Below are 57,671 nucleotides of genomic sequence, written 5' to 3'. Positions count from 1 at the left end.
AAGCTGCGCCGCTTCCTGCGCCGCACCGGCGTGACGCACACCGAGAAAGCCGAAGTGGTGGGCCAGATCATGACCATGAAGCCGGCCGTGGCCACGCTGGCCACGCCCATCATCGACCTGGTGCCGCTGATGGCGGACGCCGGCTTCCACCATATCCCCGTGGTGGACGAGGAACAGCGCTTTGCCGGCATCGTCACCCAGTCCGACCTGGTGGCGGCCCTGTACGAATCGCGCCTGGCCAACTAGGCGCGGGATTTTCCACCCACCCAAAGGAAACGCCGCATGAACCTCCGCATCAAGCCCGCAGCGCTGGCCACCGCCCTGCTGCTGGCCGGGGCGCCGCTGGCCCACAACGCCGGCGCCGCCACCGCAGCCCCCTCGGCCAGGGCGGCAGCGCCCGCCCCGCAACGCCTGCGGGCCCTGGCCGACGACTACTACGACGCCGTGGCGCGCTTCGATCCCATGGCCGCCACCGCGAACGGCAACAACCGCTACGACGACCAGCTCGGCCTTACCATCTCGCCGCAGCGCCGCGCGCAGCAGTTCGCGCTGTACCGGCAGTACGCGAAACGGCTGCACGCCATCCCGCGCACGCAGCTGGGCCGCGAAGACCGCATCAGCTACGATATCCTGGACTTCGAACTGAAGTCGCTGCTGTCGCTGGCCCCCTTCCCCGACCACCTGCTGCCGCTGGAGCAGATGAGCAGCATGCCGGTGATGCTGGCCAACCTGGCCGGCGGCGAAAGCTCGCAACCCATCAACACCGTGAAGCAGTACGAGGCCTACCTGAGCCGCCTGCAGCAGCTGCCGGGCTGGATAGACCAGGCCATCGTCAACATGCGCGAAGGCATGCGCACGGGCGTGGTGCAGCCGAAGGCGCTGATGGCGTCCCTGCTGCCGCAGCTCAAATCGCTGGCCGCCGCCACCGCCGACACCAGCGCCTACGCCGCGCCAGTGCGCAAGCTGCCGGCCTCCGGCTTTTCCGAGGCCGACCAGCAGCGCCTGGCCGCCGCCTACCGCGACGCCGTGGGCGCCAAAGTGCTGCCGGCACTGGCGCGCCTGGCCGCCTTCATCGAAACCGACTACCTGCCGGCCTGCCGCGACACGGCCGGCTACGGCGCGCTGCCCAACGGCGCGGCCTGGTACCAGGCCTACGTGGCGCTGCAAACCACCACCGCGCTCAAGCCGGACGAGATCCACGCCATCGGCCTGCGGGAAGTGGCGCGCATCCAGCAGCAGATGGCAGCGGTGGGCGCCAAGCTGGGCTACACTGGCCCGGCGGCGGGCCTGCCGCTGTGGGTGTCGAAGCAGCCGCAGTTCTTCCCCTTCAAGACCGACGCCGAAGTGCAGGCCGTGTTCCACAAGCTGAACGCCCTGCTCGACACCAAGCTGCCGGCCATGTTCTCGGTGCTGCCGAAAGCGAAGCTGGACCTGCAGCTGGAGCCCGAACTCACGCGCGCCACGGCCGCCAACCACTACAGCGCGCCGTCGCCCGACGGCACCCGCCCCGGCGTGTTCTGGTCCGTGGTGAACGACCCGGCCAAGTACAACGCCACCGGCATGACCACGCTGTATCTGCACGAAGGCAAGCCGGGCCACCACTTCCACCTGGCGCGCATGCCGGAGCTGGCCATGCCGGACTTCCGCAAATTCGGCGGCAACAACGCCTATACCGAAGGCTGGGCGCTGTACGCCGAATCGCTGGGCAACGAGATGGGCGTGTTCGACGATCCCGCGCAATACTTCGGCCACCTGAACGCCGCGCTGTTCCGCGCCGCGCGCCTGGTGGTGGACACCGGCCTGCACGCCAAGGGCTGGATGCGCGAGCAAGGCATCGCCTACATGCGCGACACGCTGGGCTTCGAAGGCCGCGCCAAGAGCGAAACGGAACGCTACATGGCCTGGCCCGGCCAGGCGCTGGGCTACAAGATCGGCCAGCTACGCATCACCGCGCTGCGCGAGCGCGCCGAGAAGGCGCTCGGCCCGAAATTCAATCTGCCCGCCTTCCACGAAGTGGTGCTGGGCGACGGCACCGTGCCACTCAGTCTGCTGGAAGCCAAGGTCGATCAGTGGATCGCCGAGACCAAATAATCGATATGAACAGGACCAATATGAAACACCGCATCCTCCTGGCCGCCATGGCCGCCACCGTCGCGATGGCATTCGCTCCCGCCCATGCCGCCCGCACCAATGCCTCGGCCGAGCAGGCGCCTGCCGTCAGCGCGCCCGCCGCCAGGCAGCAGTTCAACACCCTGGCGGACGACTACTACACCGCGCTGGCGCGCTACGAGCCGGTGAACGCCACCCAGAACGGCGACAACCGCTTCGACGACCAGCTCGGCATGAGCATCGCCCCCGCCGTGCGCGCCAAACAGTTCGCGCTGTACCACGCCTACCAGAAGCGCCTGAAAGCCATCGCGCGCGCGCAGCTGAGCCGCAGCGACCGCATCAACTACGACGTGCTGGCCTTCGAACTGAAGACCCTGCTGTCGTTCGAGAAGTTCCCCGAACACCTGCTGCCGCTGAACCAGATGGACAGCATACCGGTCACGCTGGCCAACTTCGCCGGCGGCGAAGCGTCGCAGCCCATCGGCACCGTGAAGGAATACGAAGCCTACCTGAGCCGCCTGACGCAGCTGCCGGCATGGATAGACCAGGCCATCGCCAATATGCGCGTCGGCATGGCCAAGCACGTGGTGCTGCCGAAGGCGCTGGTGGAGTCCGCCCTGCCGCAGTTCAAGAAGCTGCCGAGCGCCACGCCGGAAGCGAGCATCTACTACACCGCGATCACCAAGCTGCCGGCCGCGTTCTCCGACGCCGACAAGCAGCGCCTGACCGCCGCCTACCAGGACGCCATCGCCAAGCTCAATCCGGCGCTGGAGCGCCTGGCCACGTTCATGGAAACCGACTACCTGCCCGCGGCGCGCACCAGCTCCGGCTGGAGCGCCCTGCCGCAGGGCAAAGAGTGGTACCAGGCGGCGGTAGCCTCGTCCACCACCACGTCGATGAAGCCGGAAGAGATCCACGCCATCGGCCTGAAGGAAGTAGCGCGCATCCAGCAGCAGTTCGCGGTGCTGGGTCCCAAGCTGGGCTACAACGGCCCGGCGGCCGGCCTGCCTGTGTGGGTATCCGAGCAGCCCAAGTTCTACCCGTTCAAGACCGAGGACGAAGTGCAGGCCGTGTACCGCAAGCTGAACGACCTGCTCGACACCAAGCTGCCCGCCATGTTCACGCTGGTGCCCAAGGCCAAGCTGGACCTGCGCCTCGAGCCTGAGCTGAGCCGCGCCACCGCCGCCGACCACTACACCGCGCCGGCCGGCGACGGCTCGCGTCCGGGCGTGTTCTGGTCCGTGGTGAACGACCCGGCCAAATACGGCAGCACCGGCATGAACACGCTGTTCCTGCACGAAGGCAAACCGGGCCACCACTTCCACATCGCGCTGACGCAGGAACTGGACCAGCCGCTGTTCCGCAAGTACGGCGGCAACAACGCCTTCACCGAAGGCTGGGCGCTGTACGCCGAAACGCTGGGCAAGGAAATGGGCCTGTTCGACGATCCGGCGCAATACTTCGGCCACCTGAACGACGAGCTGCTGCGCGCCACGCGCCTGGTGGTGGACACCGGCCTGCACGCCAAAGGCTGGACCCGCGAGCAGACCATCAAATACATGCGCGACACGCTGGGCTACGACGCCGTGGCCAAGAGCGAGACCGAGCGCTACATGGCGTGGCCGGGGCAGGCGCTGGGCTACAAGATCGGCTCCCTGAAGATCGTCGAACTGCGCCAGCGCGCGCAGCAGGCGCTGGGCGACAAATTCAGCCTGCCGGCCTTCCACGCGGTCGTGCTGGGCGACGGCACCGTGCCCCTGAGCCTGCTCGAAGCCAAAGTCGACCGCTGGATCGCCGAAACCAAGTAGGCCCCCCATACGGGGTCAGATCCGGCATCGCGCCATCCCCACCGCATACGGGGTCAGATCCGGCATCGCGCCATCCCCACCGGGGTCAGATCCGGCATCGCGACACGGCCTCGGCAGTCGCCGCTCCGAAACGGCTGGGCTCGTGGCGCGATGCCGGACCTGACCCCGAGGGGGAGTCGAAACGGCTGGGCTCGTGGCGCGATGCCGGACCTGACCCCGAGGGGAGTCACGATGCCGGACCTGACCCCGAGGGGAGTCAGCCGTCGGACAGGAGGGCGAACAGTTCGCGGTAGCGGAAGGCTTGCGTCATGCGGCGCAGGCGCTGGGCGAGGTCGGGGCGGTCGCGCTCGATCGCGGCGAGCGCGCCGGCCAGGCGCTGCTGGTCCAGCTCCACCGCGCCTTCCTTCAGCGCTCTCCTTACCTCGGCCGGCAATTCCGCCAACTCGTCTTTGCGCACTGGCTCGCAACCGGCCGCGCCCGCACCGTCGCCGGCGCAGGCCGCGCGCAGGAAGCGCACGCCGAGCAGGCGTTCGATGTGCGCGTACAGCTCGGCCGTGTCGAGCGGCTTGCGCAGGAAGGCGTCCGCGCCCGCTTGCAGCGCTACTTCGCACTGCTCGTCGAAGGCGCTGGCGGTGCACATGATGATGCGCACCTCGTCGCAGTCCGGCTGGCTGCGGATGCGCCGTATCGTCGCCAGCCCGTCCAGCTCGGGCATGCGCCAGTCCATCAGCACCAGGTGCGGCGCGAAGCTGGCCATGCGCGCCAGCGCTTCCACGCCGTTGCCCGCGAACGCCACCACGAAACCGAGCGGTTCCAGCAGCTCGCCCAGCAGCAGCTGGGATTCGCGGTCGTCGTCCGCCACCAGCACGCGCTTGCCGCGTTCGTGCAGCGCCAGGCCGAGCACGTCGCCGGTCGCGGCCGGCAAGGCGCGCGGCGCGTCCGCCAGCGGCAGCGTGAGCGCGAAGCGGAACACGGAGCCTTGCCCGACTTCGGACTCCACCTGCAGCACGCCGCCCAGCAGCTCCACGTACTGGCGCGAGATCGCCAGCCCCAGGCCGGTGCCGCTTTCGCTGGCCGGCCCGCTCACCTGCACGAAGGGATCGAAGATGCGCTGCAGGTCGCCCGGCGCCATGCCGATGCCGGTGTCGCTGATGATGAAGCTCACACGCGCCTGGCCCGCGTCCTGCCCTTGCAGCAGCTGTCCGCTGGCCTGCAGCAGCACCCGCCCCTGCAGCGTGAACTTGAGGGCGTTGCCGAGCAGGTTGATCAGCACCTGGCGCAGCTTGACTGCGTCCACCTGCACCGCCGCCGGCAGCGCGTCCATGGCCAGGTCCAGTTCCAGCCCGGCGTTCTGCGCGCGGATGCGCAGCATTTCGCACACTTCCTCCAGCAGGCGCACCAGGTCGGTGTCGGCCGCTTCCAGATGCGTGCCGCCCGCTTCGATCTTGGACAGGGCCAGCACGTCGTTGATCAGCGTGAGCAGGTGCTGGCCGGAGCGGTGGATGATGTCCAGGTTGCGCTGCTGGTCCGGCAGCAAGGTGCCGGAGCGCGACATCAGCTGCGAGAAGCCGATCACCGCATTGAGCGGCGTGCGCAGCTCGTGGCTCATCTTGGCCAAGAATTCGGACTTCACCTGGCTGGCCGTTTCGGCCGCGTTGCGCGCCGCGATCAGGCTGGCCTCGGCCGCCTTCTGCTGCGAGATGTCGCGCAGGATGCCGATCATGCGCGGCCGTCCGCCCACGTCCACTTCGCTGATCGCCACGTGCATGGGGAAGGCGCTGCCGTCGCGCCGCTGGCCTTCCAGGTCCATGCTGCGCGAGATGCCGGCCGTCTCGCCTTCGCGCCGCCCGGCCCTGCCGGCCTGCGGAATCAGCTTGCCCACCGGGCGGCCCAGGATCTCCGCTTCGCTGTAGCCGAACATTTCCTCGGCGGCGCGGTTGAAGCTGAGGATGATGCCCTGCTCGTCGACCGTGATGATGCCGTCGGCCGCGTTGTCGACAATGGCGCGCAGGCTGGCGTTGCGCTCGTCCACCAGTTCCAACAGGTGGTCGCGGTGGCGCCGCATTTCTTCCTCGGCCTGCTTGCGCTCGGTGATGTCGTAATGGATGCCGGTCATGCGCACGGCCTGGCCTTGCGCGTTGCGCAGCACCTGGCCGTCCGACTTCATGTAGCGGATGCTGCCGTCCGGATGGATGACGCGGAACTCGATGTCGCAGGGCTGGTCGCTGCACAGCGCGCGCTGGCGGGCGCGCTCGCACAGCGGGCGGTCCTCCGGATGCGTGGTGGCCAGCCAGGTCTGGTGCGCGTCGCCCAGCTGGCCGGGCGCCACGCCGCACAGGCGGTACATGCGCTCGTCCCACACCAGCTCATTGGTGGCCAGGTTCCAGTCCCAGATGCCGAGCCGCGCGGCGCGCGTGGCCAGCGCCAGCTGGTCCACCAGGCGCGCGCGGTCTTCCTCCACGCGGCGGCGCTGGTCGATGTCTTCGATCAGCACGTCGCACACGGGATTCTCGTCGGTGCCGGCGCGCACAAAGGTGGAACGCACCCAGCGCGGCATGCCGTCGCAGCAGCGGATGCGGTGTTCGTACTGGCTGATGGCGCCGTTCTCCAGCGCCGCAGCGGCGCGCGCCGCCACCACGCCGCGCTCCGGCTCGGGGACGATGGTCAGCCACAGCATGGGGGCGTCCCGGAAGGCCTGCGGCGAATAGCCGGTGACCGCTTCGCAGCCGGAGCCGTGGCCATAGGAGCGCAGCTGCGGGCCGTCGCGGCGCAGCGAGAACAGCTGGTGCGTGACGGCGCCCAGCAGGCGGCGGTAGCGCTCGCGCGAGTCGGACAGCTCGTCGGCGCTGCGGCGCAGCGCCTCGGTGCGCTCGGCCACCAGCGCTTCCAGGTGCGCGCCTTGCTGCTCCAGCGCCAGGCGCTGGCGGTACAGGTCGCAGAACACGCGCACCTTGGACACCAGCACATGCGGCTCCAGCGGCTTGATCAGGTAGTCCACCGCGCCCAGCTCGTAGCCCTTGAACTGCGCCGCGCGGTCCTTCATGCCGGCCGTGACGAAGATGATGGGCATGGTGCTAGTGCGCGGATTGGCGCGCATCAGTTCCGCCGTTTCAAAGCCGTCCATGCCGGGCATCTGCACGTCCAGCAGCACCGCCGCGTAGTCGGCGCGCAGCACCGCGCGCAGCGCTTCCGGGCCGGAGCCGGCGCGCACCAGCTGCACCTTGGCCTGCTCGGCCATGTCCCCCAGCAGGCCTTCCAGCGCCAGCAGGTTGGCCGGCTGGTCGTCCACCAGCAGCAGCCGCAGTTGCTGGCCCTCGGGGCCGGCGCGCCGCGCCGCCGCGACGCTTTCCACCTGGCTGACGTAGCGCTCGAATGCGGCGATGGCCAAGCGCTGGCGATACAGCGTGGCGAACAGGTTCACCTTGGCGTGCAAGGCCGCCGTGTCTATCGGCTTGACCAGGTAGTCCACCGCGCCGCTATGGTAGCCGCGCGAGGCGGCATCGCCGTCGCCCGGCAGCGCGGTGACGAACACGATCGGCACGTGCCGCGTTTTGGGGTTGGCGCGCATCAGCGTGGCCGCCTCGTAGCCGTCCATGCCGGGCATCTGCGCGTCCATCAGCACCAGGCCGAAATCGCGCCGCAGCAGCTGGCGCAGGGCTTCCTCGCCGCTGCCGGCGGCCACCAGTTCCAGCCCTTCCACGCCTTCCAGCAGCGCGGACAAGGCCAGCAGGTTGCCGCCGTTGTCGTCCACCAGCAGCACGGGCACGGTGGCCAGCGGCGCGCCCGCGGGCGCATGCGGGCGGTTCATGCCACCTCCATGACGGCCAGGCGCTGCAGCAGCAGCGGCAGGCGCGCCAGCGTGGCGATGGCGTTCGGCGTGCCGGACGCCTGGCCCGCCAGGCGTGCCAGCGCGGCGCGCGGCATCAAGTCCATCAGCGCGTCGGCCGGGTCCTGCACGATGGTATAGCCGCCCAGTTGCGCGATGCGCGCCAGGCCGTCGGCGCCGTCCGCGCCGGCGCCGGTCAACACCACGCCGGCCAGCGCACTGCCGTAGCAGGCGGCGGCCGATTCGAACAGCACGTCCACCGAGGGCCGCGCGAAACTCACCGGCGCGTCCGCTGACAGCGCGAGCCGGCCGTCGCGCTCCACCAGCAGGTGGTATCCGGCGGGCGCCAGGTAGACGGCGCCGGGCTGCGGCAGCTCGCCCTCGTCTGCCTCCTTCACGCGCAGTGCCGACATGCTGTCGAGCAGGCGCGCCAGGCTGTCGCCGGAGCCGGGCGAAATGTGGATGACCACCAGCAGCGGCAGCGGAAACTCCGCCGGCAAGGCCGGCAGTACGCGCTGCAGCGCCTCCACGCCGCCCATGGACACGCCCAGCACGATGGCGCGGAAGCGCGGCTTGTGCGGCCCGCTCATGCCGGCGCTCCGCTGGCGTACTGCTTGCGGTAGATGCGGGTGGGCGCAGCCACTTCGCGGTAGCGCGGCGCGATGCCCCGCTGGTCCAGCGTCTCCTTGGTGCCCAGGCAGAGGAAGCCGCCCGGCGTGAGGCAACCGTCGAACAGGGACAGCAGGCGCTCCTTGAGCGCAGGCTTGAAGTAGATCATCACGTTACGGCACAGGATCAGTTGCATTTCGCTGAAGTCGGCATCGGTGGCCAGGTTGTGCGCGGCGAACAGCACGTTGCGCAGCAAGCCGGGATCGAACAGCGCGCGGCCGTAGCGCGCCACATAGTAGTCTGAAAAGGCGGCGCTGCCGCCGGCCTGCTGGTAATTCTTCGTGTAGCGCTGCATGTCGCGCAGCTCGAACACGCCCTGGCGCGCGCGCTCGAGCACGGACTCGTTCAGGTCGGTGGCGTAGATGCGGCACTGCTCGCCCATGCCTTCCTCGCGCAGCACGATGGCCAGCGACAGCACTTCCTCGCCGCCGGCGCAGCCGGCCACCCAGATCTTGGCGTGCGGGTAGGTGCGCAGGTGCGGCAGCACTTCCTCGCGCAGGGCCTTGAAAAAGGCCGGGTCGCGGAACATGTCCGACACGTTGACGGTGACGTCCTCCACCAGTGCGCGGCACAGCTGGGCGTCGCGCAGCAGCGCCGAGGTGGCGGCGCCGAAGCTGCCGAAGCCGGACTTAACCAGCCACGCCGTCAGGCGGCGCGTGAGCGAGGCGGTGGCGTAGCCGCCGAAGTCGTAGCCGTGGGCCTGCTTGACGGCGCTCACCAGCAGGCCGATTTCCAGCGCCACGATATCGTGCTCGTTCACGCCACCTCCCCGGCCTGGTACAGCCACACGCGCATCAGCGAGAACAGCTTGTCCAGGTCCACCGGCTTGGCCAGGTAGTCGCTGGCGCCGGCGTCCAGGCATTGCTTCTGGTCGCCCAGCATGGCCTTGGCGGTGAGCGCGATGATGGGCAGGCGCGCCCAGCGCGCTTCGGCGCGGATGCGGCGCATGGCTTCGAAGCCGTCCATTTCCGGCATCATGATATCCATCAGCACGATGTCGATATCGGGGTGCGCCTGCAGCCGCGCCAGCGCTTCGGCGCCGTTGGCCGCCTCCACGATATGCATGCCCTTCTCGGACAGCACCGAGGACAGCGAGAAGATGTTGCGGATATCGTCGTCCACCAGCAGCACCTTGCGCTGCTCGAACATGGCTTCCTTGTCCAGCGCGCGGCGTATCATTTTCTGCTGGTCCTGCGGCAGCGAGCTTTCCACCAGGTGCAGGAACAGGCTCACTTCGCCCACCAGCCGCTCCGGACTCTTGGCGCCCTTGACGATAATGCTGTCGGTGTAGCGGCGCAGGCGCGCTTCGTCCGCCTCGTTCAGCGTGCGGCCCGAGTGCACGATGACCGGCATCTGCGGCGCGCAGGCGCTGTCGCGCAGGCGGTCGAGCAGTTCGAAGCCGGTCATGTCGGCCAGGCCGAGGTCGAGCACCATGCAGTCGTAGCGCTCTTTCGCCAGCAGGGCCAGCGCTTCATTGCCGGAGCGGGCGATGGCGATGCCCAGGCCATCGGTCTGCAGCAACTCGGCCACGCTCAGGGCCTGGAACTCGTCGTCCTCCACCACCAGCAGGCGCTTGTCGGAACGGGCGATGGCGGCGCCGATGGAGCCGAGCACCGCGTCCAGCTGCTCGGCGGTGACGGGCTTGGTGATGAAGCCGATGGCGCCCAGGCCCATGGCTTTCTGGCGGTCTTCCAGGCAGGTGATGAAATGCACCGGGATGTGGCGCGTGGCCGGATTGTCCTTGATGCTGCGCATGACACCCCAGCCGTCGATATGCGGCAGCATGACGTCCAGCAGGATGGCGTTGGGGCGGTAGCGCTCGGCCAGCGCCAGGCCATCCTCGCCGTCGCAGGCGACGATGGCCTGGAAGCCATGGCCGCGCACCGTGTCGCGCAGGATGCGGGCGAAGGCCAGGTCGTCTTCCACGATGAGGATGCAGCGGCACTCGGGCTGCACGGCCTCGCGGTCGTCGTCCATCGCCACGGGGGCCGGCGCGCTGGCCACGCCCGGCTGGTCCGCCCCCGTCATGACGGCGGGGCCGTAGTGCGCCTCCGCGCTGAGCGGCGCGGCGGACAGCGGCAGGAACAGGGTGAAAATGCTGCCCGCGCCGGGGGCGCTGCTGAGCGAAATCTCGCCGCCCATGCAGCGCGCCAGGTGGCGCGAAATCGACAGGCCCAGGCCGGTGCCGCCGAACTTGCGGCTGGTGGAACCGTCCGCCTGCTGGAAGGCGTGGAAGATGCGCTCCTGCTGGCCGGCCCCCACGCCCACGCCGGTGTCGCTGACGGCGAAGGCCAGCGCGTCCCCGCCCAGGCCGTGCTCGCCCCGCGCGGCGAGCCGCACGCTCAGCCCCACCCTGCCCTCGGGCGTAAACTTGACAGCATTGGCCAGCAGGTTGTTCAGCACCTGCTGCAGGCGCTGTCCATCCGTATGCAGCTGCGCCGGCGTACCGGGGCCGATGTCGATGCTGAAGCCCAGCCCCTGGTGCTCGGCCAGCGGCTGGAACAGCGCGCGCATCTGCGCGGCCACGTCGGCCAGCGCCACGTCCTCCAGCTGCAGTTCGACGCGCCCGGCCTCGATCTTGGACAAGTCCAGGATATCGTTGATCAGACTGAGCAAGTCCTTGCCCGCGCTGTGAATGGTGGACGCGTACTCCACCTGCTTGCCGCTGAGCTTGCCTTCCTTGTTCTGCTGCAACAGGCTGGACAGGATCAGCATGCTGTTCAGCGGCGTGCGCAGCTCGTGCGACATATTGGCCAGGAACTCGGACTTGTAGGCGCTGGTGCGCTCCAGCTCGTCCGCCTTGCGGCACAATTCGCGGCTGGCCTGTTCGCTCTCCGCGCTTTTCAGGCGTATCACCTCACGCTGCTGTTCCAGCAGCTGGGCGCGCTCCTCCAGTTCCTCGTTCGACTGCTGCAGCTCCTCCTGCTGCACCAGCAGTTCCTCGGTCTGCACCTGGGTCTGCTCCAGCAATGCTGCCACGCGGCGCCGCGCATGCTCGACGCCGATCGCCACCGCCACCGCCTCGGCCGCCTGGCGCAGCCAGTCCAGCGCCGGCGCCTCGAAGCGGCCGAAGGTGCCGATCTCCACCAGGCCCACCAGCCCGCCGTTGTGCATCAGCGGCACCGCCGCCACGGCGGCCGGGGCGGCCTGGCCCAATGCGGACGCCACATCCAGGTAAGCGGGCGGCACCGGCGCCAGCACGGCGATGCCGCCGCCGCGCGCCGCGTCGCCGGCCCAGCCTTCGCCCAGCGCAAAGCTGCTGCGCGGCGCCGTGCCCGGCGTGTAGGCGTGGCTGGCCGCCAGCTCAAAGCGCCCGCGCTCCGGCTCGTACAGGTACAGCGCGCCCACCGCGCCGCCCACGTGGCGCGTGAGGAAGCTGGCCACGGCTTGCGTCAGCTGCGCCAGGTCGCGCTCGCCGCGCAATTCGATATTCAGGGCGTTGATGCCGGTCTTGGCCCAGTCCTGCACACGCTCCTCGTCGCGGTGCAGGCGCAGCGTGCGCGCCATGCGGGCGAAGCCGCGTCCCAGGCTTTGCTGGGCCGCGCTCATGGCGGCAATGGCCCCGACCAGCGCGCCGATCTCGTCGCGCCGCGCCGTCAGCTGCCCCATGGCCAGCGCCGGCGGCTCCGGCACCTCGCGGCTCAGGTCGCCCGCAGCGATGGCTTCCACCAATTGCGCGCGCTCGGCGCTGTCGTCGCTCAGCGCGCGCAGCGTGTCGAGCACGCTGCGGATCTGCCCGGTGAGCGCCAGATACGTGCCCACGGCCAGGTAGGCGAACAAGGCGCAGGCCAGCACGCTGAGCACCACCGTCCAGGCCAGGCTGATGCGCGCGGCGGCAATGCGCTGCTCCACGTGGGCGCGCAGCGCCGGCGCCAGCACGTCGCTGCCGCCCGCGTAGATCTGGTCGATCAGGTTGGTGAACTGCGCCACGTACTCCTCGGAGCTGGTGCCGAAGCGCGCGCCGATGACGTCGTCCTGCGCCATGCCGAGCGCGATGCGCATGCCTGCCTCGACGTTCTGGTCCAGCCCGGTCAGCACGCCGCGCATCGACGGGTTGTAGCTGATAACTTTTTCCAGGTTGGCCGTTTGCAGGTCCCGTGCGATGCGGGTGTGGCCCAGCAGGCCGGCCATTTGCAGCCGCTCGGCCTCGGTCACCGTCTTGCGGGCCAGGATGGCGGCGCCGAACGCGCGCGTCTGGCCCAGCCGCTCGCTGAAGAACGGCAGCTTGACGATAGTATCCATCAGATAATAGCTGGCGATGTCCGGGTCCAGCGTCAACGCGCTGGAATCGGCCACGTCGGACGCCAGGAGCAGCATCTTGGCGATCAGCTGCTCATGGCGCAGCGTGTTGGTCTGTTGCGGCCACTCGAGGCCGAATTGGCGCAGCGCGCGCCAGTCGGCGCTGACTTCGCGCCAGCGGGTGGCGGCCAGCACTTTCGGCGGCAAGGCCTCGCCCAGGCGCTGGAAAGCCATGTCCACTTCGACTGCCTTGGCCTGCTGGGGCGACGCGAAGGCTCGATTACCTCCGAGCAAACCTGCGGCCAGGCCCCGGTCGTGCTGGACCAGCTGGATGGCGCGGTTCAGGCGCACCAGCGCTTCCAGGCCACGCAACTCTTCGCGTGACGGTTCGATGACCCTGTCGAGCGCGTTGTACAGGCTGATCTGAAGTACGGCTACGGCGCCCAGGGCGAGCAAGCCGAGCAGCAGGAACTTATGCGCATAGCGTAGTCTGCCCATCAAATTGATGGCGGGGTAAAACAGGGCCTTCATTACTCTCCCGATCAGATGTCAGCGCATGCACTGAAGCTAGCATCGGGTAGTGCCCATATAGTGTCAAGAAGAAAAATTCGGCCGCGGGGGCGCTGCGGCATGCCCGCCACACAATGGGAAAAGATCAGAAACGGACTCGGCCGATCAGCATGTCGCGATACATCACCCAATCGCCGAGCAGGCTGTAAAACGGGTATTTGAACGTGGCCGGCCGGTTATGCTCGAAAAAGAAATGGCCGACCCAGGCGAAGCCATAACCGGCCAATGGAATAAACCACAGCAAGCCATAGGTTCCGCGCACAACGGCGGCGATGATAATCAAAATGATCAGGCTGGAACCAATGAAATGCAACAGGCGGCAAGTGGAATTGGAATGCTCGTGCAAATAGAAGGGATAGAATTCCTTGAAACTGTGAAAGCGTGCTGCTGCATTCGCCTTATCCATTTCAACTCTCCTCGACGCGGCTGGCGTAACTCAGATCGGTTTCATCACCCCATACAAAAACCTTGGGTTCCTGCAACACATGCACCAGGAATTGCTGGCGCTCGCGCAGGCGACGCCGGAAATCCGGCAGCGTATAAAGATTGGGATTAATCTTTCGGCGCAAGATACGTTCGGCCACCGGCAGGCGGGATAGCAATTCGCCGTAGCTGGTGTTATCGCCGATTAGCAGCAATTCGATTTTATCCTCGCTGGCTTCCTGTTCCTTGGCGGTGGCGCCATAAACAAAAGCAACATTGAGCTGGTCGCCCAATGGAGACAGTGCGGAATTGAGCACACTGACCAGGCCGAAAGTCTTGCGCACCAGGCTGGATAACTCAGCATAGACGAGGCTGTCCTTATTCGGGCGGAAGCGGCGCACATTGCCGATACGTTCCGACACGATCAAACCGGAATCGTGAAGGCGGCGCAATTCGCGTTGCGCGGAAGCACTGCCCAATCCCGTCAGGCGCATGATTTCGTTGAGGTGGAAACCGTCATTAACGCGCACGAACATCAGGCCCAGCAGCTTCTGCTGGGCGGGAGTGAAGAGGGCTTGGGCAATCATGGACCAAATCTTAGCACGGATAAGCCAGCATCTGGCATAGCAATCCACAGACGCGTGCACGCAGCCCGCATTCCACCGTACCCGATGTGGCGCGGGCTTGACGCACCGCGCGGTTGCACCCATCCAGCCCGCTTCGCCGCGTGCTTCCGCTCGCCTGCCCCCCCGCCGCGCGACCGCCTCCCCCAAGGCATTACCGCACCAGCAAAGAAGCAGCTGCCGCCCCGGATATCTTATCTGTGCCAGAATAGCCTTTCCGTACACCGCAAAAACCCGGACACATGCGTATGCAACTCATCAAAGCGAACTCGAATCAATTGGCTGACATTGTCCAACTCGTGAATCACGCTTATCGCGGCGCCGGCTGGACCAGCGAAGCTGAACTAATTAGCGGGCAGCGCGTTGACTTGGAAACCTTGCAGGATATCGCAGACAACGGCAATACCATTGTTTTCGCGGCCACGGATAACCGGGAAGCATTACTCGGTTGCGTATCGCTGAGTCCGGCCGATAAGGGCGAGTGGTATTTATCGATGCTTGCCGTTAACCCGGCTATTCAGGAAAACGGCAAGGGAAAAGCCATTTTGGCGGCAGCGGAAATTTATGCCCGCGAGCACGGCGCCACGTCTGTAAAAATATCCGTCATTCAGCAGCGCGACAGCCTGATCGCCTGGTACGAGCGGCGCGGCTACCGGAGAACCGGTGCCATTAAACCATTCCCATATGACGATCCCAGCGTCGGCACGCCGCTGCGCGGAGATTTAACGTTGGTATCCCTAAGCAAGCCACTGTAAATTACGCTTTACATTTGGCGCAAATGTGCCATCCTGTAGTTGTGAGGTGCTGCTGTTCCGGATCGACTCAAGCTACCGGGCGGGTACATCACAGAAGTAAGGGGGCCGCTTTCGTAGTGGCCCCTTCTATTTTCCAGCCAAGGTCTGCGCCTCATCAATATTCCAGCCCGCGCGGCATGCCACCATGCCTTTTCATGCGGGAGGCGGCAATGGCAGACAACTATGACACGCCCTGGAAGAATGCGGTCGCCCGGTATTTTCCGGAGTTTATGGCCTTCTTTTTCCCGGACGCGTACCAGGACATCGACTGGACGCGGCCCATAGAGTTCCTCGACCAGGATATGGCTCAGCTAGCCCCGGACTCGGCGATAGGGCCGCGCCGGGTGGACAAATTGGTGCGCGTCAGCACGCTGAGCGCCCCCGATGAGCCGGTCCTGCTCCATGTGGAAGTCCAGAACTGGCCCGGCCGCGGCTTTGCCGAGCGCATCTTCATTTACCACTACCGGATCTACGACCGCCACCACTGTGCTGTTACATCGCTGGCCGTGACAGCCGACAGCGGCCACCGGCTGCCGCCTAACCGCTTCGGATACGACGTGTTCGGCTGCAGTTGGTGGCTGGAATTTCCCGTGACTTCGCTGGCCAGCTACGCCGGCAACCTGGACCAGCTGCTGCGCGACGCCAATCCCTTCGCCTTGCTGACCGCTGCCCACATCCTGGCGCTGCGTACGCGGCATAAGCACATCGAACGCTATGCCGCGAAACTGCACTTGATCACCCGGCTGTTTGAACACAAATGGGACAGGCGGCGTACCATGGACTTTATGCGCGCCATCGGCTGGATGATGCGCTTGCCTGCAACGTTGGAAACCACGCTGCTGCACGCAGTGAAGGGACTGAAAAAGGAGGGGAATATGGACTATCTTCTGCCATTCGAGCGCGAGGCGCTGGCACGCGGCGAGCAACAGGGAATGCTGCAAGGAATGCAGCGGGGTATCCGGCAGGGACAGGCGCAGGTGCTGGAACGACTGCTTGTGCAGCGTTTCGGGCCGCTTCCCGACTACGTTCGGCGCCTGCTGCATGATGCGGACACCGCCCGCCTCGCTGCCTGGACGGACGGCCTGCTCGAGTCGGCCACGCTGGCGGACCTGTTCGGCCCGCCGCCGTCAAGCTGACGCAGGCAAAAAAAACGGCACCCGAAGGTGCCGTTTTGCTGTGGTGCTTGAAGATTACGCTTCGTCGCTGTTGTGCGGAACTTCTTCCGGCAGCTCGGCCACGATGGCCGCGCGTTCCGCGTCCAGCAGGGCTTTGCGTTCCTCCGCCTCCCACACTTCCTTCTCGCGGCGGGCGCGGTGGAAGGCCAGGCCGGTACCGCCAGGAATCAGGCGGCCCACGATGACGTTTTCCTTCAGGCCGCGCAGACCGTCGCGCTTGCCCATGATCGCCGCTTCGGTCAGCACGCGGGTGGTTTCCTGGAACGATGCGGCCGAGATGAACGAATCGGTCGACAGCGATGCCTTGGTAATACCCAGCAGCACGTTCTCGTACGTTGCAGGAATCTTCTGCGCCGCGTTCATGCGGTCGTTTTCTTCCAGCAGCTCGGAACGCTCCACCTGCTCGCCGACGATGTAGTCGGTGTCGCCGGCGTTGACGATCTGTACACGGCGCAGCATCTGGCGCACGATCACTTCGATGTGCTTGTCGTTAATCTTCACGCCCTGCAGACGGTACACGTCCTGCACTTCGTCAACGATGTAACGCGCCAGCGCTTCGATACCCAGCAGGCGCAGGATGTCTTGCGGATCGGCCGGGCCGTCCACGATCATCTCGCCCTTGTTCACCACCTGGCCGTCGTGCACCAGCACTTGCTTGTCCTTGGTAATCAGGAACTCGTGCTTGTTGCCGTCCATGTCGGTGATTTCCAGACGCTGCTTGCCCTTGGTTTCTTTACCAAACGCAACCGTACCGGTGACTTCCGCCAGCATGCCCGCGTCTTTCGGCGAACGTGCTTCGAACAGCTCGGCAACGCGCGGCAGACCGCCGGTAATGTCGCGGGTCTTCTGCGATTCGGTCGGGATACGCGCCAGAACCTCACCCACGGACACTTGCTGGCCGTCCTTCACCATGATCAGCGCGCCAACCTGGAAGCCGATCGCCACGGCGTGTTCGGTGCCGGCGATCTTCACTTCGTTGCCGTCTTCGTTCAGCAGTTTCACCTGCGGACGCATGGTCTTGGTCAGCGAGCCGCGGCGTTTCGCGTCGATCACCACCAGGGTTGCCAGGCCGGTCACTTCGTCCACCTGGCGGGCCACGGTCACGCCTTCTTCGACGTTCTCGAAACGCACCGTACCGGCGTACTCGGTGATGATCGGACGGGTCAGCGGGTCCCAGGTCGCCAGCGGGGTGCCGGCCTTGATGACCATGCCATCCTTGACGATCAGGGTTGCGCCGTACGGCACCTTGTGGCGCTCGCGCTCACGGCCGTGGTCGTCGGTAATCAGCACTTCACCGGAACGGGAAATGACGATTTGCGCGCCCTTGCCGTTGGTTACGTAACGCATGGTCGAGGTGAAGCGGATGGTACCGTTCGACTTCGCTTCCACGCTCGAGGCCACTGCTGCACGCGATGCCGCACCACCGATGTGGAAGGTACGCATGGTCAGCTGGGTACCCGGCTCACCGATCGACTGTGCTGCCACCACGCCGACTGCTTCGCCGGAGTTCACCAGCAGGCCGCGGCCCAGGTCGCGGCCGTAGCACTTGGCGCACAGGCCGTAGCGCGTGTCGCAGGTCAGCGGCGTGCGGACCTTGACTTCGTCAATGCCCATGCGCTCGATGTCTTCCACCATGTCTTCGTCCAGCAGCGTGCCGGCTTCGTACACGGTTTCCTGGGTCTCAGGATTGACGATGTCGGTGCCTGCCACGCGGCCGAGGATACGGTCGCGCAGCGCTTCGATCACTTCACCGCCTTCGACCATGGCCTTCATCAGCGTGCCGTTCGAGGTGCCGCAATCGTCTTCGATCACCACCAGATCCTGGGTCACGTCGACCAGGCGGCGGGTCAGGTAACCCGAGTTCGCGGTCTTCAGTGCCGTATCGGCCAGACCTTTACGAGCGCCGTGGGTCGAGATGAAGTACTGCAACACGTTCAGGCCTTCGCGGAAGTTCGCGGTAATCGGCGTTTCGATAATCGAACCGTCCGGTTTCGCCATCAGACCACGCATACCAGCCAGCTGGCGAATCTGCGCTGCGGAACCGCGGGCGCCCGAGTCGGCCATCATGTAAATCGCGTTGAACGATTCCTGGGTGGTGGTGGTGCCGTCGCGCTTGACGACGTCTTCCACTTTCAGCTGGTCCATCATGGCCTTGCCGACTTCGTCCGAGGTCTTGCCCCAGATGTCGACCACCTTGTTGTAACGCTCGCCGGCCGTCACCAGACCCGAGGCGTACTGCTGCTCGATCTGCTTGACTTCGGACTCTGCAGCCGAAATCAGGGTGACTTTCTGAGGCGGCACCAGCATGTCGTCCACGCAGATCGAAATACCGGCGCGGGTTGCCAGGCGGAAGCCCGACTGCATCAGCTGGTCGGCAAACACCACGGTAGCGCGCAGGCCGCACTTACGGAACGAGGTGTTGATCAGCTTCGAAATTTCCTTCTTCTTCAGCGCGCGGTTCAGCACGGAGAATGGCAGGCCCTTCGGCAGGATCTCGGACAGGATGGCGCGGCCGACCGTCGTTTCATAACGGGTCAGCGTGCGCACGAATTCGCCGGTCGCCGGATCTTTCGGATGCTCGACGATACGCACGGTGATGCGCGTGGTCAGTTCGACTTCCTTGTTGTCGTAGGCACGGATCACTTCGGACACGTCCGGGAACAGCATGCCTTCGCCCTTGGCGTTGATCGCTTCGCGGGTCGCGTAGTACAGACCCAGCACGATATCCTGCGAAGGAACGATCGATGGCTCGCCGTTGGACGGGAACAGGATGTTGTTCGACGCCAGCATCAGCGTGCGCGCTTCCATCTGCGCCTCGATCGACAGCGGCACGTGGACCGCCATCTGGTCACCGTCGAAGTCGGCGTTGAATGCCGCGCAGACCAGCGGGTGCAGCTGGATGGCCTTGCCTTCGATCAGGACCGGCTCGAAAGCCTGGATGCCCAGACGGTGCAGCGTAGGCGCACGGTTCAGCATGATCGGGTGTTCGCGGATGACTTCTTCCAGGATGTCCCACACCACTGGTTCTTGAATCTCGACCAGTTTCTTCGCCGCCTTGATGGTGGTAGCCAGACCCATCAGTTCGAGCTTGTTGAAGATGAAAGGCTTGAACAGCTCGAGAGCCATCAGCTTCGGCAGACCGCACTGGTGCAGTTTCAGCTGCGGCCCCACCACGATCACCGAACGGCCGGAGTAGTCGACGCGCTTACCCAGCAAGTTCTGGCGGAAGCGGCCGCCCTTACCCTTGATCATCTCGGCCAGCGACTTCAGCGGACGCTTGTTGGCACCGGTCATCGCTTTGCCGCGACGGCCGTTGTCCAGCAGCGAATCCACTGCTTCTTGCAGCATGCGCTTTTCGTTGCGCGTGATGATCTCTGGAGCGCGCAGCTCCATCAGGCGTTTCAGGCGGTTGTTACGGTTGATGACGCGGCGATACAGGTCGTTCAGGTCGGAGGTCGCAAAGCGGCCGCCGTCCAGCGGTACCAGCGGACGCAGTTCCGGCGGCAGCACCGGCAGCACTTCCATGATCATCCAGTCCGGCTTGATGCCGGAGCGCTGGAATGCTTCCAGCACTTTCAGGCGCTTGGCGTACTTCTTGATCTTCGCTTCGGACTTCGATTCCTTCAGTTCCACGCGCAGGGTCTCGGCATCGCGGTGGATGTCGATCGAGCGCAGCAGTTCACGGATACCTTCGGCGCCCATGAAGGCGGTGAAGTCGTCGCCGTACTCTTCGTACTTGGCGGCGTAGTCGTCTTCCGACATGATCTGGCACTTCTTCAGCGGGGTCATGCCGGGATCGGTCACGACGTAGGCTTCGAAGTACAGCACGCGTTCGATATCGCGCAGCGTCATGTCCAGGACCATGCCCAGGCGCGACGGCAGCGATTTCAGGAACCAGATGTGGGCGGTCGGCGAAGCCAGCTCGATGTGGCCCATGCGCTCGCGGCGCACCTTGGCCAGCGTGACTTCCACGCCGCATTTTTCGCAGATCACGCCGCGGTGCTTCAGGCGCTTGTACTTGCCGCACAGGCACTCGTAGTCCTTGATCGGGCCAAAGATCTTGGCGCAGAACAGGCCGTCGCGCTCAGGCTTGAAGGTGCGGTAGTTGATGGTTTCCGGCTTTTTGACTTCGCCGTAGGACCAGGAACGGATTTTTTCAGGAGAGGCCAGACCGATCTTGATCGCGTCGAACGTCTCGTTTTGCTGAACTTGCTTGAATAGATCGAGCAGAGCTTTCATGTATCACTCCAGGTGATTGAATTCTTAAATCTGCCGGGCGGCGGAGGGTTTCCCCCGCCCGGCGGCGCCAGTGTCTTAGTTGCGTTCCAGGTCGATATCGATACCCAGGGAACGGATCTCTTTCACCAGCACGTTGAACGATTCCGGCATGCCCGCGTCGATCACGTGGTCGCCCTTGACCAGGTTTTCGTACACTTTGGTACGGCCGTTCACGTCATCCGACTTCACCGTCAGCATCTCTTGCAGCACGTAGGACGCGCCGTATGCTTCCAGTGCCCACACCTCCATCTCACCGAAGCGCTGGCCGCCGAACTGGGCTTTACCGCCCAGCGGCTGCTGCGTCACCAGCGAGTATGGACCGGTCGAACGCGCGTGCATCTTGTCGTCCACCAGGTGGTGCAGCTTCAGCATGTGCATCACGCCGACGGTGACCTTGCGCTCGAACGCTTCGCCGGTGCGGCCGTCGTACATGGTGACCTGGTTCTTCGACGGGGTCATGCCCAGCTTCGTGGCGATCTCGTCGGGGTAGGCCAGGTCCAGCATGCGGCGGATTTCCGACTCGTGCGCGCCGTCGAACACCGGGGTGGCGAACGGCACACCTTTTTTCAGGTTGTGCGCCAGCTTCATGATCTCTTCGTCGTCGAATTGATCGATGTCTTCCGGACGGCCCGACTCGTTGTACACGGTGGTCAGATACTTGCGCATCTCTTCCACTTTGATCTGCTGCGCCAGCATTTCGCCGATGCGGATGCCCAGGCCTTTTGCTGCCCAGCCCAGGTGGGTTTCCAGGATCTGGCCCACGTTCATACGGGACGGAACACCCAGCGGGTTCAGCACCACGTCGGCCGGCGTGCCGTCGGCCATGTAGGGCATGTCTTCCACTGGAACAATACGGGACACCACACCCTTGTTACCGTGGCGGCCTGCCATCTTGTCGCCCGACTGCAGGCGGCGCTTCACGGCCAGGTAGACCTTGACCATCTTCTGCACGCCAGGCTGCAGCTCGTCGCCTTGCGTCAGCTTCTTGCGCTTCTCTTCGAAGGCCAGGTCGAACTGGTGGCGCTTCTCGTTGATGGATTCCTTGATGGCTTCCAGCGCGGTGGCGGCAGCGTCGTCCGCAGGGCGGATGTCGAACCAGTGGTACTTGTCCAGATCGTCCAGGTAGTCCTTGGTGATCTTGGCGCCCTTGGCCAGCTTCTTCGGACCGCCGTTGACCACTTGGCCGATCAGCATCTTCTCCAGACGCTGGAAGGCGTCGCCTTCCACGATGCGCATCTGGTCGTTCAGGTCCAGGCGGAAGCGCTTCAGTTCATCGTCGATGATCTGCTGGGCGCGCTTGTCGCGCACGATGCCTTCGCGGGTAAACACTTGCACGTCGATCACGGTGCCGACCATGCCCGAAGGCACGCGCAGCGAGGTGTCTTTCACGTCGGACGCTTTTTCGCCGAAGATGGCGCGCAGCAGCTTCTCTTCCGGGGTCAGCTGGGTTTCGCCCTTCGGCGTCACTTTACCAACCAGGGTGTCGCCGGCGGTGACTTCGGCGCCGATGTAGACGATACCGGACTCATCCAGACGAGCCAGCTGGTTCTCAGCCAGGTTCGAGATGTCGCGGGTGATTTCTTCCGCGCCCAGCTTGGTATCGCGTGCCACCACGGACAGCTCTTCGATGTGGATCGAGGTGTAGCGGTCGTCCTTCACCACGTTTTCCGAGATCAGGATCGAATCTTCGAAGTTCAGACCATTCCATGGCATGAAGGCCACGGTCATGTTCTGGCCCAGCGCCAGCTCGCCCAGGTCGGTCGATGCGCCGTCGGCGATCACGTCGCCCTTGGCCACGCGGTCGCCCACTTGCACGATAGGACGCTGGTTGATGTTGGTGTTCTGGTTGGAACGGGTGTACTTGATCAGGTTGTAGATGTCCACACCGACTTCGCCTGCTTGCGCCTCTTCGTCGTTGACGCGGATCACCACGCGGCCTGCATCGATGTAGTCCACCACGCCGCCGCGCAGCGCCTGCACGGTGGTGCCCGAGTCGACCGCCACGGTGCGTTCGATACCGGTACCGACCAGCGCCTTCTCGGGACGCAGGCAAGGCACAGCCTGGCGTTGCATGTTGGCACCCATCAGCGCGCGGTTCGCGTCATCGTGCTCCAGGAACGGAATCAGCGACGCTGCCACGGACACGATCTGGCCCGGGGCCACGTCCATGTACTGGATGCGCTCCGGCGAGACCAGGATGGTTTCGCCGGCTTCACGGGCCGACACCAGCTCGTCGGAGAGCTTGCCTTCGTTGTTGATGGTCGCATTCGCCTGGGCGATGATGTAGCGGCCTTCTTCAATCGCGGACAGGTAGTCGATCTTGTCGGTGACGACGCTGTTCTCGACCTTGCGGTACGGGGTTTCCAGGAAACCGTACTCGTTCAGGCGGGCGTACAGTGCCAGCGAGTTGATCAGGCCGATGTTCGGGCCTTCAGGCGTTTCAATCGGGCAGACGCGGCCGTAGTGGGTCGGGTGCACGTCGCGCACCTCGAAGCCGGCGCGTTCGCGGGTCAGACCGCCAGGGCCGAGCGCGGAGACGCGGCGCTTGTGGGTGATTTCCGACAGCGGGTTGGTCTGGTCCATGAACTGCGACAGCTGCGACGAACCGAAGAACTCGCGGATGGCGGCCGAGATCGGCTTGGAGTTGATCAGGTCGTGCGGCATCAGGTTGTCGGCTTCCGCCTGGCCCAGACGCTCTTTCACGGCGCGCTCCACGCGCACCAGGCCGGCGCGGAACTGGTTTTCGGCCAGTTCGCCCACGCAGCGTACGCGGCGGTTGCCCAGGTGATCGATGTCGTCCACTTCGCCGCGGCCATTGCGCAGCTCGACCAGGATCTTGATCACGGCCAGCACGTCTTCGTTCGACAAGGTCATCATGCCGGTCAGTTCGTCACGGCCGATGCGGCGGTTGAACTTCATGCGGCCGACGGCGGACAGGTCGTAGCGGTCGGCGCTGTAGAACAGGCCGTTGAACAGCGCTTCCACCGATTCTTCGGTAGGCGGCTCGCCCGGACGCATCATGCGGTAGATCGCGATGCGGGCGGCGGTCTGGTCCATCGTGTCGTCGATGCGCAGGGTCTGCGAGATGTAGGCGCCCTGGTCCAGGTCGTTGGTGTACAGGGTCTGGATGTCGCTGATGGACGCTTCGCGCAGGCGTGCCAGCACGTCTTCGGTCAGTTCGTCGTTGGCGTTGGCCACCACTTCGCCGGTTTCCGGGTCCACGATGTTCTTGGCCAGCACGCGGCCCAGCAGGTAGTCTTCCGGTACGGAAATGTGCTTCAGGCCGGCAGCGTCGATGTCGCGCACATGCTTGGCATTGATGCGCTTGTCCTTCATGACGATGGTCTTGCCGGTCTTCGGATCGACGATGTCGAAGCGCGCGACTTCGCCGCGCAGGCGCTCGGCCACGAATTCCATCTCGGCGCCTTCGGAGCGCAGGTGGAAGTTGTCGAAGACGAAGAAGTTCGCCAGGATCTGCTCCGGCGTCATGCCGATGGCCTTCAGCAGAATGGTCACTGGCATCTTGCGGCGGCGGTCGACGCGGAAGAACAGGATGTCTTTCGGGTCGAACTCGAAGTCCAGCCACGAACCGCGGTAAGGAATGATGCGGGCCGAGAACAGCAGCTTGCCGGACGAGTGGGTCTTGCCACGGTCGTGCTCGAAGAACACGCCCGGGGAGCGGTGCAGCTGCGAAACGATAACGCGCTCAGTACCGTTGATCACGAACGAACCGGTGGTGGTCATCAGGGGCAGTTCGCCCATGTAGACTTCCTGTTCCTTCATTTCCTTGACGACCGGCTTGGTCGGCGATTCCTTGTCCAGGATCACCAGGCGCACCTTGGCGCGCAGCGGGGACGCGAACGTCAGGCCGCGCAGCTGGCATTCCTTGACGTCAAAGGCGGGGTCGCCCAGCACGTACGACAGGAACTCGAGACGCGCGAAGCCATTGTGCGAAACGATGGGGAAAATGGAGGTGAAGGCCGACTGCAGGCCGTCGTTCTTGCGCGAGGACGGTGCGATGTCTTCTTGCAGGAAGTTGTGGTAGGACTCGAGCTGGGTAGCCAGCAGGAACGGAACGTTGTGGACGTTGGCGCGCTTCGCGAATGACTTGCGAATGCGTTTCTTCTCAGTAAATGAGTAGTGCATGGACACTCCGTGAGTGACAGAAAGGATAGAAAATTCAGGTTTTGCAAGGTGCGCTGCGGAACGAACGTCACACAGACGAAACCTCAAGCCTCTATCATTTCAGGTCGATATGATCAAACTGCAGCCTGGATTTGCTACAAACGCATGCTACAAATACGACAAAGACGACAAAGGAGCCAAAGCCGGCATTCCTCCCTTCCGGAAGGAATACCTCACTTTGGCTCGGGCGAAAACTGCTCGCCGGTACAACTAGATTACTTCAGATCGGCCTTGGCGCCAGCTTCTTCCAGCTTCTTCTTAGCGGCTTCAGCGTCAGCTTTCGACAGAGCTTCTTTCACGGTCTTAGGTGCGCCGTCCACTACGTCTTTAGCTTCTTTCAGGCCCAGACCGGTGATTTCGCGCACAACTTTGATCACGCCAACTTTGTTTGCGCCAACTTCGGTCAGAACCAGGTTGAACTCGGTCTGCTCTTCAGCTGCGGCAGCAACTGCGCCGCCGGCTGCTGGAGCGGCCATGGCTGCTGCGGACACGCCGAATTTTTCTTCGAAAGCTTTGACCAGTTCGTTCAGGTCCATTACGGACATTTCGCTCACTGCGTTCAGGATATCGTCTTTGGAAATTGCCATTTGAAACTCCTAATTTATTTGTATGCTACAGAATTGTTTACTTGAGAAAAAAAGCGCGCGACTGCGATTAAGCAGCTGCGGTTTCTTCCGCTGCAGGAGCAGCAGAGCCTTCGCCTTTTTTCGCTGCCAGAGCAGCCAGACCACGTGCAAAGCCCGATACCGGCGCCAGCATAACGCCCAACAGCTGCGAGATGAGGACTTCACGGCTAGGAATGCTCGCCAGCGCGGTAACAGCAGCTTTATCCAGCTGCTTACCCGCGTAGTTGCCGGCGACGATGACCAGTTTGTCGTTGGTTTTAGCGAAGTCGTTGATGACTTTCGCTGCTGCAACGGCATCATCCGAGATCGAGTAGATCAGCGGACCGGTCATGCTGTCAGCCAGGGCGGCGAACTGCGTACCTTCTACTGCACGGCGGGCCAGGGTGTTCTTCAGAACACGCAGGTATACGCCTTGGGTACGCGCTTTAGCACGAAGTTGCGTCAAGTGAGCAACCTGGATGCCACGGTACTCGGCCACGACCACGGTTTGCGCAGTTGCTACTTTTGCGGAAACTTCGGCAACGACGGCCTTTTTGTCATTCAGATTGAGACCCACGGTCAACCTCCTTAAATGATGGTTGGCAAATGCCGCACATCGGTTCGAACAACGGCGTCCGAGGTTAGGAGTCCTATGGACTACAAAACTTGTTCGGGTACACCATCTGCGTTGGGCGCCTCGCGGCGATTAACCGGAAACCTGCCTGCTGCTTCCGGCCCAACGGTCTTTGATTGCCTGGCGGCTTGCACCGCCAGCCCGAAGATGCGCCCGGAAAAATCCGGGACTTAATTCTTAAGCAGCCAGACCAGCGTGGTCCACACGGACGCCAGCGCCCATGGTCGACGAGATCGCTACCTTGCGCAGGTACACGCCTTTCGACGAGGCAGGCTTGGCCTTGTTCAGCGCGTCGATCAGGGCAACCAGGTTGCGCTTCAGATCGGCGTCGTCGAAGGACTTGCGGCCGATGGTGGCGTGGATGATACCAGCCTTGTCGGTACGGTACTGAACCTGGCCGGCTTTCGCGTTTTTCACGGCGGTAGCGACGTCAGGGGTAACGGTGCCCACCTTCGGGTTAGGCATCAGGCCGCGTGGACCCAGGATCTGGCCCAGGGTACCAACGATACGCATGGTGTCTGGCGAAGCGATGACGATGTCGAAAGGCATGTCGCCGGCTTTGACGCGCTCGGCCAGGTCTTCCATGCCCACCACGTCGGCGCCGGCTGCCTTGGCAGCTTCAGCCTTTTCGCCCGAAGCGAACACGGCTACGCGTACGGTCTTGCCGGTGCCAGCTGGCAGCACGACGGAACCACGCACAACCTGGTCGGATTTCTTAGGATCCACACCCAGTTGTACCGACACGTCGATCGATTCGTTGAACTTGGCGGTGGCCAGTTCTTTGATCAGAGCAACAGCGTTGTCGAAAGCGTACACTTTGGTACGGTCTACTTTAGCCTTGATGGCTTGAGCGCGTTTGGACAGTTTTGCCATGATTAGATGCCCTCTACCGTGATGCCCATCGAACGTGCGGAACCGGCGATGGTGCGCACTGCTGCATCCATGTCGGCGGCGGTCAGGTCCGGGGTCTTCAGTTTTGCGATTTCTTCAGCCTGGGCGCGGGTCAGCTTGCCGACTTTGTCGGTGTGTGGCTTCGGCGAACCTTTGGTGACGCCCGAGTGCTTCTTGATCAGGTACGTCGCTGGCGGGGTCTTCATCACGAAGGTGAAGGACTTGTCGGCGAATGCGGTGATCACGACAGGGATCGGCATGCCTGGTTCCATACCTTGGGTCTGCGCGTTGAACGCTTTGCAGAATTCCATGATGTTCAGACCGCGCTGACCCAGCGCTGGACCGATTGGAGGGGATGGGTTTGCTTTACCGGCTGGCACTTGCAGCTTGATAAAGCCAATGATTTTCTTTGCCATTTGGGCACTTCCTATCTTTGGGTTTGAGTAGTAGCGCCCCGCCGGTACTACTTGGCAGGGCTCCTCTTATGCGGATGTGGCCGGAGCCGCGCTCCGTGGGGCGCTTGCAGCTATCTTTAAACCTTTTCGACCTGGCCGAACTCGAGTTCGACCGGGGTCGCGCGGCCGAAGATGGTAACCGAGACGCGCACTTTGGATTTCTCGTAGTTGACTTCTTCGACGTTGCCGTTGAAATCGGTGAACGGACCATCCTTGATGCGGACTTGCTCGCCCACTTCGTACAGCACTTTCGGACGCGGCTTTTCCACGCCTTCCTGCATTTGCTGCATGATCTTGTCGATCTCGCGCGCAGGAATCGGGGTCGGCTTGTTCGATTTGCCGCCGATGAAACCGGTGACCTTGCTGGTGTTCTTCACCAGGTGCCAGGTTTCGTCGGTCATTTCCATTTCCACCAGCACATAGCCAGGGAAGAAACGGCGTTCGGTGACGGACTTCTGGCCATTCTTGACTTCAACCACTTCTTCAGTGGGCACCAGGATCTGGCCGAACTGGTCTTGCATGCCGGCGCGCTCGACGCGCTCGGTCAGCGCACGCTGGACGCTTTTTTCCATGCCGGAATAAGCATGCACGACATACCAGCGCTTGTTGCTCACCGGTACGCTCACTGCTGCGCCAGCATCTTGTGCCGGAACTTCGCCCGGCACGTCGTCTTGCACATTTTCGCTCATTATTGTTTCCAACCCAGAATCACGTCGTACAACAGGAATTCCAGCAACTTATCCGTGCCCCACAGGAACACAGCCATCACCAATACAAAGGCAAACACGATCATCGTGATTTGCGTTGCTTCTTTGCGCGTAGGCCAAACGACTTTTTTGGTTTCGCGGACGGCTTCTTTGGCGAAATTCAGGAAATCGCGGCCGGAGGTAGAGGTGTAAGCAATGCCGGCGGAAATAAGCAAACCACCCACAAGCGCAGCTGCCCGCACCAGGGATGGTTGACCTGCCAGGTAAAAGAACCCGACTACGCCTGCAATCGCTGCAACCACTGCCAGCACGACTTTGAACTTGTCGTTTGACGTGCTAACGGTTTGCACGGATTGATTAGACATTCTATTTTACTTTCGGTGCCCTGCACCAGATTCGGTGGCAGGGGCGGAGGGCCTCGAACCCCCAACCTTCGGTTTTGGAGACCGACGCTCTGCCAATTGAGCTACGCCCCTACGTAAAACTTGATCAGTGAATCCGCAATTATAGCACCCGACTGCAGTCGGGCGCTAGTCTTTGGCGCGAATTCTTAGCCGAGGATCTTGGCGACGACGCCAGCACCCACGGTACGGCCACCTTCGCGGATTGCGAAGCGCAGGCCTTCTTCCATCGCGATCGGGTTGATCAGCTTGACGGTGATCGACACGTTGTCGCCTGGCATAACCATTTCTTTGTCCGCTGGCAGTTCGATCGAACCGGTCACGTCAGTCGTACGGAAGTAGAACTGTGGACGATAGTTGTTGAAGAACGGGGTGTGACGGCCGCCTTCGTCTTTCGACAGAACATAGATCTCGCCGGTGAAGTGGTTGTGCGGCTTGATCGAGCCTGGCTTCGCCAGAACCTGACCACGCTGTACGTCTTCACGCTTGGTGCCGCGCAGCAGCAGGCCAACGTTGTCGCCGGCTTGACCCTGGTCCAGCAGCTTGCGGAACATTTCCACGCCGGTGCAGGTGGTCTTGACGGTGTCGGTGATGCCAACGATTTCGATTTCTTCGCCGACTTTGATGATGCCGCGCTCAACACGACCGGTCACCACGGTGCCGCGGCCCGAGATCGAGAACACGTCTTCCACTGGCATCAGGAAGGCGCCGTCCACTGCGCGCTCTGGCGTAGGGATGTAGCTGTCCAGTGCGTCGGCCAGGGCCATGATGGCCTGCTCGCCCAGAGGACCGGTGTCGCCGTCCAGTGCTTTACGTGCCGAACCCTTGATGATCGGCAGGTCGTCGCCTGGGAACTCGTACTTGGACAGCAGCTCGCGCACTTCCATTTCAACCAGTTCCAGCAGCTCTTCGTCGTCGACCAGGTCGCACTTGTTCAGGAACACAACGATGTATGGAACGCCAACCTGGCGCGCCAGCAGGATGTGCTCGCGGGTCTGTGGCATGGGGCCGTCAGCTGCGGAGCAAACCAGGATCGCGCCGTCCATCTGCGCAGCACCGGTAATCATGTTTTTGATGTAGTCGGCGTGGCCTGGGCAGTCAACGTGAGCGTAGTGACGGCCGGCGGTTTCGTATTCAACGTGCGCGGTGTTGATGGTGATGCCGCGTGCTTTTTCTTCTGGTGCAGCGTCGATCTGGTCGTATGCTTTGGCTTCGCCGCCGAATTTCTTCGACAGAACGGTAGCGATTGCAGCGGTCAGGGTGGTCTTACCATGGTCAACGTGACCGATGGTGCCAACGTTCACGTGCGGCTTAGTCCGCTCGAACTTTTCTTTTGCCATTTTAGACTCCTAACAATGATAAGTGTGCAGGGCACGCGCCCGACTGTCTGAAGATACTGCTGATTATTGGTACTGCGAATTCTGGTGCCCTTGACGTGGATTGAACACGTGGCCTCTCCCTTACCAAGGGAGTGCTCTACCACTGAGCTACAAGGGCTTTATTTGTTGCGATGTACCACATAGATGCAAGCTAACTGGAGCGGGTGAAGGGAATCGAACCCTCGTCGTAAGCTTGGAAGGCTTCTGCTCTACCATTGAGCTACACCCGCGAGGTTTAGATCATCTTCACTGCATCACTCAGTTTTCTTGCAAAAACTTGGTGGAGGGGGCTGGATTCGAACCAGCGTACTCGAAAGAACAGATTTACAGTCTGTCGCCTTTAACCACTCGGCCACCCCTCCGCGAGGAACCGCAGAGTATGAAGCAACTTCTTTGACTTGTCAACACTAGTTTGCAGTTCGTTTTACCGTTCTACCTGCAAGCTGCGATGTTTCGTCTGCTTCGGGGCGAGATTGTAATCACAAGAATGTGAATGTGCAAGTGTTGTTTTTAAGTTGAATGATTTCTTATAGAATCGACAGCATGAGCGGGTCGCGCCCTGCGTCCGACTGCCAAGACTGGAGCAAGTTTGGAATCACCTTTCCTGCCCTCGCGCCGCTGGCGCCATGTGCTGGCGGCCAACGCCGCCTTGCTGCTGGCCTACGTGGCCGCCGGCCGCCTCGGCCTGGAAATGGCGCTCGGGGCCGCCTACGCCACGCCGCTGTTCCTGCCGGCCGGCATGGCGATGGCTGCCGTCTTCACGCTGGGGCCGCGCCTGCTCCCCGCGGTGGCGCTGGGCGGTGTGCTGGTCAACCTGATCCCGCTGGGCAGCTCCGCCGCGCTGGCCATGCCCGGGGGCCTGCCCTTCCTGGCCGCGCTGGGCGCCGGGGCCGGCGCCACCCTGCAGGCCTGGGCGGCCATGCTGGTGCTGCGGCGCGCCGTGCAGCCGGCGCTGGGGCGCGGGCGCGACGTGCTGGGCTTCATGCTGCTGTCGCCGCTGCTGGCCCTGATCAGCAGCACCGTGGCCATCGGCGCCAACGGCCTGCTGGGCACCCTGCCGCCGGCGGCGCTGCCGGTCAACTGGTTCACCTGGTGGCTGGGCGACACCACCGGCATGCTGCTGGCCGCACCGCTGACCTGGATCGCCATCGGCCAGCCGCGCCCGCTGTGGCGGCGCCGGCGCTGGCTGGTCGGGTTGCCGCTGCTGCTGTCGAGCGCGGTGTTCGTCGGCATCTACTTCCAGGTCGAGCACTGGGAGAACGCGCAGCAGATGCAGACCTTCCGCCTCAAGTCGCAGCAGCTGGGCGACTTGCTGCAGGCCCAGTTCAGCGAGCACGAACGCTTCATCTACGCCATGTCCAAGGCGCTCAACGATCCGCAGCGCACGCTGGGCGCCAGCGACTTCAGCAACCTGGCCTCCGGCTACCTGGCCAAGCGCCCCGAGCTGCTGTCGATGAGCTGGCTCAAACCCGTCAGCGACGCACAGCGCGCCGCCTACGAACACTGGGGCAGGCAAGCCATCGATCCCGGCTTCGAAGTGCGCGAGCGCAGCGGCGAACAGCGCATGCGGCGCGCCGCCCAACGGCCGGAGTACATGGTGTCGACCTATATCGAGCCGATGACCAGCAAACGCTACCTGGGCATCGACTTCTACAGCGAACCGGTGCGCGCCGCCGCGGTGCGGCAGGCGCTGCAGAGCGGCCAGCCGGCCGCCAGCGCGCCGGTGGCGCTGTTCCGCCATGCCGAGGAGAAGGGCATGATCCTGCTGCAGGCGGTGCACGCGCCGGGCGACACCGGCACCGCCATCGGCATGCTGCTCATCTCCATCCACGCCGATTCCTATATCGAGCGCGCCATCGCGCAGGTGAATTTCCCGGCGCTGCAGGTGCGGCTGGAGGACGTCGGCGGCGCCCAGCCGCAGACCATGCACAACCGCCTGCCGCGCCAGGTGCTGGCCAGCGACGTGCAGCGCCGCCTGCGCTTCGGCGGCCGCGACTACCTGCTGACGGTGGCGCCCACCGCCGAATACGCGGCGGCCCTGCGCGGCTGGCAGAGCTGGACCGTGCTGACCTGCGGCCTGCTGCTGACGGCGCTGCTGGGCGGCATGATGCTGCTGATCTCCGGCGAGCGCGCGCTGATCCAGGACCAGGTGAAGGATGCCACGGCGCGCCTGCGCGAGCGCGAAGCGCGGCTGCAGGCCATCCTGGACAAGGCCGCCGACGCCATCCTCACCATCGCCAGCGACGGCACGCTGGTCTCGGCCAACGGCGCGGCCGGCCGCCTGTTCGGCTACGCGCCCGAGCAGATGCCCGGCCTGCGCCTGGAGCACCTGCTGCCTGTGGCAGAGGGCGACACCGCTTCCGGCCTGCTGCGCAGCATCGCCAGCGGCGTCACCCACGAGCACGAGGCGACCGGCTGGCGCAGCGACGGCAGCGCCTTCCCGCTGGCGGTGTCGGTGAGCGAAGTGGAGCTGCCCGACGAGCACCTGTTCGTGGCCATCCTGCACGACCTGACCGAGCAGCAGCGTGCGCAGGAGCGCATCTACCGCCTGGCCCACCACGACCCGCTCACCGGGCTGGACAACCGCCTGTCGCTGAACCTGCGGCTGGACCAGCTGCTGGCCCAGGCGCGCCGCGGCCACGCCGCCGGCGCCGTCATGTTCATCGACCTCGACCACTTCAAGAAGATCAACGACACGCACGGCCACCAGGTGGGCGACCTGCTGCTGATCGGCGTGGCCAGCCGCCTGCGCGAGCTGCTGCGCGAAGTGGACACCATCGCCCGCCTGGGCGGCGACGAATTCATCGTGCTGGCCGGCAGCACCGCCAGCCAGCCCATCACGCCCGACAGCGCCAGCCAGGTGGCGGTGCGCATCGTCGAGGCGCTGAGCGCGCCTTTTGTGCTGCAAGGCAAAACCATCCACAGCGGCGCCAGCGTGGGCGTGGCCATGTTCCCGTCCGACGGCAGCGACGGCGCCACGCTGCTGCGCCACGCCGACACCGCCATGTACGCCGCCAAGTCCCAGGGACGGGGCAATTTCCAGTTCTTCGCGCCGGCCATGAATGCGGCCACGCACGAACGCCTGCTGCTGGAGAGCCGGCTGTGGCAGGCGCTGGAACAGAACGAATTCGAGCTTTACCTGCAGGCGCAGGTGGAGCTGGAAGGCGGCACGGTGATCGGCGCCGAGGCGCTGCTGCGCTGGCACCATCCCGAGCTGGGCATGGTGGGGCCGGACCGCTTCATCCCGATTGCCGAAGAGTCCGGCCTGATCCTGCCGCTGGGCGACTGGGTGCTGCGCACCGCCGTGCAACGCCTGCAGCGGTGGCGCGACAGCGGCCTGGGGCATTTGCGGCTGGCGGTCAACCTGTCGGCGCGCCAGTGCCACGGCAGCGCGCTGCTGCCGCTGCTGGACCGGCTGCTGGCCGACAGCGGCATCGACCCGGCGCTGCTGGAACTGGAGATCACCGAATCGGCCGCCATGCAGGACCCCGAGCGCAGCCGCAAGCTGCTGCGCGAACTGCGCTCGCGCGGGCTGAAAGTGGCCATCGACGACTTCGGCACCGGCTATTCCTCGCTCAGCTACCTCAAGCTGTTCGAGCTGGACCGCATCAAGATCGACCGCGGCTTCGTCAAGGACATCGAGAGCGATCCGAACGATGCCGTGATCGTGGCCGCGACGATTGCGCTGGCGCATTCGCTGGGGCTGGCGGTGGTGGCCGAAGGCGTGGAAACGGCGGCGCAGCGCGAATTCCTGCGCAGCAAGGGCTGCGAGGAAGCGCAAGGCTACCTGTTTGCACGGCCGGTGCCGGTGGCCGAGTTTGAATCCCTCGCCGCGCAGGCACGGCGGGTTACGCTTTGCTAACCCGCCCTACGCGCTGCCACGGGATGCGGGGACGCGGGGAACGCGCCGATGCTGGGAATGGGGGCACCGTAGGGCGGGTTAGCGGCGCAGCCGCGTAAGCCGCCGGGCATCTAGGCCGGCGTCAGCGCCACCAGCACCTGCCCTTTGAGGGCGCGGATCAGCGAGGTCTCGTCGGGGGGCACGCCTTCGGGCGCGGGCTCGCTGCGGTCGGCGTAGAACAGGCCCAGCTGCACGCCCTGCACCACCAGCGGCAGCACGATGAAGCTGCGCGCGTCCGGCAGCAGCTTGCGGTGCCACTCCGGCAGCAGGTCGCGGATCTTGGGCACGCCGGCGTCGGCGATCATCAGGTCGGCGTCGTTCTGCATGGCCAGGTGGAACAAATCGCTGCCCGCCGCCAGCGGAAACGCGAACCCGGCCATGCGCGCCGCGTGCCGTTCGCCAAACGCGATGCGCGCACGGAAAGTGCCGCTGCGCACGTCCTTCAGGCACACCGTGGCAAAGCGGAAGCCCATGCTGCGGTACAGCGTTTCCAGCACCGCCTGGATCACCTCGTTCACCTTGCAGCGTCCCGCCGCGCGCATCTGCGCCACTTCCTGCACGCCGGCCAGCAGCTGGTCGCGCGCGTTGTAGGGCTTGCCGCTGGCATGCTGGCCCTCGGGCAGGCTGCCGCCCGCGTCCAGCGTGGCCAGCAGCAGCACATTGGGCAAGCCTTCCGCGCTCTCGTCCGGCGGCGGCGGGGCCGGCTGCAGCTGCAGGCTGTCGAGCAGCTCGTCCATCTCGCGCCGGATCGCGGCCAGCATGTCCTCCAGCCGCTGCCGCTCCAGCCCCAGCGCGGCGCCGTAGCGCTCCAGCAGCGCCCTGACCACGTCGGCCGTCATGCCGCCCGGGCGCACCAGCGCGCGCGCCGCGTCCATGCTGAACGACACCACCAGCCGCACCCAGTCCTGCCGGTTCGGCGGCGGCTTCTGCAGCGGCGCCGGCGGCAAGGCGCCGATCGAGCGCACGATCACTTCCGGGATCTTCCATTCGTTGAGGATGGCGGCCGACAAGGTGTCGTAAGTGCTGCCCAAGATCATTTGCGACGCCTGGCTGACGGTGTGCGCGCCGCCGGCCACCAGCGCGTTGATTTCGCGGTAGCGCTCGTGCTGCTGGGAGGCGATCAGCAGCGGGCCGATATTCTTGAACAGCGCGCCTATGGACGCTTCCTCGGCGCCCTGGTAGGCGCTCAGGCGCGCCAGCTCGCGACCGAACAGGCTGGCGCACAGCGCCGCCTCCAGCTCCACCCGCACGCTTTGCGCGTGCTTGCCGTTGTCCAGCGTATCGACCAGCAGCATGGCCAGCGCGGTGGTCTTCACGTTGTCGAAGCCGAGCAGGGAAATGGCGCGCGAGATGGTGGTGACGGCGATGCCGCCCACGCTGCGGTAGCGCGGCGTGTTGGCGATGCGCAGCACCTTCTGCGTCAGCGCCGCGTCCGACAGCACATAGTAGGCCAGCTCCTGCGTGCCGCCCTCGTCCGAATCGACCAGCTGCACCACGCGCGCCACCGACACGCCCAGCGCGAACACGCCCTCGTCGCTGCACAGTTTTTTCAGCAGCGGCCCGCGCACGGGACGGGGTTCGGGATGCGGGGGAGAAGCTGACGGCATGGGCACGGTCCGGTCATGTAGGCAGACCATTGTAGCGCCGCAGCAGGCGCCGGGCGCTACATTGCCGCCAGCCGCCCAGCGCGGATGTTGTATTTCTTCAATATATCGAGGTGCAGCGCGGACAGCGCGGTCAGCTTGGGGTTGACCGGATCGAGCCGGCGCACGCTGGCGATCAGGTTCAGCGCGTCCTGCCCCAGCGTTTCGTCCCAGCCGGTGTTCTCCAGGCACTTGAGCACGGCCACGGCGGCGTTGAACACCACCTGGCCGTTCTCGGGCAGCTTGGCCACCGCCTCCATCATCAGCTCCACCGCGCCGCGGTAATCGCCTTCCTTGGCGCGCGCCGCGCCCACGGCCACCATGTCCACCACTTCCTGCCGGCTTTCGGCCGCCAGCTGCTGCGCCAGCTCGCCCTGGCCGGCGTCCTCCAGCACGCGCATGGCCTTGGCCATGGCGGCGGCGCTGCCTGCGTTGCGCATCACGCCGCGCAGCACTTCGGCGGCCTGCTCCGGCTGGCCGCCTTCCAGGCAGGTGCGCGCCAGCTCCAGCCGCAGGTCGCTGGACAGCCCCGTGGCGCGCCGCACGCCGGCCAGCGCGAAATGGATGGACTCCTCCAGCCGCGCCGCGTTGCCGGTGTACTCGTGCAGCATGGCCGACGAGATGGCGCTGCACACGGCCGTGTTGCGCTGCCCGGCCAGCGACTTGTCCAGGTCGCGGATGGCGGCGGCCGCCTGCACCGGGTCGCCCTTGCGCAACAGCGCGGACACCAGCCGCGCATGGTCCTCGGGGTCGCGGAATTCGGAGAAGCGGGCCTTGCTGACCACCTGCTTCCAGGCCTGCTCGGCCGCGTCCAGGTCGCCCGCCTCGAGCGCCACTTCGCCCAGGCGGCGCAGGCGGCGCACCGCGTGCGGCGACAGCGCCACCGCCTCGCTCAGCACGGCTTGCGCGCGGCTCCAGTCGCTGCCCACCTCGTAGGTGCGCGCCAGCCAGTCGTAGGCGTCCAGGAAGCGCTTGTTCTGGTCAACCAGCGCCGCCAGCATGGCTTGCGACTGCTCGTGCGCGCCGCGCAGGAACAGGCACTTGGCCTGGCCCAGCCGCGCCCAATGGATGTTCTTGCTGGCGTACAGCTCGGCGTAGATGGGTTCGGCCAGCTCCGGCTCGCCCAGTTCCACGTGCAGCTCGGCGCGCAGGCGCTGGAAGTCGGCAGCGTAGCGCGGCTGCGCCTGCTCCCCTTGCTGGCAGGCGGCAATGGCGGCGCGCTGGTCGCCCAGCGCCACCAGCTGGCGGATGCCGGACAGCGCGCTGCGCTTGTCGAGCGCGCGCGTGATGCGCTCAAGCATATTGTCGGCCGTGAAAGGTTTCAGGATGTAGTCGCTGGGCTGCAGTTCGGCCGCGCTGACCACCTTGTTGAACTGGCCTTCGCCGGTGACCATGAAGAACAGCGTGGCCGGCTGGATCAGCCGGTGGTGGCGCAAGTCTTCCAGCATCTGCTGGCCGTCCTGGCCGCCGTCCAGGCTGTATTCGCACAGCACGATGTCGTAGCTTTTGCAGGACAGCAGGCGCACCGCCTGGCCGGCGCTGCTGGCGTCCGCGATGCGGGTCACGCCGCACAGGTTGAGCATATTGTGCAGGCTGGCGCGCATGCCGGGGTGTGGCTCGATGATGAGCGCGCTGAGCGCCGTGCTGAGACCCGTGAAGTGATTCATCTTTCTTTTCCGCTATCCGTCTGCGCATGGGCGGGGCGCACGTGATGGCAGCGGCGCGCAGGGATGCGGCGGCTGGCTGCCTACAGGCAAAGTATAGTACGGATGGGTGAGAATTGGAGAGATTCGGCCCCGAAAGGCCGGCGCGGCGGGGCTGGCCCGCCACACTGGGCGCCACGGCGGGCGCTACGGCGCCGGCCGCTGGCCCAGTTCCGGGTCGCGCTCGATCACGTCCAGCAGCGCCTGCACCACTTCGGGATCGAACTGGCTGCCGCTGCGGGCCTTGATGTAGGCCATCACTTCCGGATACGGCCATGGTTCCTTGTAGGGGCGCTCGTGCAGCAGCGAGTCGAACACGTCCACCACCGCCACGATACGCGCCGACATCGGAATCTCGCGCCCCTTCAGGCCGTTCGGATAGCCCTGGCCGTCGAAATGCTCGTGGTGCGCGCCGGCGATCTCGGCGCCGTAGGTCAGGTAGCTGACGCCGTCCACCATGTTGGCGGCGCGCTCCAGGATGGTGCGGCCGACCTCGGCGTGGGTCTGCATCTGCACGCGCTCTTCCGGCGTGTGCACGCCCGGCTTGAGCAGGATGTGGTCCGGCGTGGCCACCTTGCCCACGTCGTGCAGGATGGAGGCCAGGCCTATCATGTCCAGCAGCTGCGGGGTCAGCTCGTCCGGATAGACGCCGCGCTCCTTCATGCGCGCCGCGATGGCCGAGGACAGCGCCTGCACCCGGCGCACATGGCCGCCGGTGCCGCTGTCGCGGAACTCGGCCAGGTCGGCCAGCGCCACCACGGTGGCTTCCTGCGCCTTGCGCAGCTGGCCGAACATATACAGGTTGTCGAACGCGGCGGCGATGCGCTGGCAGAACACTTCCAGCAGGTCGCGCTGGATCTGCGCCAGCGGCCACGGCGGCGTGACGGAGATGGCCACCTCGCGGTCGTGCGTGTGGATGAACAGCACGTTGGCCGGATGCTCGAACTGGCTTTTCTTTTCCGCGAAGGCCTTGGCGATGGCAGGCCACAGCGGGTGCTCGGTGGGCATGCGCTCGTTCTCGGCCAGCGGCGCGTAGCTGCCGGTGGCCGCCACCACGGTGGCCGGCCCGCTGTCGCCCTGCATCAGGCACAGCACGCCGTCGGCGCCCACGTCGAGGATGGCCGACACCTGGTTCAGCACGCCGGAGGCGAACTCGCGCAGCGAATGGATCTGGTACAGATTGGTGGCGCCGGCCAGGATCTTGCCCAGGCCCACGCGGCTGCGCTCGAGCATGTTCAGGCTCTCATAGGCGCGCAGCGCCGAGATCACCGTGGTGAACAGCTTCTGCGTGGTCAGCTCGGTCTTGGCCTTGTAATCGTTGATGTCGTATTCGATGATGACGCGCTGCTCGGGTGCCTGGCCCGGCTGGCCGGTGCGCAGCACCACGCGCACGATGGCGTTGTGCAGTTCCTCGCGGATGCGGCGCGCCAGCAGCAGGCCGGCGTCGTCGGTTTCCATCACCACGTCCAGCAGCACCAGCGCGATGTCGGGGGTGTCGCGCAGGATGTCGTAGGCTTCGCGGCCGCTGTAGGCGGAGAACAGTTCCAGTTCGCGGCCCTTGAAGCTGACGTTGCGCAGCGCCAGGCGGGTTACCGCATGCACGTCGACGTCGTCGTCAACGATCAGCACGCGCCACAGGCGCTGGTCCGGCGCAGGCAGTCCGGCAGCCGGTGCTTCGTCTTCATCCTCGTCGAGCAACCAGTTGTCGTCTGCAGCGTTTGAGTCGGTCATACAATCTCCAAGGTCGCGCGATGCCGCGCGGATACGCACTCCCGGCGCTCAATCTTCTGGTTCCCAGCATAATCAGATTTTAATAGCCTGACAACCCCTGAGGCCAGACGCGCCGCATCCTGGCAACAATAGCAAATCACCCCGAAAACAGCTACCCTGTTGGCACGCCCTCCCCTTCGAAAGGATTCATCATGCAAGACGCTAGCAGCAGCGCCGACATCGCCGGGCGCGAATTCCTTGCCTTCAAGCTGGGCAAGGAGGAATACGGCATCGATATCCTGAAGGTGCAGGAGATCCGCGGCTACGAAGCGGTCACGCGCATCGCCAGCGCGCCCGAATTCATCAAGGGCGTGATCAATTTGCGCGGCATCATCATCCCGGTGGTGGACATGCGCATCAAGTTCCGGCTCGGCGAGCCGGTGTATGACGACTTTACGGTGGTCATCATCCTCAACATCAACGGACGGGTGGTGGGCATGGTGGTCGATTCGGTGTCGGACGTGACCACGCTGCAGCCGGACCAGGTCAAGCCGGCGCCGGAGATGGGCACGGCCTTCAGCACCGAATACATGATGGGCCTGGGCACCATCGACGAGCGCATGCTGATCCTGGTCGATATCGACAAGCTGATGTCCAGCCCCGAGATGGGACTGATCGACAGCCTGCAGCCTTGACTATTTGCGCCGGCAGCCGGCCTTCTCGGCTGCGGCCGGATCGATGTTCTGGTAGCGGATTTCGTACTTGCCGCTGGCCAGCTTGTCGACCACCCAGGTGTCGCGCGCCAGCACATAGGCGTAGCGCACATTCGACTTGCGCTCCAGGTCGTAGACCTTGATGAAGACGGGCGAGTCGTTGCCGCCGTTGTCCAGCGTGAGCTGCATGTCCTCGCCCTTGTTCCCGATCGGGAAGCCTTCCACATAGCCGGACTGCGCCGGCCACGGCTCGCCGTTGGGCGCGGTCAGCGCCGCGGCCTGGGCGTCGCCGTCGCAATCGGCCGGCGCGGAGGCGGCCGACGCCGCCGTGCCGGGCAGCACCACCTGGGACAGCGCCACCACCTTGATCAGCGGCGCGCGCAGCACGCCGCTCTCGGCCGCGTAGGGCTTGGCCACGGCCCAGCTGTCGGCCAGCGGGTCGCCCTTGGCTTCGGGACGCGCGCCATGGGCCGGCACGCCGGAGGCGGCGGCCGACGAGGTGCCCGCCGGCGCGCCGGGCGCCGTGGCGCTCAGCTCGCTCTTATTGCCCAGCGCGGCAGCCAGCACCGCTTGCAGGCGCGGCTGGCCGGCCGACATCACGCCGCCGACCCAGCCCACGATCAGGCTCACGCCCAGCGCCACGCCCCATTTCCAGTTGCGCCGCCACGCGGAGCGCACCGCGCGCGGCTCGTCCACGTGTTCCGGCCAGGCATGGTCCGGCCCCGCGTGGCGGGCCGGCTTGTGGCCGTCCTCGTGGCGCGTGCTTTCCAGCCATTCGATTTCCCACTCTTCGGCGGCGATCCACTCGTCATGTTCCTTGCGGCGCTGCGGATCGGCCAGCGTGCCGTAGGCGCTGTTGAGGATGGCCATGATGCGCGCCGCCTTCTCGTCGCCCGGATTCTTGTCCGGGTGGTATTTCTGGCTGAGCGCCTTGTAGGCGGCACGTATGACTTCCTGCGGCGCCATGCGCGCCACTTTCAGGTTGTCATAGTGAGTGTGTATCTTTCCCATCGTTCCATTAACTTTTCGACAAGCGCGCCGCGACGGGGGACCGCGCTGGATCGATCATCATAGCTGATTCCGGGCCGCCAATCCCATCTTACAAGCGATGAACAGCCGATGAAAAGCGTGGCAATTCGCGCAATTACAGGCGGTGGCTGCGGTCCGATGCGGCCAGCGGCGCCGGCAGTTCCACGTTCTTGCCTATTATCAACACCTTGAACAGCTCGCCCATTTCCGCAGGCGAAAGAAGTTTCTGTAGGGCATTAGCTTGTGGCAAATACGCCATAGCATCGGACGGGTCGGTGCGCAGCAGCAGGTCGCCCACGCCGGCGCCGATCAGGAAAGAGGCCTGGTTCATATACGCCAGCACGTCGGCGCCGGCGTCCTGCGCGGCCAGCGCCATGGCGGTGAAGTCCACGTGGGCGGTGATGTCCTGCAGGCCGGGCAGGTAAAACGGCTCGGCGTGCGCGTGGTGGCGGTAGTGGCACATCAGGGTGCCCTTGTCGCGCTGGTCCAGGTAGTACTCGTGGCCGGGGAAGCCGTAGTCGAACAGGAAGGCGGCGCCGCGGCCCTGGGCCATCATGCGCGCCAGTGTGGCCATGAAGCCGCAGGCGGTGCCGTGCAGCTCGGTTTCGTAGCCTTCCGGCAGGCCGGCTGCCTGCTCGGCGCCGACCTGGCTGGCCAGCTGCCGCTGCAGTTCCTCGCTCAGCGCGTGCTCCTCGTAGGCGAAGCTGCCGGCCTCCACGGTGACGTGCAGCTCACGCCAACCGGCGGCGCTCTTGCGCACCAGGTGCACCGGCATGGCGTCCAGCACCTCGTTGCCGAACACCACGCCGTCCCACGCGTCGGGCAAGGCGTCCAGCCATACCACTTGCGGGAAGGCGCGCAGCGTTTCCTGCTGGCGCGCGCGCGAGCTCGCCGGACAGTTCCACGATGGCGTACTGCTCCAGCGCGATGCCGGCGGCCGCCAGCTCGGTCAGGATGTCGAAGGCCAGCTTGCCGGTGCCGGCGCCGAACTCGAGGATGCGGGGCGCGCTTTGAGCGATAATAGCGCCTGCCACCTGGGCCAGCGCGGCGCCGAACAGCGGCGTCAGCTCGGGGGCGGTTGTAAAATCGCCATCCTTGCCCAGCTTGGCGGCGCCGCCGCTGTAATAGCCCAGGCCGGGCGCGTACAGGGCCAGCTCCATGAAGCGGGCGAAGGAAATAGCGCCGGGCGCGCGCGCGATATCGGCGGCGATCAGGTGCTGCAGGGCGTGGGACGCGGCCAGCGCGTCGCTAGAAGGTGCGGGTAGGGACATCCCGGCATTTTAAACAATTCGACGGAACTATTCATGACTCAGGCAGAGAACACGGCGCCGGCAGGGGCCGGCGCTGCGGCTGCGGCCCCGGCGGCGCCGGCGCCCCCCGTGGCGCTGGTGACCGGCGCCGGGCGCCGCATCGGCCGCGCCATCGCGCTCGGCATGGCGCAGGCCGGCTGGGACGTGGCCGTGCACTACCGCCACTCGCTGGCCGAGGCGCAGCAGGTGGTGGCCGAGATTGCCGCCATGGGCCGGCGCGCCATCGCCCTGCCCTGCGACTTGGCCGACGAAGCAGCCGTGCGCGCGCTGCTGCCGCAGGCGGCGGCCGTGCTGGGGCCGGTGTCCTGCGTGGTGAACAACGCCTCGCTGTTCGACTACGACAGCGCGGCCGACTTCACGCTGGCGCGGCTGGAGGCGCACATGGCGGCCAATGTGGCCGCGCCCATCCTGCTGGCGCAGGCGCTGCACGCGGCCACGCCGGACGGCGCGCAGGCCGTGGTTTTGAATCTGCTCGACCAAAAACTGTACAATCTCAATCCCGACTTCCTGTCCTACACCTTGTCCAAGGCCGCGCTGCATACGGCCACGACCTTGCTGGCCCAGGAGCTGGCGCCGAAAGTGCGCGTGGTCGGCATCGCGCCCGGCATCACGCTGGTGTCCGGCGACCAGAGCGAGGCAGGCTTCGCCAAGGCGCACACGCAAACGCCGCTGGGCCGTTCCAGCACGCCGGAGGACATCGTGGCCGCCGTGCTGTACGCGGCCGGCGCGCGCGCGCTGACCGGCACCACCCTGCTGGTGGACGGCGGCCAGCATTTGCAGGCTTCGCCGCGCGATGTGATGTTCCTCGCCAAATAATTCGATATTCAATTTAAAAGAAAGTTCAACCATGCTGTCCGCCCTGACCCATCCCCGGCTCCAAGACTGCCGCCGCCTGTTCCTGCGCAACTACGAAGTGCTGATCAACATCGGCGTGCACGATTTCGAGAAGAAGGGCGAGCAGCGCGTCCTGATCAATGTGGACCTGTACATCCCGCTGGCGGTGTCCACGCCGACCGCCGACGAGCTGCACGAAGTGGTGGACTACGATTTCATGCGCGACACCATCGCGCGCCGCATGGCCGAGGGCCATGTGCACCTGCAGGAGACGCTGTGCGACGACGTGGTCAAAGCCATGCTGTCGCACCCGCGCGTGCGCGCCGTGCGCGTATCGACCATGAAGCCGGACGTCTACCCGGATTGCGAAGGCGTGGGCGTGGAAGTATTCCAGATCAAGGACAACGTGTAATGAACGCAGTAATGGACAACCTGGCCGCCCCGGCCGCCCCGGCCGGCAAGTCGGCCGAAAAGATCGCGCTGGAAAACAACAAGCTGCACAAGCGCCTGTGCCGCCTGGTGGGCCAGGCCATCGGCGACTTCAACATGATCGAAGACGGCGACAAGGTGATGGTGTGCCTGTCCGGCGGCAAGGACAGCTACGCACTGCTCGACATCCTGATGACCTTGCGCGAGCGCGCGCCGATCAACTTTGAGATCGTGGCCGTCAACCTGGACCAGAAGCAGCCGAACTTCCCGGCCGACATCCTGCCGGCCTACCTGGACAAGCTGGGCATCCCCTACCACATTGAAAACCAGGACACCTATAGCATCGTCAAGCGCCTGATCCCCGAAGGCAAGACCACCTGCTCGCTGTGCTCGCGCCTGCGGCGCGGCATCCTGTACCGCGTGGCCGACGAGCTGGGCTGCAACAAGATCGCCCTCGGCCACCACCGCGACGACATCCTGGAGACCTTCTTCCTCAATATGTTCTTCGGCGGCAAGCTCAAGGGCATGCCGGCCAAGCTGGTGTCGGACGACGGCAAGCACATGGTGATCCGCCCGATGGCGTATGTGAAAGAAGTGGACACCGAGCGCTACGCCGAAGTCAAAGGTTTCCCCATCATCCCGTGCGACCTGTGCGGCTCGCAGGAAAACCTGCAGCGCAAGCAGATCAAGAACCTGATGCGCGAATGGGAAAAGAAGCACCCCGGCCGCGTGGACAACATCTTCTCGTCGCTGTCGACGGTAGTGCCGTCGCACCTGATGGACCGCGACCTGTTCGGCTTCAAGGACATCAAGGCCGACGGCCAGGCCAACCCGCTGGGCGACATCGCCTTCGACGAAGAACCCTGCTCCACGCCGAGCACCGTGCCCGGCACCATCCCGCTGCAGCCGCTGTGATCCCTGCGCGCGCTTAGCGGGGCCAGCCCCATCGGGTCTGACCCCGGCAGTGCTTAACGCACCACTGCGCTACGCATCACCGGATACAGCTTGAATCGCTCGTCCCACGACGGGTGGCGGCGGGCGAAGAATTCCAGGCGCTGGGCGGAGCTGGCGGCGAAGGCCGGGTCGCTGGCCAGCTTGCGCTTGAACTCGGCCGCCACGGCTGGATCTTTCAGCTGCTCGCGCGCCACTTCCTCGGCCACGTATTCCTCCATGTACTCCTTGCGCTCGAAGGCGTTGTTGAACGCGCCCCAGGCCAGCAGCGAGTCGGCGCTTTCCGGCTCCAGCATGGTGATCACCAGGCGCGACTTGGCCTGCGCGATCGGCACGAACAGCGCGCCCTTGCCCACTTCGCGCGCCTCCTTCTGCCACGCGCCTTCAACCGCCAGTGCCTGGTGGCCTTCGAACGACTGCGCGCCGAATTTGGTCTTGCTGGCGCGGAAGGTCTCCACGTCCACCTTGCCCAGGTCCGCGTTCAGCACCTTGTAGCTGATGCCGTGCTGCTTGAGCTTCTCGGCCACCATGGACGCCTGCGCGGCCGGTACCAGGTAACCGCCGGCCGGCGCCGCCACCTGCAGGTTGGGCACCACTTCGTCGCGCAGCGGCACGGTCCACATTTGCGGCTTGCTCTCGTCGTAGCGGGTCCACAGCGCGCCGGACACGTCGGACGGCGTGCGCGTGTATTCGTAGCCGGCGAACTGGATCATCTGCGTGCGGTCGGTGGTGCGGTAGCTGAGCGGCACCAGCTGGTTGCCCAGGTTGAGCGCGCGCGCGTCCGCTTCCTGCGCCAGCTTGCGCCACTCGGCGCCGTGCTCGGCCACCTGCGACAGCAGCGACACGATGGTGTTGCGCGTGATGCGCACGCGGGTCGGGTAGTCCTTCCACGAATGCGTTTCCACCAGCATGGCGAAGCGGTTACGCAGCGGGAAGTAGCCGGTGGAGAAGCGCGGCGCCGCCATGCTGTCCTCGAAGCCCGATTGCGGATCGTCGGTCTTGGCGAAGGAGATGTAGTAGTGCTTGGGGTCGGAGCCCTGCTTGCGCAGGTCGTCCATCACGGCGTCGCGCAGCGCCACGCCGGCCGTCATCAGCGCCGCGTCGCCGCCGTGCACCGGTTCCACCTGGATCGACACGTCGGGCTGGAACTTGGCGCCGTCGGTGACATGCAGGTCGATATAGGCCAGCGGGTCCCAGGCGCTCACCAGCGCCAGCATGGCCTGCATTTCGGGCGCATCGGCCTTCACGTAGTCGCGGTTCAGGTTGAAGTTCTGCGCGGTGGTGCGCCAGCCCATGGCGGCCGGGCCGCGCTGGTTGGGGCGGTTCCATTCGCCGAAGCGCTCGTGGCCGTCGACGTTAAACACCGGCACGAACAGCAGCACCTGCTTGTCCAGCGCGCCCGGCGCGGCCTTGCCGTCCAGCGCTTCGCGCAGCGCCAGGAAGCCGGCGTCCTTGCCGTCGATTTCGCCGGCGTGGATGCCGCCCTGCACCAGCAGCACCGGCAGGCCGCGCTTCCCGGCCTGCTCCGCCGTCAGCGCGCCGGTGCGCGAGACGGCCAGCGCCAGCATCGGCCGGCCTTCCGGCGTGCGGCCGAATTCGAAACAGCGCACCTGCTTGGGGTAGGCTTGCTGGAAGGCCTTGCACAGCTGCTGCACCTCCTCGTAGCGGCCGGTCTGCTGGAAGCCGGAGCGCTCCGAGACAGTGACCAGCGAGGACGGCGCGGCGGCGTGCGCCAGGGGTAAGGCAGCAGACAAGGCAAGCAGCAAGGCACTACGTTTCATGTATCGGACTCCGGCGGTTGGAAGGCATGCCCCACGGGCATGCAACAGCCGGAAATTATAGACCGATAATGGAAATTTCTTTACCCATGGGCCGCACTGGCACCAGCACCGGCGCCGGGGCGGCGGAGCGTGCCCGCGTGCCCTGCGCCACGGCCGGGCAGCTGCCGCTGCTGCGGTACTGCAAGGCGGCGGCGAGCTGGCCTTCGGCCAAGTCGCCCTGCGCGCGCGTGAAGTCGTCCGCCACACGGCAGGTCGGCGCAAAACCGTCTGCGAACTCGCCAAACCCCTTGTGGTTCTCGCTCTGGAACTGGACGGCGAAATATGTGGTGCCGCAATTCGAAGCGGGTACGAAAGCGTAGGGCTTGCCACAGGTCTGCTCGCCGATCAGGTTCACCGCCACGTCCGCACCGCGCAGGCCATTAATCAGCGATTCGCTAGCCGAGCAGGTGCCAGGGCCGGTCAACAGGGTCACACGCTTCAGCCCCAGGTAAGGCAGCTCGGTGCCTGCCTTCACCGGGTCCGGCGCCGCATAGCCGACTGCCTTCGACCGGAACAGCGTTGGCTGCCGCTTGTCGGCCTTGTCGTTGCCAACCGATAGTTCGAACGTCTTCCCTGCGGTCTGCTCGGGGCCGGCGATCATGTAGGCCAGTTCGCTGGCGATCAGCACCTGGCCGCCACCGTTGTAGCGCATGTCCAGCACTACGTCGCTGACGCCGGCGTCCTTGAACTGCTGGAAAGCCTGCACCAGGGGCTTCTCGGCCACGCTGTTGTGCTCATTGAAAATCAGATAGCCAACCTTGCCCGCCGCCGTGGCTATCACTTTCACCGACTGCACCGGTGCCACGCTGACCTTGGCCGACACCAGCGTCACCTCCCGCTCAACGCCCGCGCGCGCCACGGCCAACCGGTGCTGCTCGCCGGCCTTGACGGGGAACAGACCGGCGTTCAGGCGCGCCACGAGGTCAGCGCCATCCCCGTTGACGAAATCGTCGCCGTCGACGCGCAGCAGCTGGTCGCCGCGCTGCAGGCCGGCCAGCGCCGCCGCCGAGCCGGCCTCCACGGCCGATACCTGCCACAGGCGCGGCCCGGGGGCGCTATTGCGCGCCCAGTTCACGCCATAGCCCAACTCTACGCCCTTGGACAATTCCTCCCAGTGCTCAGTGGTGTAGGTGAAATGGAAGCGGTCCTTGGGCTTGCCCGACTGTGACAGCAGAGGCGTCTTGAGATCGTTGAAATAGGCAACCGGCGTTGCGTACGACGCCCGTTTCAGATCCGTTGGCACTTCCTTGTACCAAAGATAGGTTTCATTGATCCACAGGCGCACGAAATCGAGTTCGTCGTTCAGCGTGCCCTGCTTGTCCGGGAAATACTTCCCCGACAGCGGGTCGGCCGGCTTGGGATTCATGCAGACGCTATACACGTCCAGTGCCGATGTCGGCGGCGGCTTAACGGGGGGGACTGGATCAACCGGCGGGGTGACGGGCGGTTCCACCACGGGCGGGGTAACCGGCGGGTCCGGCGTGACGGGGGGAGGCGTTACTGCGGGCTGGTAGTCGCCGCTGCCGCAGCCGGCCAGACCGGCTAGCAACAGCGCGGCCAGGGCCTTGGCTGGGATTGAGGTCATCGTAGGATTATAGTCGGGCAGCGGCGCGCCCAGCGCGGCGAATTGCAACCAATTGCAAGCGATCGCAAGCAATCGCAAGCGCTGGCCGCATGTGCGCGCGTACGTTCATCGGAAATACGGCCGCTCCGGTGCAAACAGCATGCGCTTGGCGCTCAGGCGCCAGGCTGGCGGCGCCATAGGCCCGAGCAGCACCGCCGCCGCGCTGTAGGCTTGCAGGCGCGCCTCGGGCTCCACGTCCGTCAGCAGCGCTTCGGCCTCGGCCTGGCCTTTGCCGCGCTGCAGCGCCTGCAGGAAGGCCGCCATGCCGGGGTAGGACTCGCCGTACATCTGCCGCGCCGCCGCCAGGTAAGGGCCGGCGTCCCTGCCGTTGCGCATGGCCAGCGCGGCGCTGGGCCACACCGTCGCGTTGTCCACGCCCTGCATCGCTGTCAAGTCCAGCGCGCGCCGCAGCGTGTTGGGTCCAGCCCCGTCGGACGCCGCCGCCAGGCGCAGCACGCGCGCCTCGGACTGGGTGCCGTCGCCGAGCGCCAGCGCCGCCGCCAGCGCGCCCTTGTTGAGCTGCGCGTAGGCCCGCGTCTCGCTGTTCTCCGCGCCGTAGCCATCCTCCAGTTCCGACAGCCAGCGCAGGCCGGGCGAGGCGGGCGACAGGCCGCTGTAGTCCATGCCGCCGTTCTGGTAACGCTGTATGCGCGCCAGCATCAGGTTGACGTAGGGCCGCAGCGCCGGCAACTCCTGGCGGCTGGCCTGCAGATCCGGCACGGCGCCGGCGAAGTCGCCGGCCGACATCTTGTCGTAGGCCACGGCGTTGCGCAGCCAGCCGTTCTTCGGCCAGCGCTGCGCCGCTTCCTCGAACGCCTTGCGCGCCGCAGCCTTGTCCCCGGCGCGGCCCTGGCGCGCCATGCGGGCCGCGCAGCGCAGCGCGGCATAGCGCAGGTCACCGTCCGCGGGCGCGGCCTCGGCGTGGGCCTGGTGGCGCGCGCAGACCGCAGCGTACGCTGCGCCGGCGGAACTGCCGGAACTACCGGCACTGCCGGCACCAGCGCCACTTTCGGCACCTGCCGTGCCGGTGGCGCCAGCGGGAGCGCTTCCCGCCTTGGCCCCGGCGGCGGCCATGTCCGCCGCTTGCGCGGCATCCTGCTCCATCCGCAGCAAGGCCACGTCCTTGGGATGAGCGGCCAGGCGCTCGGCCACCACGTCCGCGCCGCCGTCGGCTGCGGCGCGCTGCAGCCACTCCATCGTTTCGGCGCGGCCGGTGTCGTCCCAGCGCGCGTGCAGGCGCGTGACGCGCTTGCGCTCCGCGTCGTTTGGCAGCAGTTCGAGCTGCTGGCCCGGCATGGCCTGCGCCGCGCCGTCCAGCACCGTTCGCGTATCCGGCCCCTTGGACGACACCGACTGCGGCGCCGCCGTGAAATGCACCGCCGCATGGCTGCCCAGCCAGCGCGGTGCGCCCAGGCGCCGGTCCGGCACGGCCGCAGCGCGGCCATAGGTGGCGGTCCACTCCACCAGCGGCGCCGCGCCCGCCACGTTGTAGACGGCCGTGCCGGAAGTATTGCCGCTGTCGAAGCGTTCGATCAGCGCGCCCCCGCTGCGCGCCTCCACCGTGTGCGCCGACTGCGGCGCCATCGGCACGCTCTGCATGGTGAGCGGTGCCACGCTGGTGCTGCGGCCGTCCACCGTCACCTGCACCTGCGTGCCCAGGCCGTTGTAGACCAGCAGCGTGGCATCGCTCTGCATCAGCCCCGCGCCCAGCGCCAGGCCGACCACGCCGGCCGCCGCCAGCAAGCGCGCCGCGCCCGGCAGCCAGCCCTCGGCGCGCAGGAAGCGCGCCCACAGGCCGAGCCGGGTCTGGCGCTGGCGCTCTTCGCCCGGACGCAGGCGCGGATACTGCGCCGGTGGACGCGAGGGCGGCGGCGCCTCGCGCATCGCCGCCCCCAGGCGCGCGTGCTTGGCCACCAGCGTCTCCGTCAGCAGCAGCTGCTCCAGCGCCGCCGCACGCAAGGCCGTCAGCGAACCGCTCACATGGCCCACCCAGCCGCCGATGGCGCCCATCCACTGGTTCAGGTTTTCGCGCCCCGCCAGCGGCAGCGTGAATTCGCCCAGCATCTCGCGCCAGCCGCCCTCCACCTCCAGGCGCGCGGCCAGCATGCTGTCCAGTTCCGGCGCGCCGCTGGGACGGCAAATCTGCTCCAGCAGGTAATGCAGGTCGTTGGCGTCCGAGATCACGCGCACCACGCCCTCGTCGCGCACGTGGCGCACCGCCGTCACCACGCCGGCCGTGTTCAGCAGCAGGCCATGGGCATCCTCCAGGTTCGCCTCGGTATGCTCGGCGTAGTGCAGCAGCGCCAGCAAGCCATCCAGGTAGTCGCGCCAGCCGCCGCCCAGCTGCGCCGCCATGGCCTGGTGCCAGCTGCGCACCATGCGGTCGTGCGCCTGCAGGCGCGCCTCGGCGGCGGCGATCTCCTCGCCCACGTGCACCAGCGCCAGCGCCAGCTCGCCGGCCCGGTAGGACACGCCGCGCAGCTGCACGCTGCCGCCGCTCAGTTGCGCGCGGCCATCGATCAGTGCCTGCAGCTGGTCGCGTTCGCCGCCCAGCTGGCGCAGCAGGCGCATGTCTTCCCGCAGCGACAGCGGATAAAATGCCGCAGCCTGCTCCAGCGTGGCCGGCCGCTGCGGGTCCACCGCGTCCACCAACCCGGTATGGTCGGTGGCGTGGCGCGCCAGCGCGCGGCCGAAATAGGCGCCGCTGTAGCGTTCGTGGAACTGCTCGCGGCGGTAGTAGCTGCCCAGCTTGCGCAGCGACGCCTCCAGTTCGGTCTCGGCGCCCTCCTTGTCCCATTCCCCCTCCAGCAGCTGGGCCGACATGCGCTCGCGCAGCCCCACCGCATCGCTGAACAGCGACCAGGCGCTGGCCTGGTCGATCTGCGCCGCCACGTACAGGCGCTTGGCATTGTCCTCGCGCTCGTGATTGAGCGGATGGCTTTGCCACATCTTGGGCGGCTGCGCCAGCTCGGGCTTGAAGATGCGGTGCGCGGCCGGGTTCTGCTGCGGCAGCGGCGGCACGTCGCCGTAGCCTTCGCCGGCCAGCAGGCTGCCCATGCGCTGCGTGATGTGGCTCTGCACCGCGAACGCGTCGCGCGTGACGCGGCCCTGCACACGCTCGCGGCGCACAAAGCCGATGGCGCGGCCCCACGCGTCGTCGGCCGCGCGCAGCCGGTGCAGCGCGTGCACCAGCGCGTCGCTGCCGGTGAGCGACACCGCCACCAGGTCGGCCTGCATTTCCATCTCGCGCGACAGCGCGCTCTCTGCCACCACCACCAGGCGAAAGCCCGACTCCACCAGGGAGCGGATCGACCAGACCACCAGCTGCGGCAGCCAGACGAACACGCGCAGGCGGATGTCGAGGTTGCCCAGGCCGTTGAGGAATTCATCGAACTTGTCGCGCCGCGCCACCAGGTTGGACGCCACCTGGTGCGCCACATAGACCCAGCGCCCGACCGCCATGGACTGCTGCGCGAAATGGCCGAATTCGTGCGCCAGCACCGCGCGCAGTTCGCCCAGCGGCATGGCGTTCACCAGCGGCAGACCGATCTCCAGGTTTTTGCGGGACGGCAGTATCAGGTTGATCAGCGACAGGTCGTAGAACACGGAGGCGTTGACGCGGGCGGACAGGAACACGCGGTGCGGACGCGGCGCACCGGCCGCATCGGCCAGTTCGTGCAGGAAGGCGAACAGGCGTGGCTGCTCCTTGTCCGTCACTTCGGTCAGGCCGGGCGGCAGCGCGCTGCGGATGGACAGCACCGCCTTCAGCATGAACAGCCCGAAGAAGGCGGAGCACAAGGCCGCCACGCCGGTCCAGAATGCGTTGCCGCCGAACCAGGCCACCAGCGACAGCCGGTAGGCGGTCCACACGAACCAGCCGGCCAGCATAACGTACAGCAGCACGAAGCCGAGCAGGCCGGCCACGGCGAGGCGCGCACTGCGTTTATAGGACGGCGACGGCCGGGTGAGCTGGGCCAGCAGCTCCGGGGATGGGGTATCGATGACGGGCTCCGTAAATGTATCCGTCAGGAAATTTTATTACGGATTGCCTTTTTGAGTATGATTTTTGCAAGCGGCGGAACCACGGTGTGATCCCGCCGCTTGTGAGCCGCTTGTGACGCGCTCCAGCCGCACAGGCCGCGTGATGGGCAGCGGCTGGCGCGTTGTAGGCCGCCAGCAGGCCGGCTTCCTTGGCCTTGGCCGCCTTCAGGTGGCGCTCCTTCACGTGGCCGTAGCCGCGGATGTCTTCCGGGATGCTGGCGATGGCCACCGCCTGCGCCAGGTTGTCGGCATTGAGCTTGCCCAGCAGGCCGCCCACGGTGCTGCGGTACTCGGCGATCAGCGCGCGCTCCATCTTGCGCTCGGCGGTGTAGCCGAAGATGTCCAGCGCGGTGCCGCGCAGGCCCTTGAACTTGGCCAGCACGCCGAAGGCTTTCATCATCCACGGGCCGAACTGCTGCTTGATCAGGTGCCCTTCGGCGTCGGTCTTGGCCAGCAGCGGCGGCGCCAGGTGGAACTTGAGCTGGTAGTCGCCTTCGAACATGTTCGCCACCTTCTCCTTGAAGGCCGGATCGGTGTACAGGCGCGCCACTTCGTACTCGTCCTTGTACGCCATCAGCTTGTAGAAGTAGCGCGCCACCGCTTCGGTCAGGCGCAGCTGCTTATTGCCCAGCTTGCCCTCTTCGGCGCGCACGTGGTCCACGAACTCCTTGTACTTCGCGGCGTAGGCGGCGTCCTGGTAGGCGGTCAGCAGTTCCACGCGGCGGTTGATGATGTCATCCAGCGACTGGGTGCGCTTGAACTCGATCACCTTGGCCGGCGTGGTCATCTTCGTGACCATGCCCAGGTCGTGCGCGGCGGTGCGGCCCCAGGTGAAGGCGGACTTGTTGAAGCCGACCGACACGCCGTTCAGCTCAATGGCCTTGATCAGCGAGGCTTCCGTCAGCGGCACATGGCCCTTCTGGAAGGCATAGCCCAGCATGAACATATTGGTGGCGATGGAGTCGCCCATCAGCGCGGTGGCGATCTGGCCGGCGTCGACGAATTCCACGCGATCCGAACCGCAGGCGCGCATGATTTCGCTTTGCGAGGTGGCGCCCGGGAACTGCCAGTCCGGGTTCTTCACGAACGCCGCCGTGGTGGCGCCGGTGGAGTTGACGGCGGCCCAGGTGCGGCCTTCGCCCATGCGCGACAGCGCGTCGCGGCTGGCGGTGACGATCTGGTCGCAGCCGATCACCAGGTCTGCTGCACCGGTGCCGACGCGGGTCGAGTGCAGGTCGGACTGCTTGTCCGCCAGGCGCACGTGCGACATGACCGGGCCGCCCTTCTGCGCCAGGCCGCTCATGTCCAGCACCACCGCGCCCTTGCCTTCCACGTGCGCGGCCATGGCCAGGATCTGGCCCACGGTCACCACGCCGGTGCCGCCGATGCCGGTGATCAGGATGCCGTACGGCTCGGCAGTCGATTGCAGCACGGGCGTCGGCAGCGCGGGCATGGCTGTCGCGTTTGCCCCACCTTCGGCACCGGCCTTCTTCGGCTTCTTCAGCGCGCCGCCTTCCACCGTCACGAACGACGGGCAGAAGCCGGTGGTGCACGAGAAGTCCTTGTTGCAGGAGGACTGGTTGATCTGGCGCTTGCGGCCCAGTTCCGTTTCCAGCGGCTCCACCGACAGGCAATTCGACTGCACCGAGCAGTCGCCGCAGCCTTCGCACACGGCTTCGTTGATCACGGCGCGCTTGGCCGGATCAGGGTACTCGTTGCGCTTCCGGCGGCGGCGCTTCTCGGAAGCGCAGGTCTGGTCGTAAATCATGGCCGACACGCCCGGCATGTCGCGCAGTTCGCGCTGCACGTCCATCAGCTCGGAGCGGTGGCGCACGGTGACGCCTTCGGCCCATTTGTAATCGTCAGGATATTTCTCGGGCTCGTCGGTGACGACGATAATCGGCGTCACGCCTTCGGCGGCGATCTGGCGCGAGATCATGCCGGGGTCGAGCGGGCCGTCGAAGGCCTGGCCGCCGGTCATGGCGACGGCGTCGTTGAACAGGATCTTGTAGGTGATGTTCACCTTGGCCGCCACCGCCGCGCGGATCGCCAGGATGCCGGAGTGGAAATAGGTGCCGTCGCCCAGGTTGGTGAACACGTGCTTCTCGTTGGTGAACGGCGCCTGGCCCACCCAAGTGACGCCTTCCGCGCCCATGTGGGTGAAGGTGGACGTCTCGCGGTCCATCCACAGCACCATGTAGTGGCAGCCGATGCCGGCCAGCGCGCGCGAGCCTTCCGGCACCTTGGTCGAGGTATTGTGCGGGCAGCCGGAGCAGAAGAACGGCGTGCGGTCGGTTTCCGGATTGGCTTTCACCGGCAGGTTCTTCAGCGCCAGCTCTTTCGCTTCCAGGAAGGCGATGCGCTCCTGCACGCGCTTGGCCACGGGATGGCCGGCGCAGTAGTGCGCAATGCGCGAGGCGATGGCGCGCGCGATCTGCGCCGGGTTCAGCTCGTAGGTGGCCGGCAGCAGCCAGTCGCCGTGGCCGGTCTTGCCCTTGTTGCTCCATTCGCCGGTGTCGTCGAACTTGCCCACCACGCGCGGGCGTTCGCCGTCCGGCAGGTTGTACAGCTCTTCCTTCAGCGCGTATTCCAGGATCTGGCGCTTCTCTTCCACCACCAGGATCTCGTCCAGGCCCTTGGCGAATTCGTGCACGCCGTCCGCCTCCAGCGGCCAGGTCATGCCGATCTTGTAGAGGCGGATGCCGATGTCGGCCGCGGCCTGCTCGTCGATGCCCAGGTCGGCCAGCGCCTGGCGCGTGTCCAGGTAGGACTTGCCGGCGGTGATGATGCCGATCTTCGGTTTCGGCGAATCCCAGATGATCTTGTTCAGCTTGTTGGCGCGGCAGTAGGCCAGCGCGGCGTACCACTTGTAGCTGTTCATGCGCACTTCCATGTCCAGCACGGTGTCCGGCCAGCGGATGTTCAGGCCGCCCGGCGGCAGCTCGAAGTCGGTCGGCAGCTGGATCTGCACGCGGTCCGGGTCGAAGTCGACCACGGCGCCGGATTCGATGATGTCGGTCACGCACTTCATCGATACCCACAGGCCGGTGTAGCGGCTCATGGCCCAGGCGTGCAGGCCGTAGTCGATGTATTCCTGCACCGAGGACGGGTACAGCACCGGGATGCCGCAGGCGTTCAGGATGTGGTCGGACTGGTGCGCGGTGGACGACGACTTGGCGGCGTGGTCGTCGCCGGCCAGCACCAGCACGCCGCCGTGCTTGGCGGAACCGGCGTTGTTGGCGTGCTTGAAGACGTCGCCGCAGCGGTCCACGCCGGGACCCTTGCCGTACCACATGGAGAACACGCCGTCGTACTTGGCGTCCTCGAACAGATTGGTCTGCTGGGTGCCCCAGACGGCGGTGGCCGCCAGGTCTTCGTTCATGCCGGGGTGGAATTTGACGTGGTGTTCGTCCAGGTATTTCTTGGCCTTCATGGCCGTCATGTCGACGCTGGTGACCGGCGAACCGCGGTAGCCGGTGATGTAGCCGGCCGTGTTCAGGCCCGCCTTCAGGTCGCGCTCGCGCTGCATCATCGGCAGGCGGATCAGGGCCTGGGTGCCGGTCATGAAGGCGCGGCCGCGCTCCAGGGTCCATTTGTCGTCTAGCGAAATCTCTTGCGCTGGCTTACCGGATTCCAGGTGGGAATCTTTGACTGGTGCATTCATAGTACTGTCTCCAAATATATTCTTATGTGCGCTATCTGCGCCGCCGGAAGGCGGGGATCAGGCCTTCAACACGCCGCGCTTGATCTGGTCCAGCTCGATGGACTCGAACAGCGCGCGGAAATTGCCTTCGCCGAAGCCCTGGTCGCCCTTGCGCTGGATGATCTCGAAGAAGATCGGGCCGATCACATTGGTGGTAAAGATCTGCAGCAGCAGCTCGCGCTCGCTCTCGGTGCTGTGCCCGTCGATCAGGATGCGCAGGCGGCGCAGCTCTTCCAGGTTCTCGCCGTGGTGCGGCAGGCGGCGGTTCACCAGCTCGTAATAGGTTTCTATCGTGTCCTGGAACACGATGCCGCTGTCGCGCATGGCCTGGATGGACTGGTAGATATTGTCCGTGCCCAGCGCAATGTGCTGGATGCCCTCGCCATGGTAGGCGTCCAGGTACTCGGCGATCTGCGATTTGTCGTCGGACGATTCATTGATCGGGATGCGGATCTTGCCGCACGGCGAAGTCATGGCCTTCGACTTCAGGCCGGTGAGCTTGCCTTCAATGTCGAAATAGCGGATCTCGCGGAAGTTGAACAGGTTCTCGTAGAACGAAGCCCATTCCTTCATGCGGCCGCGGTGCACATTGTGGGTCAGGTGGTCGATATAGGTCAGGCCGTTGCCTACCGGGTTGGCCACCGCGCCGGGTATGGCGACGAAGTCCACGTCGTAGATGCTGATGTCGCCGATGGCGCCCGCCTCCACGCCCTTGGCCGCGTTCTTGCCGCGCCAGCGGTCCACGAAATACAGCAGCGAATCGCCCACGCCCTTGATGGCCGGAATGTTCAGCTCCATCGGCCCAGTCTTGTTGTCGAAGCCCCAGGCGCCCAGCTCGAGCGCACGCTTGTAGGCGTAGGCGGCGTCGTCAACGCGGATGGCGATGGCGCACACGGACGGGCCGTGCTGGCGCGCGAAACGCTGCGCGAACGAGTCCTGTTCAGCGTTGATGATGAAGTTGACGTCGCCCTGGCGGTACAGCGTTACATCCTTGTGGCGATGGCGGGCGATGGCGGTAAAACCCATGCGCTCGAACAGCGCGCCCAGTGCCTTGGGGTCCGGCGCCGCGTATTCGACGAACTCAAAACCATCGGTACCCATCGGGTTGTCCCATGACTCGAATTTCATGCGTGTCTCCTGTGCTTATTTTCCGCCCAGTATAGTCCTCGCGAGGGAGCATTAAATTGCGAACAATTCCCGAGCCTTCCCGAATTGCGCAATAATATTGCTTGTAACCTGACCAAAAGAGGGATTTATGACCAAGATTGCGCTCGACAAAACCGATCGCAAGATTCTTGCTATCTTGCAAAACGACGGCCGCCTGTCCAACCAGGACGTGGCGGAGCAAGTCAGCCTGTCGCCTTCGCCCTGCCTGCGCCGCATCAAGCGGCTGGAGGAGGAAGGCGTGATCCGCCAATACGTGGCGCTGCTGGACCCGGACAAGATCGGCCTGGGCCTGCTGGCCTATGTGAACGTGCGGCTGGAAAAGCACAGCGACGCGGCCGCCGCCAACCACAGCACCGCGCGCGCGCTGGGCGTGAACCCGACCGGCACCTCGCCGCGCGCCGACTTCGCCGTGGCGGTCGAGCAGTGGCCCGAAGTGGTGGCCTGCTACGCCATGACCGGCGAAATGGACTACCTGCTGCGCGTGCACGTGGAAGACATGGACCACTTCTCGCGCTTCATGATGGCGACCCTGCTGCGCCACCCGGCGGTGCTGGACGTGAAATCGAGTTTCGCGCTGCAGCGCGTGAAGGACACCACCGCGCTGCCGCTGGTGTGACGCTCAGCGATCCTGCTTTTTACGGCCCGGCAGCTTGTCCAGCCATTTGACGGCGGCCCGGGTGTTGGCCTTGATGGCGTAGTCCAGCGTGGCCACCTGTTCTTCCACCGCCTCCTGCAGCATGCTGGCCGGATTGGCCACCTCCAGCTTCAGGTAGGCGTCCGCCTCGCCGTAGTCGCGGTGGATCTGCATGCCGGCTTTTTTGGCGATATGCATCATGGTCTGGTTGGACGACAGGCAGTGCATGTAGAGCGTGTCCACGTCGTTGTTGCGACAATGGATGGCGGCCCGCTCGAACAGCTTGGAGCCGATGCCCAGCCCGCGCGCTGACTTCGACACCGATACGCCGAACTCCGCCACGCGCTCCTTCTCGGTGGCCGACTTCTTGGCCTCCTTGGGCGCGAACGCCAGGTGCCCCACCGCCACCAGCTTGAACACGCGGTTGTAGACGCCGAACACCATGTCGCGCGAAAAATCGATGCCCTGCACGTATTTCGCCACCTGCTCGTCGCCCAGGTAGGAGCCGAAGCGCAGCAGGCGGTCGGCCTTCTCCAGCGCCAGGAAATGCTTCAGCATGCGCCGCCGGTCGCGCTCGGCCAGCTCCTTGACCATAACGGTCGGCCGGTACTGGCTGCCCTTGAGCCAGCGCCGCAGCGGATTGCGGAACATGTTCAGCTTAGTCATCGTCGTCCCCGGTGGCATCCTC

37 protein-coding genes, 4 tRNA genes and 1 pseudogene (2 of these 42 only partly in view) are annotated in these 57,671 nt (G+C 65.6%); 11 read left to right on the top strand and 31 right to left on the bottom strand.

What is annotated here, in order from left to right; translation table 11 throughout:
* The 3 genes in view from ACFJI2_RS28860 to ACFJI2_RS28850 are tightly spaced (at most 36 nt apart) and all read left to right on the top strand, a layout consistent with a single transcriptional unit that may run on beyond the window.
* Window positions 1-246, top strand: the 3' end of a protein-coding gene (locus tag ACFJI2_RS28860; RefSeq protein ID WP_377702918.1) for an HPP family protein. The gene continues 921 nt to the left of window position 1, outside the view; only the last 246 of its 1,167 coding nucleotides appear in the window; the start codon falls outside the window, past its left edge; it ends in the stop codon at window positions 244-246.
* A gap of 36 nt (window positions 247-282) precedes the next feature.
* Window positions 283-2,091 (top strand): DUF885 domain-containing protein, encoded by a 1,809-nt coding sequence (locus tag ACFJI2_RS28855; RefSeq protein WP_377702917.1) that lies wholly within the window; start codon window positions 283-285, stop codon window positions 2,089-2,091.
* A 20-nt stretch (window positions 2,092-2,111) separates the two neighbouring features.
* Window positions 2,112-3,917 (top strand): DUF885 domain-containing protein, encoded by a 1,806-nt coding sequence (locus tag ACFJI2_RS28850; protein WP_377702915.1) that lies wholly within the window; start codon window positions 2,112-2,114, stop codon window positions 3,915-3,917.
* A gap of 256 nt (window positions 3,918-4,173) precedes the next feature.
* Here the strand turns inward: ACFJI2_RS28850 and ACFJI2_RS28845 are convergent, their stop codons facing one another.
* The 6 genes from ACFJI2_RS28845 to ACFJI2_RS28820 form a co-directional block, all read right to left on the bottom strand.
* A complete protein-coding gene (locus tag ACFJI2_RS28845) occupies window positions 4,174-7,725 on the bottom strand; it encodes a response regulator (protein WP_377702914.1) in 3,552 nt (1,183 codons plus the stop codon).
* Window positions 7,722-8,333, bottom strand: a complete 612-nt coding sequence (locus tag ACFJI2_RS28840; protein WP_377702913.1) for a chemotaxis protein CheB — start codon at window positions 8,331-8,333, stop codon at window positions 7,722-7,724. Before ACFJI2_RS28840 ends, ACFJI2_RS28845 begins: the two co-directional genes overlap by 4 nt.
* On the bottom strand, window positions 8,330-9,172 hold the full coding sequence (locus tag ACFJI2_RS28835) for a CheR family methyltransferase (RefSeq protein WP_377702912.1): 843 nt from the start codon (window positions 9,170-9,172) through the stop codon (window positions 8,330-8,332). Before ACFJI2_RS28835 ends, ACFJI2_RS28840 begins: the two co-directional genes overlap by 4 nt.
* Window positions 9,169-13,182 carry a response regulator gene (locus ACFJI2_RS28830; RefSeq protein WP_377702911.1) on the bottom strand — a complete coding sequence of 1,338 codons (4,014 nt, stop codon included), beginning with the start codon at window positions 13,180-13,182 and terminating at the stop codon, window positions 9,169-9,171. Before ACFJI2_RS28830 ends, ACFJI2_RS28835 begins: the two co-directional genes overlap by 4 nt.
* Window positions 13,183-13,306: 124 nt before the next feature.
* Entirely contained in the window at window positions 13,307-13,627 is a 321-nt protein-coding gene (locus ACFJI2_RS28825; protein WP_377702910.1) for an Mpo1-like protein, read from the bottom strand.
* A 1-nt stretch (window position 13,628) separates the two neighbouring features.
* Window positions 13,629-14,231, bottom strand: a complete 603-nt coding sequence (locus tag ACFJI2_RS28820) for a transcriptional regulator (protein WP_107869906.1) — start codon at window positions 14,229-14,231, stop codon at window positions 13,629-13,631.
* A gap of 284 nt (window positions 14,232-14,515) precedes the next feature.
* On the opposite strand from ACFJI2_RS28820, the gene ACFJI2_RS28815 reads away from it, so the two are divergent.
* Window positions 14,516-15,022 carry a GNAT family N-acetyltransferase gene (locus ACFJI2_RS28815; RefSeq protein WP_377702909.1) on the top strand — a complete coding sequence of 169 codons (507 nt, stop codon included), beginning with the start codon at window positions 14,516-14,518 and terminating at the stop codon, window positions 15,020-15,022.
* 209 nt (window positions 15,023-15,231) lie between these two features.
* Complete coding sequence (locus tag ACFJI2_RS28810) at window positions 15,232-16,197, top strand: DUF4351 domain-containing protein (protein WP_377702908.1); 966 nt, start codon at window positions 15,232-15,234, stop codon at window positions 16,195-16,197.
* Between the two features lie 54 nt (window positions 16,198-16,251).
* Here the strand turns inward: ACFJI2_RS28810 and rpoC are convergent, their stop codons facing one another.
* The 13 genes from rpoC to ACFJI2_RS28745 form a co-directional block, all read right to left on the bottom strand.
* Window positions 16,252-20,475, bottom strand: coding sequence for a DNA-directed RNA polymerase subunit beta' (rpoC, locus tag ACFJI2_RS28805; RefSeq protein ID WP_107869904.1), 4,224 nt, complete (start codon window positions 20,473-20,475; stop codon window positions 16,252-16,254).
* Between the two features lie 75 nt (window positions 20,476-20,550).
* Window positions 20,551-24,660, bottom strand: coding sequence for a DNA-directed RNA polymerase subunit beta (rpoB, locus tag ACFJI2_RS28800; RefSeq protein ID WP_377702907.1), 4,110 nt, complete (start codon window positions 24,658-24,660; stop codon window positions 20,551-20,553).
* A 254-nt stretch (window positions 24,661-24,914) separates the two neighbouring features.
* Window positions 24,915-25,286: a 50S ribosomal protein L7/L12 gene (gene rplL / locus ACFJI2_RS28795; protein ID WP_107869902.1), complete on the bottom strand. Its 372-nt coding sequence runs from the start codon at window positions 25,284-25,286 to the stop codon at window positions 24,915-24,917.
* Between the two features lie 67 nt (window positions 25,287-25,353).
* On the bottom strand, window positions 25,354-25,881 hold the full coding sequence (gene rplJ / locus ACFJI2_RS28790) for a 50S ribosomal protein L10 (protein WP_107869901.1): 528 nt from the start codon (window positions 25,879-25,881) through the stop codon (window positions 25,354-25,356).
* Between the two features lie 234 nt (window positions 25,882-26,115).
* Window positions 26,116-26,811 carry a 50S ribosomal protein L1 gene (rplA, locus tag ACFJI2_RS28785; protein ID WP_107869900.1) on the bottom strand — a complete coding sequence of 232 codons (696 nt, stop codon included), beginning with the start codon at window positions 26,809-26,811 and terminating at the stop codon, window positions 26,116-26,118.
* Between the two features lie 2 nt (window positions 26,812-26,813).
* Entirely contained in the window at window positions 26,814-27,245 is a 432-nt protein-coding gene (rplK, locus tag ACFJI2_RS28780; RefSeq protein WP_056392621.1) for a 50S ribosomal protein L11, read from the bottom strand.
* Window positions 27,246-27,361: 116 nt separating this feature from the next.
* Entirely contained in the window at window positions 27,362-27,973 is a 612-nt protein-coding gene (gene nusG, locus ACFJI2_RS28775) for a transcription termination/antitermination protein NusG (protein ID WP_132133312.1), read from the bottom strand.
* Window positions 27,973-28,356 carry a preprotein translocase subunit SecE gene (gene secE / locus ACFJI2_RS28770; RefSeq protein ID WP_056392625.1) on the bottom strand — a complete coding sequence of 128 codons (384 nt, stop codon included), beginning with the start codon at window positions 28,354-28,356 and terminating at the stop codon, window positions 27,973-27,975. Before secE ends, nusG begins: the two co-directional genes overlap by 1 nt.
* 35 nt (window positions 28,357-28,391) lie before the next feature.
* Window positions 28,392-28,467, bottom strand: a tRNA-Trp gene (locus ACFJI2_RS28765).
* Window positions 28,468-28,541: 74 nt separating this feature from the next.
* Entirely contained in the window at window positions 28,542-29,732 is a 1,191-nt protein-coding gene (gene tuf, locus ACFJI2_RS28760; protein ID WP_107869898.1) for an elongation factor Tu, read from the bottom strand.
* 82 nt (window positions 29,733-29,814) lie between these two features.
* Window positions 29,815-29,889: transfer RNA gene (locus tag ACFJI2_RS28755), tRNA-Thr, on the bottom strand.
* 38 nt (window positions 29,890-29,927) lie between these two features.
* Window positions 29,928-30,001 (bottom strand) — tRNA-Gly (locus ACFJI2_RS28750).
* 48 nt (window positions 30,002-30,049) lie between these two features.
* Window positions 30,050-30,133: transfer RNA gene (locus ACFJI2_RS28745), tRNA-Tyr, on the bottom strand.
* A gap of 227 nt (window positions 30,134-30,360) precedes the next feature.
* Here ACFJI2_RS28745 and ACFJI2_RS28740 point away from each other — a divergent pair.
* Window positions 30,361-33,633 (top strand): EAL domain-containing protein, encoded by a 3,273-nt coding sequence (locus ACFJI2_RS28740; RefSeq protein ID WP_377702906.1) that lies wholly within the window; start codon window positions 30,361-30,363, stop codon window positions 33,631-33,633.
* A 110-nt stretch (window positions 33,634-33,743) separates the two neighbouring features.
* Here ACFJI2_RS28740 and ACFJI2_RS28735 read toward each other — a convergent pair whose 3' ends face one another.
* The 3 genes from ACFJI2_RS28735 to ACFJI2_RS28725 form a co-directional block, all read right to left on the bottom strand.
* On the bottom strand, window positions 33,744-35,279 hold the full coding sequence (locus tag ACFJI2_RS28735) for an HDOD domain-containing protein (RefSeq protein ID WP_377702905.1): 1,536 nt from the start codon (window positions 35,277-35,279) through the stop codon (window positions 33,744-33,746).
* A 56-nt stretch (window positions 35,280-35,335) separates the two neighbouring features.
* The gene (locus ACFJI2_RS28730) at window positions 35,336-36,982 is read right to left on the bottom strand and encodes a response regulator (RefSeq protein ID WP_377702904.1); all 1,647 of its coding nucleotides are present in this window, start codon (window positions 36,980-36,982) and stop codon (window positions 35,336-35,338) included.
* A gap of 183 nt (window positions 36,983-37,165) precedes the next feature.
* A complete protein-coding gene (locus tag ACFJI2_RS28725; RefSeq protein ID WP_377702903.1) occupies window positions 37,166-38,749 on the bottom strand; it encodes a DUF3369 domain-containing protein in 1,584 nt (527 codons plus the stop codon).
* A gap of 191 nt (window positions 38,750-38,940) precedes the next feature.
* On the opposite strand from ACFJI2_RS28725, the gene ACFJI2_RS28720 reads away from it, so the two are divergent.
* Window positions 38,941-39,423, top strand: coding sequence for a chemotaxis protein CheW (locus ACFJI2_RS28720; protein ID WP_377702902.1), 483 nt, complete (start codon window positions 38,941-38,943; stop codon window positions 39,421-39,423).
* Here the strand turns inward: ACFJI2_RS28720 and ACFJI2_RS28715 are convergent, their stop codons facing one another.
* Both ACFJI2_RS28715 and ACFJI2_RS28710 read right to left on the bottom strand, forming a co-directional pair.
* Window positions 39,424-40,452 (bottom strand): J domain-containing protein, encoded by a 1,029-nt coding sequence (locus tag ACFJI2_RS28715; RefSeq protein WP_377702901.1) that lies wholly within the window; start codon window positions 40,450-40,452, stop codon window positions 39,424-39,426.
* Between the two features lie 133 nt (window positions 40,453-40,585).
* Window positions 40,586-41,741: pseudogene (locus ACFJI2_RS28710) on the bottom strand (class I SAM-dependent methyltransferase).
* Between the two features lie 33 nt (window positions 41,742-41,774).
* On the opposite strand from ACFJI2_RS28710, the gene ACFJI2_RS28705 reads away from it, so the two are divergent.
* From ACFJI2_RS28705 to ttcA, 3 genes are read left to right on the top strand one after another with little or no spacing between them, the layout of a single operon-like run.
* Window positions 41,775-42,596, top strand: a complete 822-nt coding sequence (locus tag ACFJI2_RS28705) for an SDR family oxidoreductase (protein ID WP_377702900.1) — start codon at window positions 41,775-41,777, stop codon at window positions 42,594-42,596.
* Between the two features lie 31 nt (window positions 42,597-42,627).
* Window positions 42,628-43,026 carry a dihydroneopterin aldolase gene (locus ACFJI2_RS28700; protein ID WP_377702899.1) on the top strand — a complete coding sequence of 133 codons (399 nt, stop codon included), beginning with the start codon at window positions 42,628-42,630 and terminating at the stop codon, window positions 43,024-43,026.
* Window positions 43,026-43,958, top strand: a complete 933-nt coding sequence (ttcA, locus tag ACFJI2_RS28695; protein ID WP_107979816.1) for a tRNA 2-thiocytidine(32) synthetase TtcA — start codon at window positions 43,026-43,028, stop codon at window positions 43,956-43,958. The genes ACFJI2_RS28700 and ttcA overlap by 1 nt, the downstream gene beginning before the upstream one ends.
* 53 nt (window positions 43,959-44,011) lie before the next feature.
* On the opposite strand, the gene ACFJI2_RS28690 is transcribed toward ttcA, so the two are convergent.
* From ACFJI2_RS28690 to hppD, 5 genes are all read right to left on the bottom strand, one after another.
* The gene (locus ACFJI2_RS28690) at window positions 44,012-45,775 is read right to left on the bottom strand and encodes a M14 family zinc carboxypeptidase (RefSeq protein ID WP_377702898.1); all 1,764 of its coding nucleotides are present in this window, start codon (window positions 45,773-45,775) and stop codon (window positions 44,012-44,014) included.
* 55 nt (window positions 45,776-45,830) lie between these two features.
* On the bottom strand, window positions 45,831-47,399 hold the full coding sequence (locus ACFJI2_RS28685; protein WP_377702897.1) for a S41 family peptidase: 1,569 nt from the start codon (window positions 47,397-47,399) through the stop codon (window positions 45,831-45,833).
* A 105-nt stretch (window positions 47,400-47,504) separates the two neighbouring features.
* Entirely contained in the window at window positions 47,505-51,362 is a 3,858-nt protein-coding gene (locus ACFJI2_RS28680; protein WP_377702896.1) for a M48 family metallopeptidase, read from the bottom strand.
* 19 nt (window positions 51,363-51,381) lie between these two features.
* Window positions 51,382-55,143: an indolepyruvate ferredoxin oxidoreductase family protein gene (locus ACFJI2_RS28675; protein WP_377702895.1), complete on the bottom strand. Its 3,762-nt coding sequence runs from the start codon at window positions 55,141-55,143 to the stop codon at window positions 51,382-51,384.
* A 57-nt stretch (window positions 55,144-55,200) separates the two neighbouring features.
* Window positions 55,201-56,310: a 4-hydroxyphenylpyruvate dioxygenase gene (gene hppD, locus ACFJI2_RS28670; protein ID WP_377702894.1), complete on the bottom strand. Its 1,110-nt coding sequence runs from the start codon at window positions 56,308-56,310 to the stop codon at window positions 55,201-55,203.
* Between the two features lie 127 nt (window positions 56,311-56,437).
* Between hppD and ACFJI2_RS28665 the strand changes: the two genes are divergently transcribed.
* Entirely contained in the window at window positions 56,438-56,965 is a 528-nt protein-coding gene (locus ACFJI2_RS28665) for an Lrp/AsnC family transcriptional regulator (RefSeq protein ID WP_107869885.1), read from the top strand.
* A gap of 3 nt (window positions 56,966-56,968) precedes the next feature.
* On the opposite strand, the gene ACFJI2_RS28660 is transcribed toward ACFJI2_RS28665, so the two are convergent.
* The gene (locus ACFJI2_RS28660; protein ID WP_377702893.1) at window positions 56,969-57,649 is read right to left on the bottom strand and encodes a GNAT family N-acetyltransferase; all 681 of its coding nucleotides are present in this window, start codon (window positions 57,647-57,649) and stop codon (window positions 56,969-56,971) included.
* Window positions 57,642-57,671 carry the final stretch of a multifunctional CCA addition/repair protein gene (locus ACFJI2_RS28655; RefSeq protein WP_377705925.1) on the bottom strand. Its footprint extends 1,230 nt past the window's final position, so the window shows 30 of its 1,260 coding nt (coding positions 1,231-1,260); its start codon lies off the right edge, out of view; its stop codon occupies window positions 57,642-57,644. Before ACFJI2_RS28655 ends, ACFJI2_RS28660 begins: the two co-directional genes overlap by 8 nt.

This window comes from Pseudoduganella sp. UC29_71, assembly GCF_042693265.1.
In the GTDB taxonomy this organism is placed as follows: domain Bacteria; phylum Pseudomonadota; class Gammaproteobacteria; order Burkholderiales; family Burkholderiaceae_D; genus Rugamonas.
Note: the sequence above shows the minus strand (reverse complement) of the source record. Positions and strands in the feature narration are given on the sequence as shown.

What these genes read in the sequence shown, in the direction of transcription:
- ACFJI2_RS28855 (WP_377702917.1), top strand. Translation starts at nt 283, where the DNA reads ATGAACCTCCGCATCAAGCCCGCAGCGCTGGCCACCGCCCTGCTGCTG.
- ACFJI2_RS28850 (WP_377702915.1), top strand. Translation starts at nt 2,112, where the DNA reads ATGAAACACCGCATCCTCCTGGCCGCCATGGCCGCCACCGTCGCGATG.
- ACFJI2_RS28845 (WP_377702914.1), bottom strand. Translation starts at nt 7,725, where the DNA reads ATGAACCGCCCGCATGCGCCCGCGGGCGCGCCGCTGGCCACCGTGCCC.
- ACFJI2_RS28840 (WP_377702913.1), bottom strand. Translation starts at nt 8,333, where the DNA reads ATGAGCGGGCCGCACAAGCCGCGCTTCCGCGCCATCGTGCTGGGCGTG.
- ACFJI2_RS28830 (WP_377702911.1), bottom strand. Translation starts at nt 13,182, where the DNA reads ATGAAGGCCCTGTTTTACCCCGCCATCAATTTGATGGGCAGACTACGC.
- ACFJI2_RS28825 (WP_377702910.1), bottom strand. Translation starts at nt 13,627, where the DNA reads ATGGATAAGGCGAATGCAGCAGCACGCTTTCACAGTTTCAAGGAATTC.
- ACFJI2_RS28820 (WP_107869906.1), bottom strand. Translation starts at nt 14,231, where the DNA reads ATGATTGCCCAAGCCCTCTTCACTCCCGCCCAGCAGAAGCTGCTGGGC.
- ACFJI2_RS28815 (WP_377702909.1), top strand. Translation starts at nt 14,516, where the DNA reads ATGCAACTCATCAAAGCGAACTCGAATCAATTGGCTGACATTGTCCAA.
- ACFJI2_RS28810 (WP_377702908.1), top strand. Translation starts at nt 15,232, where the DNA reads ATGGCAGACAACTATGACACGCCCTGGAAGAATGCGGTCGCCCGGTAT.
- rpoC (WP_107869904.1), bottom strand. Translation starts at nt 20,475, where the DNA reads ATGAAAGCTCTGCTCGATCTATTCAAGCAAGTTCAGCAAAACGAGACG.
- rpoB (WP_377702907.1), bottom strand. Translation starts at nt 24,660, where the DNA reads ATGCACTACTCATTTACTGAGAAGAAACGCATTCGCAAGTCATTCGCG.
- rplL (WP_107869902.1), bottom strand. Translation starts at nt 25,286, where the DNA reads ATGGCAATTTCCAAAGACGATATCCTGAACGCAGTGAGCGAAATGTCC.
- rplA (WP_107869900.1), bottom strand. Translation starts at nt 26,811, where the DNA reads ATGGCAAAACTGTCCAAACGCGCTCAAGCCATCAAGGCTAAAGTAGAC.
- rplK (WP_056392621.1), bottom strand. Translation starts at nt 27,245, where the DNA reads ATGGCAAAGAAAATCATTGGCTTTATCAAGCTGCAAGTGCCAGCCGGT.
- nusG (WP_132133312.1), bottom strand. Translation starts at nt 27,973, where the DNA reads ATGAGCGAAAATGTGCAAGACGACGTGCCGGGCGAAGTTCCGGCACAA.
- secE (WP_056392625.1), bottom strand. Translation starts at nt 28,356, where the DNA reads ATGTCTAATCAATCCGTGCAAACCGTTAGCACGTCAAACGACAAGTTC.
- tuf (WP_107869898.1), bottom strand. Translation starts at nt 29,732, where the DNA reads ATGGCAAAAGAAAAGTTCGAGCGGACTAAGCCGCACGTGAACGTTGGC.
- ACFJI2_RS28735 (WP_377702905.1), bottom strand. Translation starts at nt 35,279, where the DNA reads ATGCCGTCAGCTTCTCCCCCGCATCCCGAACCCCGTCCCGTGCGCGGG.
- ACFJI2_RS28730 (WP_377702904.1), bottom strand. Translation starts at nt 36,982, where the DNA reads ATGAATCACTTCACGGGTCTCAGCACGGCGCTCAGCGCGCTCATCATC.
- ACFJI2_RS28725 (WP_377702903.1), bottom strand. Translation starts at nt 38,749, where the DNA reads ATGACCGACTCAAACGCTGCAGACGACAACTGGTTGCTCGACGAGGAT.
- ACFJI2_RS28720 (WP_377702902.1), top strand. Translation starts at nt 38,941, where the DNA reads ATGCAAGACGCTAGCAGCAGCGCCGACATCGCCGGGCGCGAATTCCTT.
- ACFJI2_RS28715 (WP_377702901.1), bottom strand. Translation starts at nt 40,452, where the DNA reads ATGGGAAAGATACACACTCACTATGACAACCTGAAAGTGGCGCGCATG.
- ACFJI2_RS28705 (WP_377702900.1), top strand. Translation starts at nt 41,775, where the DNA reads ATGACTCAGGCAGAGAACACGGCGCCGGCAGGGGCCGGCGCTGCGGCT.
- ACFJI2_RS28700 (WP_377702899.1), top strand. Translation starts at nt 42,628, where the DNA reads ATGCTGTCCGCCCTGACCCATCCCCGGCTCCAAGACTGCCGCCGCCTG.
- ttcA (WP_107979816.1), top strand. Translation starts at nt 43,026, where the DNA reads ATGAACGCAGTAATGGACAACCTGGCCGCCCCGGCCGCCCCGGCCGGC.
- ACFJI2_RS28690 (WP_377702898.1), bottom strand. Translation starts at nt 45,775, where the DNA reads ATGAAACGTAGTGCCTTGCTGCTTGCCTTGTCTGCTGCCTTACCCCTG.
- ACFJI2_RS28685 (WP_377702897.1), bottom strand. Translation starts at nt 47,399, where the DNA reads ATGACCTCAATCCCAGCCAAGGCCCTGGCCGCGCTGTTGCTAGCCGGT.
- ACFJI2_RS28675 (WP_377702895.1), bottom strand. Translation starts at nt 55,143, where the DNA reads ATGAATGCACCAGTCAAAGATTCCCACCTGGAATCCGGTAAGCCAGCG.
- hppD (WP_377702894.1), bottom strand. Translation starts at nt 56,310, where the DNA reads ATGAAATTCGAGTCATGGGACAACCCGATGGGTACCGATGGTTTTGAG.
- ACFJI2_RS28665 (WP_107869885.1), top strand. Translation starts at nt 56,438, where the DNA reads ATGACCAAGATTGCGCTCGACAAAACCGATCGCAAGATTCTTGCTATC.
- ACFJI2_RS28660 (WP_377702893.1), bottom strand. Translation starts at nt 57,649, where the DNA reads ATGACTAAGCTGAACATGTTCCGCAATCCGCTGCGGCGCTGGCTCAAG.